Raw genomic sequence first — 57,671 nt, 5'->3', positions numbered from 1 at the left:
ATAGTCTTGAATATATAGACTCATTCGGCAGAAAAACTACCCGTTTTTCTGCTTTTTTTATATGAAATCAATTGGTCAAGGTCACTAAAAGCGTTAATGTTGAGTAAAAACTTTCACTGAATTCAGGTGAGGTTTTAATTTTCTAAAAAACACAATAAGGGATGACACATGACAGGTTTAAAAGCAGTATTTTTAGATTATGCCAGTTTAGATCAAAATGACTTGGACTTTACTCCCTTAGATGCTGCTTTTGCAGAGTTACAATTATATAAGGCAACTACGCCTGAGCAGGTCTTGCCGCGCCTTGCCGATGCTGAAGTCGCAATCGTGAATAAAGTGGTTTTAACTGCCGAAACGATTCAGCAATTGCCAAAACTGAAACTGATTTTAATTTCTGCTACAGGCACCAACAATGTCGATTTAAAAGCAGCACAGGCGCAGGGCATCGTGGTGTGTAACTGTCAGGGCTATGGCACTGCATCGGTGGCACAGCATACACTGACATTGATGTTGGCATTGGCCACCAATGTGCTGAAATACCATCAGGCAGTGCAGCAGGGGCGCTGGCAACAGGCAGAGCAGTTCTGCTTTTTAGATTTTCCAATTGTGGAGTTGTCAGGTAAAACCTTAGGTGTGCTCGGCTATGGCGAACTGGGGCAGGAAGTGGCTCGTTTGGCACAGGCGTTGGGAATGAAGATCTTGGTCGGGAATCTACCGAATCGTCAACATGCAGGACGTTTGTCACTCGAAGAACTTTTACCACAAGTCGATGTACTGACTTTGCATTGTCCGCTGAATGACAGCACCAAAGATTTAATTGCTGAAAAAGAACTGGCGTTGATGAAACCGAGTGCATTTTTGGTCAATACTGCACGCGGTGGTATTGTCAATGAAGCAGCATTGGCACATGCCTTACAGCACGGCAAACTGGCAGGTGCTGCAACTGATGTTTTAACCGTTGAGCCACCCAAGCTGGGTAATCTCTTGTTGGATACAATGATCCCCAATCTGATTATTACCCCGCATTCGGCATGGGGCAGTGTGCAAGCCCGTCAGCGCATTGTCCAGCAACTCACTGAAAATGCGCAGGGCTTTATCTCTGGAAAAATCATTCGCCAAGTGAATTAATTACTGGTGGGTTGGCTTAAAGATTTTTGTTCAATCGGGACAGGAGAAGTATCGTTACGGTTTCCTGTCACCACGTCTTTGGCTTGTTGCCATTTTTTCTCGGCAGTTTGTTGTACATCATTGGCTTTTTCCTGCACGGCTTGGGTTTTTTCTGCGCCAAATTCTTTGGTGTTATCCCATTTTTGCTGAATTTTATCTGAGGCTTTGTCTGCACCGCGCTGTGTAGCATTGCCTATACGCTGTATGGTTTGCCCTGTTTTATATAAAATCACGCGCCCTAAACTTGGGTTATCAGGCAGTGGCGCATTGGGAGTGCTGGGTTGAGTTTCGGTCATTGCAAAAACTGACGGTGCTGCAACAAGGCAACTACTCAATAAAAATAGTTTGATTGGGCTTAAACGCATCGCAAGATCTCATCCAGTTGATACTCAGCATTTTAGGATGAGATTGCACAAATAGGTGGGAAAGAGAAGAAACTCATACGATAGGATAACGAAATTTAATAGTCATCCTGATTTATGTTAGTAATGATTCATAAATAAATCTATTTTGTTTTCAGCGATTTATGGTTTCCATATGGGTAAATCAAATATTTCACGTAAACTATTTAGATCATGAATAAAGGATCGGTCTTTAGAATTAGTGAATTTCATAAGAAGATTGTATTCTTCTTCTGAAATTTGAATATCGGTATCATTTTTTAATGAACTTAGAAATTCAGAAATACTGGTACTTTTTGATAGAGCTTCAATAAACTGTATTATATTTTTATCTGTAAAATTTATTTCATCAGATAGGTATCTAAAAAAATTATTTGATTTTAATTTGTCAAGATTTGATAATCCAATTATTTTTTTATTTTCCTGTTTAATAATATCCTGCTTTTGATCTGCATTATTGTCTAACATTAATGTTTCAAGATAGATCTTTAATGTTGAATTTAATGCTTCTAAATGTTTAATCTGATTTTGAAGAGAGTCTAGTTTCTTTGAATTTCCCTGTTTAATTAGAAAATTTTTAAATAATCCTGCCCATTGTTCTCTTAGCCAATCTTCAATTTCATTATATTTTTCAAAGGAAAAAATAGGGTTATTGTTAGGTTTTTTGTGAATATCATCAATTAATTTAAAAATATTAACGCTGTCTACATGTGCATACTCAATGTCCTCATTATTTTTATTCCGTTTATACGTTTGGTATTCAGCATAAACACCTTTTTCAATTAATATATATGTCGGAATATGGTTGTCATTAGCTGTTTCATATTCTTTTCGAGTAATGCTGTTATAAGTTGTATATTGATTCGGTTTTTCATTCATGGGTTCAGTACTAATAGGTGCTCCATAACGTCCCCCGATAATTAACACAAATATATCAGCAGCTTCTGCTTCTGAATAACAAGAGATATCTAATGGGTCATCACTAATAAAGGCAATTTGCCCTTTTTCAAAAAGAATAGATTCATATCCTAAAGAATCTATAAATAAGCTTAAAGATGCTCGAATATGTTTTAAATCATAATAGGTTGAACTAACAAAAACACGTGGCTTAGCCATTTCTTATTCTCAAAATAAAACCCCACTCATTTTATAGCGGGGTTTTGTTTAAACTTCAAGCAAATCAGACTTTAGTGCTGCAACACACTGACATCAGCCACTTCCATAAACAAGTTGCGAAGTAAGGTAAGCATAAGTAAACGGTTTGCTCTAAGATCAGCATCTTCAGCCATGACCATTACACTTTCAAAGAAGGCATCTACAGGTGCACGAAGTGTAGCTAAAGCAGAAAGTGCAGCCGTATACTCTTTTGCCTCAAATAATGGTTTGACCACTGGGATGATTTTCAAAAACTCAGCAAATAATACTTTTTCAGCATCTTCAACTAGTTTTGCTTCAACCACACCACCTTCAGGTGTTGCTTCTTTTGCAAGAATGTTGGCAACACGTTTGTTGGCTGCTGCAAGAGCTGCTGCTTCAGGTAATGTGCGGAAGTGGTTTACTGCATTGACACGTTTGTCAAAATCTAGTGGTGATTTTGGTGATAACGCTTGAACTGCTTGCAGTACATCTACGGCAACACCTTGGTCTTCATACTTAGCACGGTAACGACCTTCAAGGAAAGCAACCGCATCAGCCAAAGTCTTGTCGTGATCTTTGACAATCTCGCCATAACCTTGAAGTGCAAGATTGACCAATTCTTCGATGGTTACGTCCAATTCATTTTCAATGATTAAACGTAAGATACCAATCGCTGAACGACGAAGAGCAAACGGGTCTTTAGAACCTGTGGGTGCTTGTCCAATCCCAAAAATACCAACCAGCGTATCTAAACGGTCAGCAAGTGCAATCGTTGTGCCTGTTTTAGTTTTTGGTAAAACATCACCTGCGAATTTTGGCAAGTACTGCTCGCCTAGCGCTTCTGCAACCTCATCATTTTCGCCTTCAATACGGGCATAGTAAGTGCCTGCAATCCCTTGAAGCTCAGGGAATTCACCGACCAATTCAGAAGTTAAGTCACATTTTGCAAGAAGCGCAGCTTTTTCAGCATCTTGAGCATTTGCACCAGTAATTGGTGTAAGTGCAACAGCTAACTTGGCGATACGCTCTGATTTGTCCCAAAGTGTACCCAACTCCGCTTGGAACACCATGTTGGCTAATTTTGCTTTACGAGATGCAAGTGGTTGTTTTTGATCTTGCAAGAAGAAGAATTCAGCATCGCTCAAACGCGGGCGTACCACTTTTTCATTGCCTTCAATGATTTGAGCCGGATCTTTGGACTCAATGTTTGAAACAGTAATGAAGTAAGGTTGAAGCTTATTGTCACTGTCGACCAAGCAGAAATATTTTTGGTTGTCCTGCATGGTGGTAATTAAGGCCTCTTGAGGTACAGCAAGGAAGCGTTCTTCGAAGCTTGCACGAAGTGCAACAGGCCATTCTACCAATGCCGTGACTTCATCACGAAGGTCAGCAGGCACAATCGCAATCGCATTGACCTCATCTGCAAGTGCTTTGACTTGTTGATCAATGATTGCTTGGCGCTCTTCAAAAGAAGCCACAACATGCGCTGCTTTTAATTTTGGTAAATATTCGTCTGCATTTGCCAAAGTGATCGCTTCAGGTGCATGGAAACGATGACCATAACTCAAGTTACCTGCTTGGTGATCTTGAATGGTCGCTGGAATGACTTGATCATCTTTGAGCAATACCACCCATTTTACAGGGCGAACAAATTCGGTACGGCTTGCTGCTGAACGCATACGTTTGGCAATCGGTAAACGATCCAAAGCAGTTTGCAAGATTTGCGGTAAAAGGACATCTAGGCTTTGACCTTGAATGTCTTTGTAATAACACACTTTTTCAACTTTACCTGTTTGGAAAGTCGATACTTGCTCAGCGCTAATGCCTTGACCACGCATAAAGCCTTCAAGAGCTTTGGTTGGTTTGCCTTCTGCATCATAAGCCGCTTGGACAGCAGGGCCATCAAAGCGTTTTTTCGAGTCGGCCTGTGCGCCATCGACATTGACAATTTTTAAAGCTAAACGACGTGGTGCAGCATAGGCTTCAATTGAAGCAAAGTTTAAACCTGCTTCTTGCAAGCCTTTAACCGTTTCTGCCTGTAGGGCATCACGCAAGGTTTTTAAGCTTTTTGGGGGAAGTTCTTCACAGCCGAGTTCAAATAAAACAGTATGTTGAGTCATTATTTGTTCTCCGTTTTTGCAGCTTCTGCTTCGGCTTGTGCTTGTAACTGTGCCAATACTTCATCACGTAAATGTGGCTCTGCCATTGGGAAGCCCAACTTGGCACGTGCTTGGACATAACTTTGTGCAATGGCACGCGCCAACGCCCGCACACGTAAAATGTAACGCTGACGTTCAGTCACCGAAATTGCACCACGTGCATCCAGCAAGTTAAAGGTATGAGAAGCTTTCATCACTTGCTCATACGCAGGTAATGGCAGCTCAGCTTCAATCAGACGGTTAGCTTCGGATTCGTAAAAATCGAAGAATTCAAACAGTTTTTCAACAGGTGCGTATTCAAAGTTATAGGTCGATTGTTCCACTTCATTTTGATGGAACACATCACCATAAGTCACTGTGCCAAATGGACCTTTGGTCCAAACCAAGTCATAAACCGAGTCAACCCCTTGCAAGTACATCGCAAGACGTTCCAGACCATAAGTGATTTCGCCCGTTACAGGGTAACATTCAATCCCGCCGACTTGCTGGAAGTAAGTAAACTGAGTCACTTCCATGCCGTTGAGCCAGACTTCCCAGCCCAAGCCCCAAGCGCCAAGAGTTGGTGATTCCCAGTTGTCTTCGACAAAGCGAATGTCGTGGGTAAGCGTGTCGATGCCAATCGCTTTGAGCGAGTCCAGATACAATTGTTGAATGTTGTCTGGGTTTGGCTTCAGTACGACTTGGAACTGATAATAATGTTGTAAGCGGTTTGGGTTTTCACCATAACGACCATCTTTCGGACGGCGAGATGGCTGTACGTAAGCCGCGTTCCAAGTTTCAGGACCTAGGGCGCGTAAGAAGGTTGCCGTGTGGAATGTCCCTGCGCCAACTTCCATGTCATAAGGTTGTAAAACAACACAGCCTTGCTCGGCCCAGTAATTTTGTAAGGCAAGAATTAAGCCTTGAAAAGTATCAATATGCGAGATGGCGCGACTCATGTAGCATCCACGAATTATGAGAAAAATTGTCCCTAAGTATAAGGATTTTGTGGGTGAGTGGCAAAGACTTCTATGCAAAATTGCCGATGCTCAATGAAATGATCAGTATGACAAATGGCTGCTAAATGGCGCTATATTTCCTTCAGCCAATCAACAGATTTACTGATATTTATAAAATATAAAATAAATACATCTTTAAGTTTGGGTTTCTATAATATGGGGCTCATGCAAGTTCGTGGATAGGAAAATATGCATTTCAATCTGGAGAGGCTCAAACCGAATTTTAAACTCTTGCCTGTCAAAGAGCGTATGTTCTGTGCGCTTGGTGCATTGCTGGGGTTAGCAGTCTCTTCATGGCTAAGCTGGTGGATACTGGGCGAATTTAACGCATGGTATATCGCACCAATGGGAGCATCGTCGGTATTGTTGTTTGCCGTACCTTCTAGTCCATTGGCACAGCCATGGAATATTGTGGTTGGGAATACCCTCGCAGCCTTGATTGGGGTGCTGTGTGCACAATACATTCCTGAAACAACGGTGGCATTTAGTCTGGCAGTTGCTTTGGCAATCTTTGTGATGATGAGTACGGATTCATTACACCCACCGAGTGGTGCTGTTGCCATGACTGCTGTACTGGGTGGAGCATCTGTACATCACTTGGGATTTAAATTTATTGCTTATCCTGTTTTATTAAATTCTTTGTTGTTGCTGGGTATAGCAATCGTTTTTAACCGTTGTATCGGGCGTCACTATCCACAGACCGCACAGCTCAATACTCGAAGTAAAGATCCGACACCAACACAAAAAGTCGGCATTCAACCGCAAGATATTCAAGATGTTCTGGCACACCAGACAGAACTGCTAGATATCAGTCAGTACCAGTTAGAAGACATTATCTTGCAGGCACAACAGCATGCCCAGCAGCGCTCACCGCAGGCGTATGTCTGTCGTGATATCATGAGTCGTGACCTGATTACCCTGCATGCACAAGATGCAATTCAGCAGGCACTTGCCAAATTCAAGCAAGTCAACCTCATGAGTTTACCTGTGGTTGATGCAACAGGGAAATTGCTGGGAACCTTGGCACTCTATGAAGTGATGGAATGGTTTCAGCGCGCAGCAGATCCGCGTGCACCTTGGGAGGATTTCGTTTATCAGATTATGCAGCGCCAAGTGGTCACTGTGCAGCCTGAGCAACCCTTGATTGATTTGATTCCGTATTTTGTTGAGCGTTCGTTTAATTATATTCCTGTGGTTGAGCAGCAGCACTTGGTTGGAATGATTAGCCGTGCGGATATGATTGCCGCATTACAGCAGCAGTTGCTCAAACAGCAAGCATAAAAAAACCACGATTTTCGGGGGAAAAATCGTGGTGAAACTTTAAAATTTAACGGTATTTTTCTTCGTGTATGGTGCGAATAGGTTGTTGGTAACGCATAGATGGATTAAATATTTTTTTCTGCTTTGGGATGAGAATCCATAAAATAATATAGATCAAGATGCCAGGAAATGCCGCACTCATTACAGAAACTAAAACAAATAGCACACGCACTACATTGGCATTCCAGCCAAAACGTTCAGCAATACCCCCCATAACACCAGCAATGATTTGTTGTTTGCTTGAACGGTATAGCCCTGAGCTGCTCATGCCAGTCTCCTGTTTATATCTATGCAGTAGAATTTCACAATATTAGCAAAAACTGTTAATAAAGTCCTATTTTATATATGGAGATTGAATATACATTTTCCAACTCGCAGGCTTAGAAAAAAGGGTTAATTTCTGTAATTTTTTACAGAATGGATGCTCGTTCTGATTACAATGCCTGAAGTTGTTTTATCACCTAACAGCTCTTTATTCTTCCTAAGGCAAGCCTATGTTGAAACAGCTAAATGATTATATAAAAGCAATAACTTATTTAGCATGTATTCTTGAATGCGCTTGGCAACTGGCTGCTTGTAGCCCTCATTCTCCATCGGATGGATTGACACACTCACATCAGACGAGGGGAGCAAGTTTACCTTTACAGCATGATGTTTCTGGGCAAAAGCTTTTAGATGTAGCAGGGAAGAGTGTAATGCCTGTGCAAACTCCACCGCCTGAAGAGCATGATGTCTTGAATAACCAAGAAAAATCCATGGTCGGACGTTATATGGTGACCATCTCTTGCCAAGATCCAATTGCTCATTGTGATGTAGGACAGCAGGGTTCGGTGGAATATATTATTAACTTAATGGACGACGGATCCGTTTTTCGATTGATTAAAAGTTTTGGTAAAGTTTATGCTGATACTCGCATAACTCAGAATTATCAGCATGCTCGTTGGAAAGTGATCACCGAAGATCAGAAAAAATATGTTGTGGTGTATTTCAACGAACATTTATGTTTGTATTATCTAATTGATCATAAAAGAAATATCATGATGGATAGTCAGCGTAATTTTGAAATCAACAGATATTTCTTTGAGCATGGGCATCCGTATACTTTAAAGAATTATTATTTGCTACGAGTCAGTAATTGATCTCAAATTTCAATTTGGATTGAGTGAATAAAAATAGATTTAAAGAATTTTAGGCAAAAAAAATCCTCTCAGAAAGAAAGGATTTTTTAGAATCTTGGTGGGTCGTCCGCGACTCGAACGCGGGACCAACGGATTAAAAGTCCGCTGCTCTACCAACTGAGCTAACGACCCAAAATTGGATCAATCTGATAAATGGTGGGTCGTCCGCGACTCGAACGCGGGACCAACGGATTAAAAGTCCGCTGCTCTACCAACTGAGCTAACGACCCATATCGTCTTGATGGAGCGTATTGTAGCAAGATCTTCAACGATGGCAAGAGGATTTTGCAAGAAAATGAATCAATTGTTTACAAAACCCTCAAAATTGCATGTTTTAGCTAAAAAATAAGCTAAAAACGATAGTGATATTGTTGAATGTTGGTAAAAATTTCAGGAGTGAGCACACAGTAGGTCTGACTATTTGGCAAGTTAACTAGAATCGGATCATCAGATTGTTGTAAATCAAAGCCTTGGTTTTTTAATTTTTGTTTCGGATATTTAAAAGTGCTGGTGGTCTCAAGCTGTTCATGAATGCGTAAAAAAACAGGCACAGCATAAGCAGGCAGAACCTGTTTAAAATCTTGCCAAAGTTTAGCCAAATCAACTTCTGCCAAAACCGTTCCTGCACTCAAGGTAATACTTGCCATCCCTGCACGCCCATTGGTTTGAGGAATTTCGACTCCATACACCACAGCATCATGAATCAATGGATGTTCACATAAAATCCCTTCAACTTCTGCTGTTGAGACATTTTCACCTTTCCAGCGGAACGTATCGCCCAAGCGGTCAACAAACTGAGCATGACGAAAGCCCAAATTGCGCATCAAATCACCTGTATTAAAATACGCATCGCCTGTTTTAAATACATTTTGCAAAATCACGGCATGGTTTTTGTCGGTGTCGGTATAACCATCAAATGGAGAGCGCTTGGTAATTTTTCCAATCAATAAACCTACTTCGCCCTTTTGCACAGTTTGGCAAAAACCTTGAGCGTTGCGCACGGGTTGATTCTGTTCTTGATCATATTGCACAATCGCAAAGGGTGTAGGTGAGAAACCGACCGTGTTGTCAAAGTTAAACAAATTGCTAAATCCAACGTTACCTTCACTAGAAGCATACATTTCCATAATTTCGCTAACGCCAAAGCGCTGTTTAAACTCATGCCAGATATTCGGGCGCATGCCGTTACCAATCATTTTACTGACTCGGTGTTGGCGATCTTGTGCAGAAACGGGGGCATCGAGTAAATATCGACAGATTTCTCCAACATAACCCAGTGCAGAAGCATTAAATTTTGCAACATCTTGCCAAAACTGACTGGTGGAATATTTGCGTCGAGTTGCCAGTGCTGCGCCACCAGCAATGACTCCACACCAGCACACCACAATACCTGTGGCGTGGTACATGGGTAACGGTGCATAGAGAACATCATTGCAATTTAGATTGAGCATGTGCCCATAGGTTCCATAGGCTAGTGCCCAGCGCCCATGGTTAAAAATCACCGCTTTGGGCAAGCCTGTTGTGCCAGAAGTATAAATATAAAATAGCCCGTCTTTGGCATAGACATGTTTGGTTGTCGTCGTATTGAATTCAGGAAAAGCATCGGCACAGCGTGCTAAATTGAGATAACCTTCAGGTGCTGTGCCTGGTTGTTTGCGAGTTTCTGTATCTGCAAACCAATATAGAACAGCATCGCTATGTAGTTCATGGCGAATAGCATTAAACACCTGTTGATATTCATCTCCTACGATCACGGCTTTGGGTTGTACTAGCCGAATACTATGGCTAAGAACTTTGCCTGATTGCGACGTATTGACTAGAGCGGCAATTGCACCGATTTTTGCCAGTGCCAAAATGCTGGCGAAAAATTCTGGACGGTTACTCAACATTAAGGCAATGACATCGCCCTTTTGAATACCTTGTGCAAGGAAATAATGCCCGATCTGGTTTGCCCACTGGTTGAGTTGCTGATAACTCAGGGATTGTTGTTCAAATAATACAGCAGGGCGCTCAGGGTAATGTTGAGCCATTTTTTCAAAGGCAACCGCCAGACCTATTGGGGTTTTTTGACCATGTAGATAGGCCTGTTTTAACCCAGAAAGAATATGTGGCAATTTAGGTACGATTTGAGGAATTTTGTGGAAGATGTCACGCAATCCGATCATATCTGTAGAAGATTGTTTCATAATGTTCCTACGTTTGCGGCAGATGGAAAGGAGCGTACAGTCGACGCCTTAACGTAAAAACCGCTTCTCGAAGGAAGCGGTTTAAACAATGAAAACTTATTCTGTCGGTGTGGTTGGAGTCACTTTTTTCGGTGGACGACCACGTGGGCGACGTGGGCGAGCTGCCGCTTTGTCTTTACTTTGTTTTGTTGCGTTTTCTTCTGTTTCGGCATCAGCTTTAGCTTCAACAGCTTCAACAGCTTCAACAGCTTCAACAGCTTCAACCTCAGCCGTTGCTACAGTAGTTTCTTCTTTAACTACTACTTCTTCGCTTGCTGGAGCAACGGTGACTGTTTCAACTGTTTCTTCTACAGCTACTGGCGTCTCTACAACAGCTACTGCTGCTTCGATCACTGTAGGCTCTACAGCTTCAGCTACTTCAGCTGTGACGCTAGCCGTAACTTCTGGCTGTTCTTGCAAATGCTGAACTTTTGCCAGTTCTGCGGCTTGTTTTGCCAAACGGCGACGCTCACGTGGATCATTGGCAACACGAACTTGTGGTGCTTTTGGTGGAATAAGCGGCAGAACGTCTACAGGCTCAGCTTCCGAAGTAACCTTGCTTGGTAACTCAACGTCACGAGTAACAGGTTTTTTCTCAGCTTCTACTTGAGTCGGTTGTTGCTCAGCTAAACTGCTGACATATTGCTCAGTAAATTTGAGCAATGCACGGTTGAAGGTTGGTACAAGACCAAACTGTTCAATCAGCACTGTACAATCTTCACCGTACACCTGACGAATCAAGCTGCCTACGTTGTATTGAGCCAATGCCGGAACTTGGCTTGGGTTGAGCTTGATTGTCGGAGCAGCATTGGCTTTTGCTTCACGTTGTTGGCGACGGCGCATACGTGGATCGTTGCTGGCACGTTTTACTTCTGCTGGAGTAGTCGGCTTGCTTTCAAGCGTCTTTTCTTCAGGAGTAGCAACATTTGCTACAGCAGGTACAGGTTGCTCTACTTGAGCGGCCTGAACAGGTGCAGGTTGTTCAGATACAGCAACAACCGCTGCCTTTTGTGCAGGTACTGGTCGCGCTTGTTGGGCATGTAGTGCCACAATTTCGCGTGTTTCCTGTTCAACATTAACGAGCAAAGCCGTCGCTGTTTCTTGTGTACGAGGTACATCAACCAGATTGACTTTAACTTCAGTTGGAGTCGTAGCAGCTACAGTAGGGGTGTTATTTACGGTTGCTGCTGGTTCCACGTTCAAAACGCTTGTATCGCGCTGGCGATTTGGACGTTGTGGGCGTGGTTGGTTACGGTCGCGACGCGGAACGGCAGCAGCAGGTTCACTGGTAGTTTGTTCAGTAAAATTCTGCTCTTGTTGCTGACGTTTTTGTTGGCGTTTTAGGTCGCGCATTTCCTGACGTGACAACTGTACAACTTCTTCATGAACCTGATTTTGATTCAGGTTCTGATCAGCAACTTGCTGTTCACGAGGTTCTTTATGCTTGTTACGTTGTTTTTTATTATTGTTATTACTGCGAGGTCCTTTATCTTCCTTCTCGATGAATTCACGTTTTTCTGGTTTATTGGTTGAAACCACAGAAGGTGATGAAAGATAAGCATTATTATTGGTTGGTGTAACAACTGCAGTTGCTGGCTCTGTCATTGTGGTTACAGGAGCAGTCTGTATTTGACCAAATTGACCACGGCTAACAGCGCCATTATTGACCATCTGTTCAATTGCTGCTGCAGCATTATTTGCAGAGCGTGATTGATCAGTAGTTTGAGCCTGTTTTTGAACAAACAGGTTTTCTAGCCATGCACATGGGCTATTGGCATGAAGGTTTTTCTGTACAACGGGTGCAGGTTGTTGCACAACTTCAGCAATATTCTGAACAGCTGCTGTGTGCTTTTTGCTTTCAATCGCTTGAGCTGGTGCAGGATGTTCATCTTCCAAATGCCAGTCAGAAGATTCATACCCCAGTTCTTTTTCACTTGAGCGGGTCGCTTCAGTACGCTCATAGCTCGTCGGTGCAAAGCCTTCAGGATTGTACTGAATTTCATAATGTGGAGTTTCTAAATGCGGATGAGGCAATACAGTAACGCGCACATTTGAAGTCTGTTCAAGATAAACGAGGCTGTGGCGTTTTTCATTGAGCAAGAACGCTGCAATTTCGACAGGCACTTCAACCTGAACTTCACCATGGCGCTCACGTAACGCAATCTCTTCGATTTTACGCATGATAGAGAGTGAAAGAGAGCGTAAGTCACGTACCATACCTGTACCGTGACAGCGTGGGCAAACGTAACCCGTTGCTTCTTCTAGAGATGGGCGTAAACGCTGACGACTCATTTCCATTAAGCCAAAACGTGACAACTGTCCAAACTGGATACGCGCGCGGTCGCTTTGAGTGGCTTCACGAAGTTTTGCTTCAACGACACGCTGGTTACGGTCTTTGGTCATGTCGATAAAGTCAATGACCACTAAACCGCCAATATCACGCAAGCGTAGCTGACGTGCAATTTCTTCAGCCGCTTCAACGTTGGTATTTAATGCGGTTTCTTCAACATCGTGACCGCGAGTTGATTTTGCTGAGTTAATGTCGATCGACACTAAAGCTTCAGTTTGGTCAATCACAATCGAACCACCAGACGGTAACTTCACTTCACGTTCGTAAGCGGTTTGAATTTGGCTTTCAATACCGAAGTGTGCGAATAATGGTTCATTTAAAGTATAAGTTTTTAACTTATCGAGTTGGCGTGGCATAACTGCTTTAACAAAGTTATACGCTTCGTTAAATGCTTGTTCGCTATCAATTAAAATTTCCGCAACATCATCACGCAAGTAATCACGAATCGCACGGGTCACAACACCCGCTTCTTGATGGACTAACATTGGTGATGGGCCAGAACTGGCAGTGCTTTGAATTTGCGCCCAAAGATCCAGTAGGTGTTGTAAGTCCAGTTGCAATTCTTCTTGGCTGCGGCCAATACCAGCAGTACGCACAATTACACTCATGCCACGCGGTACATTGAGTGAAGCTAGTCTTTCTTTAAGTTCTTCACGCACAGAACCTGAAATTTGACGGCTAATGCCACCACCTTTTGGGTTGTTTGGCATGAGAACCAAATAACGACCTGCCAGTGAAATATAGGTAGAAAGAGCAGCACCTTTGTTGCCACGTTCTTCTTTTTCTACTTGAACTAAGAGTTCAGTACCTTCACTGATCAGTTCGCGAATGTTGTTGTTTTCACGTGGGTCACTATTGAGGTAACTGCGTGCGATTTCGCGCATAGACAGGAAACCTTGACGACCTGCGCCGTATTCAACAAATACAGCTTCAAGTGATGGTTCTACGCGGGTGACATGACCTTTATAGATATTTGATTTTTTTTGTTCACGGGTACGGTTTTCGAGGTCAAAATCGTATAAACGATGACCAGTAATGAGTGCAACACGAACTTCTTCGGCATGTGTTGCATTGATCAACATGCGTTTCATGGGTGTAATACCTAATCGTTGAAGCACAACGACAAGTCTGTTGCAGTGGCGTATTTATGATGAAGAATCTTAAGAGTGACGTAGAGTTCACACGCACTCGCTTATGCCAACTTAAGGGTTGGTGTCTGATTCATTCATATAAATATGCAAAACTGCATTAATCCTTAATCGACTAAAATCACCTGAAGATTCACGGGTTCTCAGACGGTGTATTGGATGTAAAACTTTATCTGTATGCAGCAGGTGGTGTTTTTAGAACACTTGGTATACGGAATGTTCATCGTATCCGTGCCATGCCATACAGATCCAATACATCGAACGCTGAGACCTGAGTTTGACATCAGGAGACTTGTCTGATGTGTTTCAGTTTACGTTTAATAACTAGCCTAGACTAGCGACATATTTTTTGGGGTAGGCTGTTTTGCGTGCATAAAGTACAAATTAACGCAACAGCCTACAATTTTGCCGATATAATAAGCCTTCGGCGCGGCATATTCTTTTGGGACCTTTCCGAGTTTCAGCTGAGATCTACCTTTCATTATTTTGAAATGGTAGACAATTTTACTCACTTACGGTGGTATCCGTGCGCTGACTATATCAAACCTTGTGGCATCTGCCTATGGGCTAAGCTTAAGTTTATTGTGAAAAGAATAGTTTATTCGATCATTTTTCAATCATATTCTAGTATTTTAAGGTTCAACGAGTTGTATGAATACCAACCAAGAATGGCAAAGTGTGACCTGGTTTGAGGTAACTGAGCATCAAGCAGGGCAACGTGTTGACAATTTTTTATTTACACGACTCAAAGGTGTGCCGAAAAGCCGTATTTACCGTTTAATCCGTGAAAGTCAGGTTCGGGTCAATAAAAAACGCATTAAAGCTGAAACCCGCCTAGAAATTGGTGATCAAGTTCGAGTTGCGCCGATTCGCTATGAACAAAAACAAGAAAGCGATGTTCCCGTCAGTGATGGTGTTGCACAAAGTCTGCTTAGCCGTGTGGTATATGAAGATGAAGGTTTATTGGTCGTGAACAAGCCTTCAGGGATTGCGGTGCATGGCGGTAGTGGCATGGCGTATGGGCTGATTGAGGCTTTACGCACGGCAACAGGTAAAAAATATCTGGAGCTGATTCATCGCATTGACCGTGACACTTCAGGTTTGGTGATGATCAGTAAAAAACGTAGTACGTTGAAGCATTTACAGGATTTATTGCGTGAGCATAAAATTCAAAAAACTTATGCCGCGATTGTCAAAGGGCAAGTCAGTCTCGATAAGCAACTGATTGATGCGCCATTGTTACGCTATGAACTTGCCAATGGCGAGCGTCGTGTGCGCGTTTCCAAAGAAGGCAAACCAAGCCAAACTGTGTGGAAAGTGGCACAGCGTTTTAAACAGGCGACTTTGGTACATGCATCGCCTTTATCTGGACGTACTCACCAGATTCGTGTGCATGGTCAGAGCATCGGGCATCCGTTGGTTGGAGACGATAAATACGGACATACCACGCCTTATAATGGCCCTGAAGCACGTCGTTTGTGTCTACATGCCATGCGATTAGAAATTCCAAATTACCCTGTGATTGAAGCTGAATTGCCAGAGGATATGCAGCAATTGCTTAAAGAACTGGCGAAAGGAGCTTAATGTGCAGAAACAATTGGTAATTTTTGATTGGGATGGTACGTTATTTAATTCGGTTGGGCAAATTGTGGCAAGTTTACAATTCGCGGCTCAGCAGCATCAGCAACCACTCAGTGATGATGCTGCAAAAAGCATTATTGGCTTGGGATTACCTGAGGTAATGCAAACCCTGTTTCCTGACGTACCCGAATTGCATTCTGCGATTTTGGACAGTTATGCAGAGCATTATGTGGCACATTCGCAAGCTGATCAGTGGTTCGATGGAGTCAGTGATATGCTGCATGATTTGAAGCAGCGTGGCTTTAAATTGGCAGTCGCAACGGGGAAAAGTCGTCGTGGTTTAGATCGGGTGTTGGCAAAAACCCAGAGTCAGGACTTGTTCGATATCACCCGTGCTGCCAGTGAAACGCAGTCTAAGCCGCATCCTCAAATGCTACAGGAAATTCTATCCTATACAGGCGTTGCTCCTGAACAGGCGATTATGGTTGGGGATTCAAGCTATGATTTGCAGATGGCGCAAAATATCGAAATGCCGCGTGTGGGTGTCAGTTATGGTGTGCATTCGGTAGATGTATTACAACAATATAAACCGTTAATGATTGCCGATGATGTCACGGCTTTGCATCATTATTTGGTGGATTTTGCTTAGAAAATGGGTGAAGCCATCATTTTATTCAACATGTATTGATTAAAAGCATTGAAATGATTTCATAGATAATGAGGAACCTTGATTCCTCATTATTCATAATAAAAATAGGAAAATTATGAGTCGTTCCATTCGTTTGCTGAACCTTTTACAGCGCTTAAGAGAATATCGTCACCCTGTCACTGCGCAAACCCTTGCCGAACACCTACAGATTAGCGTGCGTAGTGTGTATCGTGATATTGAAACTTTAAGAGCGCAAGGTGTGCGAATTGAAGCTGCCGCAGGACTGGGCTTTCAATTAAAAGAAGATTTTTTATTGCCGCCCATGACATTGGATGAGACAGAAATTGAAGCTATTTTTCTTGCATTGTATTGGTTGAAGAGCGTGCCTGATCAATCATTACAATTGGCCTCAAATGCGGTTTTAGCGAAATTAGATGCAGTATTGCCCAAACATCGACAGCATTTTATGGAGCAAACAACATTAAGGGCTTTTAATGTGTGGCTACCTGTCGATATGCAAATATTGGAACAAATTCGGATGGCGATTCGGCAGCAAGTCAAAATTTCGGTAACGTATATCGATGAACAAAAAAACGAAAGTATCAGAACCTTATGGCCGTTTGCGATGGGATATTTTAACGACAAAATTGTGGTTGCTGCTTGGTGTGAATTGCGACAAGCATTTCGTAATTTTAGGGTTGATCGGGTACGGCAGTTAGTTTTGAGTCAGGACGTCTATCCTCAGTTTAAACAGCAGCTATTTCGCCAATGGTGGGAACAGGAAAAACATTATTCGACTCCTGACAAAAACTGACAATCTCGTCCTCTATATTTGAATAAGACCAATAAACAAGGAAATATAGAAATGGCACTTAAACTGTATACCAATCAGCAATCACGTGGTGTCGTGGTCGAGTGGTTATTCTTGGAACTGGGGGTTGAATATGAGCGTATTGAGCTTGCCTATAACACCACTATGAAAGCACCCGAATATTTAAAAATCAATCCATTTGGTAAGGTCCCGACACTTGTAGATGATGCTGTCGTGATCTATGAACTTGGCGCTATCTGTGCATATTTGACTGATAAATTTGCTGAAAAACAATTAGCTCCTGCGTTGAGTGATCTAAAACGAGGCGTGTATTACCGCTGGTTATTTTTTATCTCTGGCCCGTGGGAATCTTTAACTGTAGATAAAATGCGAGGTTTACACATCCAGCCAGATCAAAAAATGTTTGTGAGCTATGGTGATGATCAAGATGCTTATCATGCGCTGATTCAGGGCTTGGATGAAGCAGCGCCATTTTTATGTGGTTCACAGTTTACTACAGCAGATATTCTGGTTGCTGCATCACTATTTTGGCAATTAAAAATCGGGACGTTGCAATCTCATCCATCAATAATGCGTTATTTAGACAGCGTAAAACAAAGACCAAGTTATCAAAAGTTTTTGGCACTTATGGGTGAAGCATCCGCAGGCTCAGCCATGAACTAAAGACACAAGTTTAAAGAGAAGGGGCAAAATGGGCTAAATTTGATTTTAGCCCATTTTTTTTAATTCATTGCTAAGTCAAATTGCTGGGCAAGAACCGAGAGAAACTTCTCAACAGCCGCATTGTTATTATGTTTGCGGTGACTGACATACAGGTCAAGTGTTGGTAAATCACATTCGAGTTGACGAACTGCAACGTGATCTAGCTTGATAAATGGGTCAAGATATTGTGGCAAGATTGAACAACTCATTCCCTGTTCAATTTCGGCAATATTTTCTACCATATTTTCAGTTTTTTCTTCAATGTGTGGTTGAATATTGTGCTGTTTGAAAAATGCTAGAATGGCCTGATTCATGATGCCGTAAGCACTGGCTTTGGACATAATCAAGTTCACATCATTGAGCGCCTGTAGTGGAATGGTTTCCAGCGCGGCAAGTGGATGCTGTTTTGCTAAAAATAGTGCCAGCGTATCTTGTAAAACTACAAAGTTTGCAATCTCGGGATCATCAAAAGACTGACGAGAGAACACAATATCCAGATCGCCTTTTTTTAAAGCCCGATACTGGTCATTCCCGTTGAGAATCTGTAAATCGACTTTAATATTTGGGTAGAGCATACGCAAATTGGGCAAGATTTTAGGAAAAACCCGAACTTCAGCCGTGGTAATGAAGCCAATTTTTAAAATCTGCTGTTTGGACAAATGCGCTTCACGTGCCAGCCGAACGGCCTTTTCTGCCTGGGCAATGGTTAAACGCGCCTGTTCCAGAAAGATAGCACCTTCCTCGGTGAGTTCGACTTTACGTTTGGTACGATTGAGAAGTTTGACACCAATTTCATCTTCTAAGTCTTTGATTTGCTGGCTTAATGAGGGCTGGGCAGTGTACAGTTTCAATGCTGCTTTACTAAAATTAAGTTCTTCTGCAACGGTAATAAAATATCGAAGATGGCGTAGTTCCATTAACCAATCCAATTCTCAAGCACTTTTGTCTATGGCCTAGCAGTATAATCGAAAGCGCTGCGTTTGAAATGTAGAAAACAATACAAAAATAAAAAGAAAAATTGATTTAAACCCTGTATATGATCTAGGGCAGAATAAATTTTCAACAATTCTCTCAAACCTGTTTCCTCTGTATCGGGTAGAGGATATATTGACAATGTGGCACAGCAGACAGATTCATTTTTTATATTGTAAGCCCTATGGATAGAACAACAGCATTGCACTATGAATTGCCAACTCAAAATTGTTGGCCGCATACTTTCTTGCAGCCGAAGCTGGATTTTGAGTCACCACAGTTTCATGCAGGACAATTTCATAATCAAACACCAGAACCACAAGGGATTAAGTTTAGTCTATTCAAATGGCTAGCAACGCGCCGTGCATTGACTTGGAATGTTAACCGTGATCATGAGTTTCAACAATTCAGCTCGGTTACTCGGGAGTTGCCACATGATCAACCCAATGCGGATCTGAACCAGTGGAAAGTCTGGTTTGTTGGGCATGCGACAGTGCTGATTCAGATAGGCCCGTATAATTTCCTGACAGATCCCGTTTGGGCTGAGTTTGCTAGCCATAAACAAGGTTCTGGGCCACGTCGGGTTTGTCCTGCCGGGATTGCTTTGGAGCAATTACCGCATATTCACGCAGTATTGTTGAGTCATAATCATTATGACCATATGGATTTAGCCACGCTAAATTGGCTGCATAAGCGTTTTAATATGCCGATTTACACTGGACTGGGCAATGCTTGGTATTTGCCAAAATTTTTTCATGTGATTGAACTTGACTGGTGGCAGTCGGTACAACTGGATGATTTTGAGATTGTTTACACGCCTGCTCAGCATGGCTCAGGGCGGGGGCTGCGTGATCAGAATCGTGCTTTGTGGGGGGGATTTTGTTTAAAGTTGCGTAAGCAGTATTGTTTTTTTGCAGGAGATACAGGCTATGCAGGACATTTTAAACAGATCCATGCTCGTTTTGGCGCGCCACGTATCGCTTTATTGCCAATAGGTGCATATGAACCTCGCCATGTTTTGCATTATATGCATATGAACCCACAAGATGCATTAAAAGCACATGGTGATTTACATGCTCAGCGTTCTTTGGCGATTCACTACCGCACTTTTCAGCTCACCGATGAACAACGGGATGAGCCTGAAGCCCATTTAGAATATGCGATTAAACATTCTTCCAAACTTATGAATCCTTTTTATTGTATTAAGGAAGGGCGTCGTATGCTGGTTTAGTTTTTTAGGTTAGTGTTTGATTTAAATCTAAAAGTTGCAGAGCAACAATAGACAGAATGATCATGGCACTATTCATGATCACAGGGTTAAATGCACTGCTGAGTTGAGACGGGTCTGTCATTGTAATTAGTAGCAATAATCCAGCGAGTCCAACAATATTGAGTCGATGCACAATACGGCTTGTATGCCACAGCAAAAATGTAGCACCAAACAGAATTTCGACCAGACCTGAGAGTGCCACACAGATTTTCGCGAGTGTTGGCTCAAAGCCGATAGACTGCCAGATCTGAATTTCGCCAGCAGATTGAAATAAAACTTTGGGAATCAGACCTTGATAGATCCAAAGCGCAGCAAGACTATACTGGATCAGACGTTGTGTGTTTTGGAGTTGTAGTTTAGGGTTCATGAATTGAATGTTCCAAAAATATAACGATCGCTTTTCTCGAATGTAAATACTACCTAGCCACAGTCATTACAGGTTACGCCAATCGTATCAAATAAGATGATGTCATGTTGCTGAAGGATGTTTTTCATATCATTTTTAGCCTGAGTATTTATTCTATTTTTTGATTTTCTTAAAGTATTTTGCATGATTTTACGATTGGCATGAGTAGCGCATGCAAGCCATATCAACAAAAAACTCGACCTGATCGTAATGTCGCCGTAAGACGATCTCTCAATAAAAAATCATTTTTTGTATACGAAGCAATGAGTTCAGTTCCTAGCAAAAGCGCTCCTTGTTCATCCTTTTATTTGTTTGGTTTAAATAGAAGATTTCGATTGTTTTGATTAGTTAAATCAGCTTTAGCTGGAATAAAAAAACCGCTATCTTGATAAACGTAGAATAGCTAAAAACATTGAAACAATAATCAAACCAGGTTATTGAATTCGGAGATTAGAAATGGATAAGAAATCACAAGCTTCAACAGGGAAGTGCCCATTTGCACACGGTGCAAATACATCGTTAGCCAGCTCAAATACAGATTGGTGGCCAAATTCGCTCAATTTAGACATTCTTTCTCAGCACGATAAAAAAACCAATCCGATGGATCCTGATTTTGATTATGCTGCAGCTTTTGCACAGCTTGATCTTGACGCAGTAAAAAAAGATTTAAGAGATTTAATCAATAGCAGTCAGGATTGGTGGCCTTCGGATTATGGTAGTTACATCGGCATGATGGTACGTACCGCATGGCATTTGGCGGGAACTTATCGCAAGCAGGACGGACGTGGTGGAGCCAATACAGGCAACCAGCGCTTTGCTCCATTGAACAGTTGGCCTGATAACGTCAATACCGATAAAGGTCGTCGGTTACTCTGGCCGATCAAAAGAAAATATGGCAATAAAATTTCCTGGGGTGACCTGATTGTTCTCGCAGGAACGGTTGCCTATGAAGTTGCTGGTCTAAAAACCTTTGGCTTTGGCGGTGGTCGTTTAGATATCTGGCACCCTGAAAAAGACATTTATTGGGGCGAAGAACGTAAATGGCTGGATGCCACCAAAAACCGTTATGACGATGATCAAGACCGCACAACACTGGAAAACCCTCTGGCTTCGGTACAGATGGGATTGATTTATGTCAATCCAGAAGGAGTGGATGGTCATCCTGATCCATTAAAAACTGCACAGGATATGCGCACTACGTTTGACCGTATGGCAATGAATGACGAAGAAACCGTGGCTTTAACCGCAGGTGGGCATACGGTGGGTAAAGCCCATGGTAATGGCAAAGCTGAATTGTTAGGCGCCAATACTGAAGCTGCTGACGTCGAATTTCAGGGGCTAGGCTGGCATAACCCTGAAGGCACAGGCAATGGCTGCAATACCATGGTTAGTGGGATAGAAGGTGCTTGGACAACCCATCCAACCAAATGGGATAATGAATTCTTTTATCTGCTGTTTACTTATGATTGGGAGCAACGTAAAAGCCCAGCGGGTGCACATCAATGGGAACCGATCAATATTAAAGAACAAGATAAGCCTGTTGATGCTCATAACCCAAATGTGCGCCGTAATCCGATTATGACCGATGCCGATATGGCACTCAAAATGGATCCTGAATACCGTAAAATTGCGGAACGCTTTTATCATGATCCTGCTTATTTTGCTGAAGTCTTTGCGCGAGCATGGTTTAAATTGACCCATCGCGACATGGGACCGAAAACTCGTTATCTGGGTGCAGATGTGCCAGCAGAAGATTTGATCTGGCAAGACCCTGTACCAAGTGTTGATTACACTTTAACTGAAGCAGAAATTGATGAGTTAAAAGCTAAATTACTCAACAGCGGTTTAACCCGTAGCGAATTAATTAATACCGCATGGGGCAGCGCACGAACTTATCGTGGCTCTGATTTTCGTGGTGGTGCCAATGGTGCACGCATCCGTTTGTCACCACAAAAAGACTGGGTTGGAAATGAACCAGAACGATTACACAAAGTCTTGGCAAAACTCGAAGAAATTCAGGCGAGTTTGAGCAAAAAAGTCAGTATTGCCGATCTGATCGTTTTGGGTGGTACCGCAGCGGTCGAAAAAGCTGCACAAGAGGCGGGCTTTGCTGTCAAAGTGCCATTTACCTCAGGGCGTGGTGATGCGACTCAAGAACAGACCGATGAGTATTCATTTGCCGATTTAGAGCCAAAACACGATGGCTACCGTAACTGGTTAAAACAGGAATATGCAGTTCAACCTGAAGAAATGTTGCTGGATCGTACTCAGTTGATGGGGTTGACTGCCCCTGAAATGACGGTGTTGATCGGTGGAATGCGTGTACTTGGAACCAACTATGCGGGCGCGAAAGAAGGCGTATTTACTGATCGTGTCGGGGTCTTGAGCAATGATTTCTTTGTGAATTTGACCGACATGGAAAATACATGGAAACCTGTAGGTAAAAACCTGTACGAAATTCGCGATCGTAAAACTGGTGCAGTCAAATGGACAGCCACCCGCGTTGATTTGGTATTCGGTTCAAATTCGATTTTGCGTTCTTATGCAGAAGTTTATGCACAGGACGATAACAAGGAAAAATTTGTGCATGACTTTATTGCAGCGTGGAATAAAGTCATGAATGCCGACCGCTTTGATGTGAAAAAATAAGTCTGAATTGTTTTTGTAAAAAATGCCAGTGATCATAACTGGCATTTTTTATGGAGCATCAGAAGTTTTTTCAGGCACATTGTAGAGAAGTAATTATTTACAATGCTCAGGGTAATTTGTGTTAAATTTAGCCCGCAAAGCGCAAAAAAAAGTAGAGTCATAGAGGTAAATTGAATGGCAAAACGCAAGCAACAGCCAGAAGTTGTGATTAATAATCTGGTGGCAAAACACATGCATGAGTTCAATCAGAGTCAGGTGTTTGTTGATCGAAAGAAAAATGCGAAACGAGGCTATAGCAAACACAAAAAAGGGCGATATTCTGAAGATTATCGCCCTTTTTTATGCCTGTTTGACATGCAGTTTTGCTAAAAATTAGACATTGACCAGACGATTAGTTTTAACCATATCTGCAAGACCATGATTTCTAAAATAATATTCTAACCAACTCTTAATCAGTAACGGATTATTCAGTTGTAAAACATGATCTAATAATTCCTGTGCATCACTCATCGGCACATGACAAATCGCTTTACGTACCCGCAAAATATTACTTGAGCTCATCGATAAGGTATTGAAACCCATCGCCATCAGCAAAATCGCTGATAAAGGATCTCCCGCCATTTCCCCACAAATACTGATTGGTTTTTCGTACTTGTGACACTCTTTAACCAAACGACATAGCGCTCGTAAAATTGCAGGGTGAAAATGTGAATATACACTTGAGACATGCGGGTTGTTGCGGTCAACAGCGAGTAAATACTGAATCAAGTCATTTGAACCGACTGAGAAGAAATCCACCAGTGGTGCAAACTCATCGATTTGCAAGAGGACACTTGGCACTTCTACCATAATCCCAATTTTTGGCTTGTTGATTTTGACCTGCTCTTCTTCCTGAACTGCGACCCAGTCGCGCTCAAGTAGGTACAACACTTCTTCAACTTCACTGACACTGGTGACCATTGGCAGTAAAATATGCAGGTTATTTAAGCCAATACTGGCTTTGAGCATGGCACGAATTTGCGCCGAGAAAATTTCAGGATGGTCAAGGGTAAAACGCAACCCACGCCAGCCCAGTGCCGAGTTTTCTTCATCTATGCTGAAGTAAGGCAGGTCTTTATCTGCGCCAATGTCTAGGGTGCGCATGGTGACAGGTTTGTTGGCAAAGTGACTGAGCTGTTGCCGATAAATGGCCCGTTGCTCTTCTTCGCCAGGGAAGCGATCACGTAGCATAAATGGAATTTCAGAGCGATACAGCCCGACACCTTTAGCGCCACGCTGTACGCCACGAACCACATCAATCATCAGACCTGTATTGACAAATAACAGAACAGGAACACCATCAGGCGTAATGGTCTCCTTAGTTTCGTACTGTTTCAGATCTTTGGCGATCTGCTCTTCTTCTTTTTGAATTTCTTTGTAGCGCTGACGCAGGCGACGTGGCGGATTGACAAAAACCCGTCCCTGATACGCGTCAACAATCATCTCGACATCATCAATGGTGTTGATCGGTAATTCTGTGACACCGACAACAGTTGGAATACCTAAAGCACGCGCGACAATGACCATATGTGAATTTGCAGCACCTTCACTTGTCACAATTGCTGCGATTTTATCCATTGGTAGTTCAACCAGTGCTGCGGTACTGATTTCATCACCAATTAAAATACTGTCTGAGCTGAGTTCGCGATGACCAGCATCGGCTTCTTGCAATGAGGCTAAAATACGTCGCCCTAAGTCTTTAAGGTCGGACACCCGTTCACGCAAATAGTCATCTTCCATTTGCGCAAACAAGGCAATATGTTTGTCGATGACTTTTTTGACCGCACCTTGTGCCCAATTTCCATCGCGAATCAGTTCTTTAATTTCTGCAGGTAAGGCATTTTCATCCAGCATGCGTAAGAACACACTAAACAGCGCACGTTCTTCCGACATGAGTGAATCTTGCATTTTTTCATCAAGTGACTGAATTTCACTGCGAACATTAGCAACGGCATGATCAAGTAGCTTGAGTTCATCGGGAATGCTCTCAGCTTCACGCTCAGGCACAGAGGATAAATCTGCCGCAGGATACAAAATAATGGCGCGACCTAAAGCTACACCGCCTGCACCTGAGACGCCTTGGAAGGTTTTGTAATTGGAGATATTACTTGGCTTACGAAATACATCAATGTTCCCGACTGCATGTGCATGGGCAATTACGCCTGAAAGCTGCGCGCATAGGGTGACCAAGAACGACTCAGCAGCTTCACTAAAATCTTGTGATTCTACATTTTGTACCACCAGTACACCCATCACCTTGCGGCGATACATGACAGGAACACCTAAAAATGAATTATAAATTTCTTCGCCTGTTTCGGGGAAATACGCGTAACGCTCATGTTGTGCAGCATTGTCAAGGTTCACGATCTCTTCGCGTTGTCCAACCAGACCGACCAGACCTTCGCCGACCTGTAATGATACACTGCCAACAGATTCGGGATTTAAGCCTTTAGTTGCCATAAGGACATAGCGCTGGTTACGTTCATCGAGTAAATAAATCGAACACACATCGACATCCATAGCCACAGAAATCTGATTGACCATAATGTCTAATGACTCATGCAAACTCACGGCTGCATTGACCTCTTGGACAATGCGTCGGAGCGTGTCTAATTGCATGTTCGACATAACTACATACTCCCAAAACAATTTATATAATAAGTAATTATTAATTTATTTATAGCAGCCACCCACGAGAAAAGCATTCACTAAAAAATTCTTTTTTCAATTATTTTTTAGTGGGGTAACTGGCTACATAATTCAGTCATGGCTTTTCGGTAAACATCTCGTTTAAAGTTGATGACTTGTCCTAATGGATACCAATAACTGACCCATTGCCATTCATCAAACTCAGGTGGGTCGGCGAGATCCAACTGAATATTGTGGGCTGATGCAGTCAGCTTTAATAAAAACCATTTCTGTTTTTGACCGATACACACAGGGTCTGTGCCCGCGCGAATGTATCGGTGTGGCAAACGGTAACGCAACCAGCCTTTGGTTTGCGCAATGATTTGGACGTGTTCTGGCAATAAGCCAACTTCTTCTCTTAGCTCACGGTATAACGCTTGTTCAGGAGATTCTCCAGTCTGGATACCACCTTGCGGAAACTGCCATGCATTGTGTCCAATGCGTTTTGCCCATAACACTTGTCCATATTCGTTTGCCAAAATGATCCCGACATTGGGTCGGAAACCTTCAGAGTCGATCATTTGGCTACCTAAATTTGTTAGATCTTATTGTCTTTATTTCGGGGATGGCAAAATTTGTGCATCCAACACAAAAAAAGACCTCAGAATATTGTTAAAAATTGCTATGATCTTAACGAATTTCTTTGCATTAGCGGCAACTGATTTACATTTTTTTGCTTTAATTTTCAGTTTTAACGAGAATTTCCATGAAATTGGCTTTATTTGATCTTGATCATACCCTGTTAAATACCGACTCAGACCATTCTTGGGGTGAGTTTTTAGTGAATGAAGGCTTGGTTGATCCCGTGCATCATCGCCAAATGAATGATAAGTTTTATGATGACTACAAAGCAGGGCAGCTTGACCCGATTGCATACAATGAATTTGTATTTCAGTTTTTGACCAAACATTCAAATCAGTATTTAACTGATTTGCATCAGCTGTTTATGCAAAAAGTCATTCGCCCACAAATGCGTCAAAAAGGCTTTGATGCGATTCAGAAGCATAAAGATTTAGGACATGCGATTGTCGGGATTACGGCAACCAGCGACTTTATTACGGCTCCGATTTTTCATGAGTTTGGTATCACTGAAATTATAGCCACCAATGCTGAAGTGAAAGACGGACAATACACAGGCAAAGTCGCAGGTACAGCATGTTATCAGCAAGGTAAATTGATTCGTTTAGCGCAGTGGTTAGATGGTCGTGAGGTAGACGAGTCTTGGGCATACTCAGATTCAATTAATGACCGTTTCTTGCTTGAATATGCCACCCATGCGATCGCAGTTAATCCTGATGACCGTCTGGAAAAACTTGCAAAAGAACAGTCTTGGGAAATTCAGGACTGGTCAATCTAAATTAGAAAGTATCCAATCGAGTTGGAACAGGCGAGAATGAGCTACGATCAGACTGATTAAGCAATATTAGTCTGATTTAACTTTTTTACTGGCTTGCCATAAATCTTGATGGTGGTATCGATACCAGCTTTTAAATTCAATACGCCATTGTTCAAAAGGTGGGGAAAGTTTCGGGCGTGGATCGTTGCTTAGCGTATATGCCATCCCTTCGATTAACCATTTGGGTTTGGTCAGCATGGCAAGGTTACCCCATTCTTCGGCTTGTCTGTCGTGAATCAGTTCGTGGACAATATAAAATTCTTGCCAACCTCGTGGAGCAATGACGGTGCCTAAGTTCCCGACAGCTTTGGCGGCAGCTTTTTCCATTCCAAAAGTTTCTGCACACTTTCCTATAGAACAAAACACCATGGTCGGGCGAGAATGAAAGTTACCCACCTGACGTTGTGTTTCTTGTATTGCCTGATTATATAGTTTTTGAGCTTTGTCTTGCTGCTGCGGGTCATCGACACAGACATTTCCCTGACAAGATAAAAATGGGAGCTCGTGAGCCAATGCCACCCGCATCGGTTTTATCAACATTAAAATAAGTAGAAAAACACACGCCACGCTGAAAAGGCATACTTTCATGATTTTTTGCGCTTTGAGTAAAAGATAATTTTTCATAAATTTATGACCCAAATACGTGATGTGATTTGAAAGACTTATGGTTTTTGCATCATTTCAATCAGTGCCTGCATGGCGCGTGACTGCGTGCGTGCTGGATGCCAGACCAGACCCAATTGGCGCTGCATATCGATTTCCAAAGAGAGTCGTTGTAAATCCTGATTGACCAATGTCAGTGGCAATACTGACCAGCCTAGCCCAATCGAAACTAGCATGCGGATAGATTCTAATGGATTGTTACTCATGCTGACTTTGGGTTTAAGCCCTTGTTTCTCAAATGCAGCAAGGGTAATTTGACTGGTATAGGTTTTTGCCGCAGGCAGTAGGCTTGGATAGCGCATTAAATCTTCGAGTGTGAGCTGCTGCTTATGCGCCAATGGATGAAAGGGTGCCGCCACAAATACCAAAGGATCATTCCAGATGGGTTGGTAATGCAAGCGTTCATCCAGTTGTGGTGGTAAGGTTAAAAAAGCCAGTTCCAAATCGCCTGCGAGTACCTGCTCATGTGCCTGTTCTGAGTCGACAAAATGCACATCCAGAGTGACATCTGGGTATTGCTGTACATAGTGCTTTAAGTGATGGGGTAAGTGGTGTAGTCCAATATGATGGCTAGTACCTATTTTGAGTCGCCCCTGTACTTTGCTTTGCTGATGACTGAGAGTATGGTGCATTTCCCCGAGCTCATTCAGCCAAGTTTTGACTTTGGGCAACAGTGCATACGCAGTGTGCGTTGGCTGAATGCCACGACCTGCCGATTCAAATAGCGTTACCCCAAAATACTCTTCTAAACAGTGAATACGTTTGGTCACAGCAGGTTGAGTAATAAACAGTTGATCGGCTGCCAAGGAAATCGAGCCTGTTTCCATGACTTTAATAAAAGCTTCAAAAGCAGCGAGATTCATATGCGATTTCCTAAGGAACACGTGGTTTTATATTTAAGAAAAATATAGAGTATTTTTATTTCAGCATGATTTTAGAATTATAGAAAGCCGCGTATATATTTTTACTTATAGTATGCTAAAACAAGGCAAATAGGAAACTTGTTCGATTGTACCTGTGGCATATTCTGCATCACTCATGTTAGTTATGGCTAAAATGCTGCTTGATAGGTTGCCTATGTTATACAGGGCTGCTATAGCCTTATTCTACAGCACTTATGGATGAAGACCTTTCATCATAAAAATAGAATACGTCCAGATGGGTTTAGATTGAATTTGCAGCATGGGCATGATGATTGTTGATAATGTTCAAATTGTAGTAGCCGCTATCACAGTAGAGATTGACTTATTCCAAAAAGTTTATTGATCTATAAAAATGATAAATTAGATTTATGCAAAACAGTGCCTATAATGAAAATAGAAGATTTAATTACCCAATGTCCAATGGAGCGCGTCGACATGGCAGGCAAGACATTATATGACAAGTTGTGGGATGACCATTTGGTGAAGCAACGTGATGATGGTTCGAGTTTAATTTACATCGACCGTCATTTATTGCATGAAGTGACCTCACCACAAGCATTTGAAGGTTTACAACTTGCAGGTCGTCAGCCGTGGCGTTTAAGTGCCAATGTGGCAACGCCTGACCATAACGTACCAACCTCAAAAAAAGAGCGTGAACGGGGCGTTGCAGGGATTGAAGACGATACTTCTCGTATTCAGGTACAAACCCTCGATGACAACTGTAAGACATTTAACATTGTCGAGTTTGACATTAATGACATCCGCCAAGGTATTGCGCATGTCGTTGGGCCAGAGCAAGGTTTGACTTTGCCAGGCATGACCGTAGTCTGTGGTGACTCGCATACAGCAACTCATGGTGCATTTGGTTGTTTGGCACACGGGATTGGGACATCAGAAGTTGAACATGTATTGGCGACCCAATGCTTGGTTCAAAAGAAAATGAAAAATATGTTGGTGCGTGTCGATGGTCAGTTGGGCAAAGGCGTGACCTCAAAAGATGTCGTGTTAGCGATTATCGGAAAAATCGGTACAGCAGGCGGTACAGGCCATGCGATTGAGTTCGGCGGTCAGGTCTTCCGTGACATGTCGATTGAAGGTCGTATGACCGTGTGTAACATGGCCATCGAGGCTGGTGCTCGCGTGGGCATGGTCGCTGTTGATGACAAAACCATTGAGTATGTGAAAGACCGCCCGTATGCACCTAAAGGCGCAGACTGGGACAAAGCAGTGGCTTACTGGAATACTTTACATTCCGATGATGATGCACAGTTTGATACCGTTATCGTGTTAAAAGGCGAAGAGATCGAGCCGCAAGTATCTTGGGGTACTTCTCCTGAAATGGTGGTTGCTGTATCACAAGCAGTTCCAACATTAGAACAGGCGAAAGATGACGTACAGCGCAAAGACTGGACACGTGCGTATCAATATATGGGTTTAACCGCAGGTCAGGCTTTGGCTGATATCCAGTTGGATCGCGTATTCATTGGTTCATGTACCAACTCACGTATTGAAGACATTCGTGCTGCGGCAGAAGTTATCAAAGGCCGTAAAGTTGCAGCAAGCATTAAGCAAGCCATGATCGTACCGGGTTCTGGTTTGGTTAAACAGCAAGCCGAAGCGGAAGGTTTGGACAAAATCTTTGTTGAAGCAGGCTTTGAATGGCGTGAACCAGGTTGCTCAATGTGTTTAGCAATGAATGCTGACAAGTTGCAACCAGGAGAACACTGTGCTTCGACTTCAAACCGTAACTTTGAAGGTCGTCAGGGCAATGGCGGGCGTACCCATTTGGTTAGTCCAGCGATGGCAGCAGCAGCAGCGATCGCGGGTCATTTCGTTGATGTTCGTACATTCTAAGGGAGTCGCATATGAAAGCGTATACAGTTGAACAGGGTATCGTTGCACCTTTAGACCGTGCCAATGTCGATACCGACTTGATCATTCCAAAACAGTTTTTGAAATCGATTAAACGTACAGGATTTGGTGACAACTTGTTCGATGAGCTTCGTTATTTAGATGAAGGTTATTTGGGACAAGACATCAGCAAACGCCCTAAAAATCCAGACTTCGTGTTGAACCAGCCACGTTATCAGGGTGCAAGCATTTTAATTGCGCGTACTAACTTTGGTTGTGGTTCAAGCCGTGAACATGCACCTTGGGCATTGAGCGAATATGGTTTCCGTACCGTGATTGCACCAAGCTTTGCCGATATTTTCTTTAATAACTGCTTTAAAAATGGCATGTTACCAGTCATTTTGCCTGAAGAAATTATTGAGCAGCTTTTCAAAGAATGTGCGGCAACAGAAGGTTATCAGTTAACCGTTGATTTGGCAGCACAAGAAGTGCGTACGCCGTCAGGTCAAGCGTTTACTTTTGAAATTGACCCATTTCGCAAACACTGTTTATTGAATGGTTTTGATGATATTGGTTTGACTTTACAAGATGCTGACTTGATCCGTGAATATGAAGCAAAAACCAAACAGGCACGTCCTTGGGTTTTTCAAGATTTACACGGCTGAGTCGTGACATGAAGCATGGCGCGAAGGCTCAACTATTGCTAACATATCGAATTATTTTATGTAATTCAATCTGCTGATCGGCAAAAGGTTGGGCCATTCAAATGCTAAAAAACATCGGTCGAAGTGCTTTCTGGGGGTTTTGTGCGGTGTTGCTGAGTGCATGTCAACATACGCATCAGGCGGTCGATACGATGGCAATCAAGTTTATTGCCCCTGAGCAACGACCTGCCAATGTCAAACTGTACTGTACAGGAACAGTCAATTGTGAATTTGAACGTTTTGATAGCATTCAGATTGTGGATGACACCACACATTTGGTGAATTACGAAGCCATTAAAAAAGGTTATGTGCGTTTAAATAGTAAAACGACAGGCTATAACAATGCCTTGTTTTTAACCGTACCTGATCGACAGCATGAAGTGGTCATTCGCTTTTATCCAATTTCGATGGATCGTGCAGAGCGAATCAGTGTAATTCATCATTTTAAACCGAACACAAGCTATACCTTCAAGATGTACCGAAACCGCACCAAACAAGCGGGGAGTTTGCTGAGTGTCTCAGCACCCGATCCGCTATGTGTGGTGTTATTACAAGATCAACGTCCAATTCGCCGTTTTTGTAAGCCCTACAATGTGCTGACAGGTTTAGGCGAATTTGTTGAACAAAAATTTTAACTGGGCTGTTTAAAAAACGACAGTCGTGGGAATAAATGGAATAGTGTATGTCTAAACATATTTTAATTTTAGCGGGCGATGGGATCGGACCTGAGATTGTCGCAGCAGCAGAAACTGTACTGAATACAGTCAATACAAAATTCAATTTGGGTTTAACTTGGGAACATGGCTTGCTTGGTGGTGCAGCGATTGATGCACATGGCGAACCGTATCCAGCCGTAACCAGCGCTCAGGCACAAAAAGCCGATGCAATTTTACTTGGTGCAGTCGGCGGGCCAAAATGGGACAGCATTGAACGTTCAATTCGCCCAGAACGTGGTTTGCTTAAAATCCGTAGTGAACTGAACCTATTTGCAAACTTGCGCCCAGCGATTTTGTATCCACAATTGGCAGGTGCTTCAAGCTTGAAACCTGAAATTGTGGCGGGTCTGGACATTCTCATTGTTCGTGAATTGACTGGCGGGATCTATTTTGGTCAGCCACGCGGGATTCGTGAACTGGAAAATGGCGAAAAACAAGGTTATAACACTGACGTTTATTCAGAATCTGAAATTAAACGTATTGCTAAAGTTGCTTTTGAATTAGCAAATTTGCGTGGTGGTAAAGTCTGTTCGGTAGATAAAGCCAATGTCCTTGAAGTGACAGAGCTTTGGAAACAAACTGTGACCGCACTTAAAGAGGCAGAATACCCAGAAATCCAGCTTTCACATATGTATGTGGATAATGCTGCCATGCAATTGGTACGTGCACCAAAACAGTTTGATGTGATTGTAACGGGTAACCTGTTTGGTGATATCTTATCTGATGAAGCTGCAATGTTGACAGGTTCAATTGGCATGTTGCCATCTGCATCATTAGATGAAAATGGTAAAGGCATGTACGAACCATGTCATGGTTCAGCACCAGATATCGCAGGGAAAGATTTGGCTAATCCATTGGCAACCATTCTTTCAGTTGCGATGATGTTACGTTATACCTTCCGTGAAGAAGCAGCAGCAAAAGCCATTGAAGATGCAGTAGGTCAAGTTCTGGATCAAGGCTTGCGTACAGCAGACATTATGTCTGAAGGTATGAATAAAGTCGGCACAAAAGCAATGGGCGAAGCAGTTGTTGCTGTTTTAGCTTAAGCTTATAAATTTAAAAATAAAAAGCGCGATCTTCAGGATTGCGCTTTTTTGCGATACAAAACATAAAAAAATTAGAGTTTATATAACAAAGTGAAGGGAAAATCATGAAAACTAAACTGACTTTAGGCGTTTTACTCGCAGGTTTATCATGGGCGGCACATGCCGACAATTGTGGCCACGTGCGTAATAGTTATGATGCAGTGCATTGTAATAATAAAATGTATGTGAATGCAGATAATGAGTTAAACAAGAATTATCAGGAATTGCAGAGTAAACTCAGTACTCAGCAAAAAAATATTTTAAAACATTCACAACTGGTTTGGATCAAAGATCGTGATCAAAGTTGTTCGGGTGAGTCCAATGTCGGAACGGTAATTTTTACCGTATGCCAGCTACGTAAAACTCAGGAACGTAATTCATGGCTACGAGAGCGTCTAGGCGAGTGCAAGGCAATTGGCTGTAAAAGCTCATCCTTAGAATAGAATCGTTGATTCATCATCGTAGCTTGCAATATAGCGGTTTTTAACAAGCTGAAGGCAGATGGTAAATTGAACGGCTTTCACAATCCAAAATACTGTCTTTAAAAATACATATAAAAAAAGCCACATTGTTGTGGCTTTTTTGCTTCAGCTAATACTTAACGTGCACGGTAAGTGATGCGACCTTTGGTCAAATCATATGGAGTCATTTCAACTTTAACATGGTCACCCGTTAAAATACGGATGTAATGCTTACGCATTTTGCCTGAAATATGAGCAATCACTTCATGGCCGTTCTCTAAACGCACACGGAACATGGTATTAGGAAGCGTTTCGGTGACAACGCCTTCGAACTCAATTAGTTCCTCTTTATTGGCCATAGCCTACCTAAAAGAATAAAATAACAAGGGGCAAATTATAGACAAATTTAAGTAATAAAACAATATAAAGGCAAATAAAGCGTAGCTAAAAACAACAAAGTTAAAAGTAACAAAAGTGAATCATGCGTCTACACTTTTTTCCTGGAAAAGAGGATTGGTTGGTTGTCAGTTTGGTCAATCCTCAGTACCCTGAATCTGGCGATACAGGAATAAAAATAAGGTGAAAGTGTGGGTCAGCAAACGGATGCTTCTGTGGTATTGCGGCTTGGTTATCAGGCATTAAGACGGGCAGGATTGTCAACAGAGCAAATTCTGACACAGGCTGGTGTTGCCATGAGCCAGTTAGAAACCAATCAGCGTACGCCAGTCAGTGCACAAAATGCATTTTGGCTTGCTGCTGAACAAGTGAGTCAAGACCCTGATATCGGGTTGCATCTAGGTGAGTATTTACCACTCTACCGTGGGCAAGTGATCGAACATCTGTTTATGAGTAGCGAAAATTTTGGTGAAGGGCTACAACGCGCACTGGCCTATCAACGTTTAATTAGTGATGCTTTTCAAGCGCAATTGGTCTGTGAAAATGGACGTTGTTATTTGACTAATGGAACACAAGCTCGCCCCAATCGGCTGCTGAATCGACATTTTTCTGAGTGTGCTATGTCTGGGGTTTTGCGCTTTTTCAAATTCTTGACTGAAGGGCAGTTTCAACCGATTTTTATTGATTTTGATTTTCAGGAAGGGGCTGCACCTGAAGAATATTTTCGGGTCTATGAATGTCCTGTCAGCCTTGGGCAAAAAGAAACCCGACTGTATTTTGATTCTGCGATTTTAAAACATCCGCTATGGCAAGCCGATCCTGATTTGTTACAACTGCATGAACAACTGGCAAATGAAAAATTACAGGAATTGGCGCGTTACGATCTGGTGGATGAAGTACGCCGTGCCATTGGTGCAACTTTAGAGCAAGGGGAAACCACACTCGAAAGTGTAGCTGCACAGTTACAAATTACACCACGCCGTTTGCGAACCTTGCTTAATGATGCACAAACCAGTTTTCAGCAGATATTATCAGCTTATCGCTGTCGACTTGCGAAGAAACTATTGGCAAATACGCATGAAAGTATTGAGAAAATTGTGTACCTGACAGGTTTTGCCGAGCCAAGTACATTTTATCGGGCATTTAAACGTTGGACCAATGAAACCCCGATTGAATACCGCAAACGTAAACAGCGTGACTGAACTGTTGGTCACTCTGTCCAGTTGAGCCATTGAGGGCCTAAAGCAACTTTGGGTAAATCAAATTGCTCAGGATAATACGCCTGAATAAAATACAAACCATCCGCTGGGGCGGTAATGCCCGCAGCTTTGCGGTCTTCTGCGGCGAACATCACATCAATGTGTTCCACAGGGTAGAGCTCCTGCCCAATTTCAAGTAAGCACCCCACAATGTTGCGCACCATATGATGCAAGAAGCCATCTGCCTGAATATCCAGAATCAGAAAAGCGCCATGCTGGGTCAGACGGCAATGTTTGACGTGCCGTACAGGTTGATTGGACTGACAGGCCGCAGCGCGAAAAGTTTCAAAGTTATGTGTCCCTTCAAATTTTTGTGCTGCTTCGACCATTTTGGCAACATTCAGAGATTGGTGAATATGCGTTACCTGCTTGTGCAGTAATGCAGGCCGACGAGGGGCGTTATACACTACATAGCGATAACGGCGGGCAATTGCCTTGAATCGTGCATGAAAGTCTGAATCCATGCGTTTAATCCACTGAATCGAGATGTCTTTAGGGAGCTGACTATTTGCTCCCATTATCCAACCACGATCCGCGCGATCCGCTGTGCTGTCAAAATGTGCCACCATATTGGTCGCATGTACACCTGCATCGGTACGTCCAGCACCGTGTACAATAACAGGATGATTGGCGATTTTACTTAAGACACGCTCGAGGGTTTCTTGCACACTGGCAACGCCTGCTTGTTGTGTTTGCCAACCCCGATAAGCTGTGCCACAAAACTCAATACCGATTGCATAGCGTTGTGGAGTCATTTCTGTATTATTCATGCCAGTGCTTCAACCAGTCGTTTGCCTGTTCATGCTGCAAATAAAGTGCTAGCAATTTGGCATAAAGATCAGCGTGACCTAGACAATCAGACACTGCAATTTGTGCTTCTTTGACCCATGCACTGACTGCATAGCGCTGATCAATACCACCTGCAGTGACCTGTGTAGTCAGTACAGGCAAACAGTTATTTTGTTTGAGTTGTTGAAAGAGCTCAATAATGGCGGAATTGGTCACCAAGTTCCCAGTTCCAAAGCCTTGTAAAATTAAAAAGTCAGGTGCCTGTCTAAGTACATGCTGGAGGTTATGTTCGAGCTGTTCCAATCCAATCGGCTGCATCATCCAGTTTAGAATATTGAGGTTTTGTGCACGTTGTAGCATCGCATCCGTAACGTGTGTGACCTGTTGCTGTTGTATGATGGCTTGTGTCGATGGAATACCCTGAAAGGCATTGAGTTCAGTAGTATGAGCTTTGAGTGCTGTACGACCATGAAATAGTTGTTGATGGAATGCTAAATATACGCCTGTATCGACACTTAAAATATGCTCGAGTGCAAACCAAAGGTTGTCTCGGGCATCGGTCTGTTCACGAATCGTTGAGCCATCTACCGTGAGTAACGGGAATTGACTGCCTGTAATAATTAGATGGCAAGATTTGGCGAGCATACGTGCCAACACTGCACTGGCATAACTTAAAGTATCTGTGCCGTGAATCACGACAAAATGCTGGAAGTCTTGTTGTTGTAATTGTTGAATAAACTGTACCAGTTTGAGCCAGTCTACTGCTGTATAGGCGCTACTGTCCTTAATCACAGGAGCAGCAAAGCATTCTATTGCCAAATTTTCTGGCAAATAGCCATGCAGGCAAGGTAAAAAGTCATGTTCTGGCATTGGGCTTAAGGGTTCACCTACACAGCCGAATGTTCCACCCATATAAATTAAAGCAATTTTAGACATGATAAAAAAAGCAGCCGAATTCGACTGCTTATGGTAAAACGAACTGCTTTAAGATGCTATTTGATTTAATAAATATTTGGCGCGATCTAATTCATCAGCATGATATTGCACTTGTGAATCTTCTAATAAAGCCCGTGCTGAGCTAAATGCACCTAAACGAATGTACTGTTCTGCAAGTGATAAGTTGAGTTTGGTATCACTGAGTGCAGCCAATTCAGGGAATTGTTGAACTACATAATCTACAGGTGCTTTTGCTGTTTCTGGAGCAGGTTCTTCTACAGCTGCAACAGTTGATTCTATAGTGTTGCTTGGCAGTGTATCGAAACTGGTTATAGACAGAGGCTCTGCTGCAATGTCAACTGTAGGAGCAGGAGCTATGACTGTTTCAGGTTCAATTTCTGGCTGAGCATCTGGCTTGTCAAAGCTAAACACCAGTTCCTGTGTTTCTACTACAGGCTGTGGTTCAGCTTGAGCTTCAGTACTGACCGTTTCAAAGTTAAATGCGATATCAGCCTGTTGAATTGGCTCAGCTTCAGGTTCTGGCTGTTTTTCTTTGGAAACAGCAGGTTCAGTAAGATCAAATTTAAACTCGAGAGCAGGTGCTTCTTGTACTTCTTCTACATGTACATGTTCAATTTGAGTTTTATGGGTTGTTTCATGATGATGCTGGAAGGCTGCTTCATGATGTTCTGTTTTAGCAACTTCAGGAATGACATCCTCTTTTTTACCAAAAGTCACTTTCTTGGCAAAATGTTCGGGGCCTTTGCTTTCTATTGCACGTGGTTCAACAGAGAGGTGAACATGCTTGGTTGCTGCTGGTTCTGGCTCATCAATTTCAGTCTTGTTAAAGCCTTCAAGGCTAAATTCAAGAGGCTTGTGTTCTTCTACTTTTGAAGCAGGTGCTGTTTCCTGAGCAGTCGTGGATACACTGTGTAATTCTTCTTCTAATTTCTCAAAAGACAAGCCACTATGTGTCGGTTCAGGTTCGCTGTGTGCTTCATCGCTTAAATCATTTTTAAGTAAATCAAAATCAACCGCTTTGACTTGTGGAGCTGCTGGTTTTTTAGGTTCAACGACAGTAGCAGCAGGTGCTTCATCTGGAAGCTGAATAGGTGTGTGCTGGATGGTATCGGGCTTTACGGGCTCTTTTTTTTCTGTCAGGCAATTTTCTGCCTCGGCAATAATGTCATATAAATTTAATGCACGAAGATGCGCCATTAATTGATTGATAGAGAACTGATCATTTTGCTCAATATGAATCTGCAACAATAATAAATATAAACTGTGTTGCTCATGATCTGCATTGAGAGCCTGATTAATGATTGCTTCAGCCGTATTGAAATTTTTCTCACGGATCAGGTTTTCAATTTGACGACGTAAGTCAGGGTCGAGTTCTTTAGGCTTTGCTTCAGCAGAAATTGTGTTCTGAGTATTAGTTACCTCAGACGCCGTCGTACCAGAACGCGCTTTCTTTTTCGACTCAACTTTTCTTTTTGATCGACTAGAATCAGTGTTTTGTTGCCCCGAGCCTCGTTTTTTAAGCACAATGGCTACAACGAGTAATAGAACAAATGGAATAATGATGTATAGCAACATTTTTTTATCCTTGCATTCGCAACAATGTATTCAGGCTAAAAACAGTTCTCATTAATGACTTGGCTTGTTGGCTTTTTGTTGCTGTTGCAACTGTTGCTGTAATTGCGCAAGTCGAGCATTTAATAATTGAATTTGATGGTCTTTTTGTTGCAGAGCCAAATCCAATTGAACTACATTTTTTTGTAATGTAACGGTTTTTTTACGAATTGTCATAACTTTTAATGATAATTCAGGCGCAGTTTTCTGAGCATTTTGACTATTACCTCCCATTTTACTCGAAGATGTATCTGTATTTTCGGTCACGAGTCTCATTTCTGCTTGGTCTAGGCGATATTTCGTCGCATATTTCCCTGCTGAGGTTGTTTTTGTTGTTTTTGTCGTGTTCGCTGTATGAGTAGGGAGAGGGGCATTACTTAGGTTCAGGTTAGTTCCTGCTCTTAAGCGATTGATATTTCCACCAACAAAGGCATGTTCGTTCAGTGCTTTAATATGTTTCATTACTTCGCCAATCGGCTGATGGCTTTGCTCGGAAATCCGTGCTGCAATACTCCATAAAGAATCCTGACGCTGCACCACATAGTGATTGTTCTTCGCAGTTTCTTTAGTTGTGGCAACAGGTGCAGGTTTTGCTGGAGTTCGGTGGTGCACAACAGGGATTTGTTTTTTGACCTCTACCGATGTTTGAGCTGTTGCTGGCGTAGCTTGTGGTTGACTGTGCTTTTGGAGTGGCTGAGGTGAAGATACTGTTGCAGCAGCTGTTGTTACAGGCTTGGCAGATGCAGCTGTCGTTGTTGTTACAGGTCTGGCAGGTGCGGCAGTCGTTGTTGTTATGTTCGTCTGGTTGTTTTTTGATGTTGCCGTGGTTAGCTTTGGCGGTGCAGCAACACTGATTGCTAAAAGATGACTAGGTGCTGGTGGATTATTTGCTGGAGCAGCTGTTGTTGTGTAGCGCCTGCTCTCAGGTAAGTTAAGTGCAATATCTTTTTCACTGACAATCTGTTTTGGAACCAGGACTTGCTCTTGAGTTGAGGCTTTAATCGGGCCTGCTTTGGCTATGAGTGCTTTAGGGGGATTATTTCCACCCAGATTTTTTTGAATTTGTTGTAAATGTGCTCCATCGGCATCTTGGACTTTTACAATCAGGTTGATATTTTTATTGGTCATGGGTTGAGATGAAGTGATGACAATCACGCCGCTACTTGCTCCCGTGCGACGTACAAAGAAATTTAATCCACTCACATCCTGTTGGCTAGCACCCATACGGATCAGGTCATCAGGGTCAGCTAAACCTGCTTGAATTGCAGCATTATTGCTGGCATTTGTATAAGGAATTTCGACATATAACAATTGCCCTTGAGTTGATTCAATTTGGGCGGCGTTAAAAGTTAATGCATAGCTACTGTGTGCAGCGAAACATAAAATCAGTGCTGAAGCGAGTTTGTTATATGCAGTCATTTTCATCCACAAAATGGAACTGTTGATTGTTTTAACTATAATGTAGCTGTATGTAAATGAATTGTAAATTTTAAAGATGCTAAAAAGCCGATCTTTTCAGACCGGCTTTTCAATTTAAAATTCAAAATTATGCATTTTTATAGTCAATCAAGATGCGGAGCATGCGGCGTAGTGGTTCTGCAGCACCCCAAAGTAACTGATCACCCACAGTGAATGCACCAAGATACTCTTTACCCATATTGAGTTTGCGTAGACGACCTACAGGAACACTTAATGTGCCAGTAACAGCAACAGGTGTCAGGTCAGTCATAGACGCTTCGCGGGTATTTGGAATCACTTTTGCCCACTGGTTTGACTGGCGAATCATGTCCTCGATTTCATTGAGAGGCACGTCTTTTTTCAATTTCAACGTCAACGCCTGAGAGTGGCAACGCATTGCACCGATACGCACACAGTGCCCATCGATTGGTACGATTTGCTGGTTACCCAAGATTTTGTTGGTTTCAACCTGACCTTTCCACTCTTCCTTAGACTGACCACTTTCCAGTTGCTTGTCGATGTAAGGAATTAATGAGCCCGCCAAAGGTACGCCGAAGTTTGCAGAAGGGAAGCCTTCGCCGCGTTGCAACTCAGCAATTTTAGAATCGATGTCTAAAATCGCAGATTTAGGATCATCTAACAAATCTTTGGTGTTGTTATACAAATAACCCATGCCTGTGATCAGTTCACGCATGTTTTGCGCGCCAGCACCTGATGCTGCCTGATAAGTCATGGAAGTTGCCCATTCCACCAAGTTGTTTTGGAAGAGACCACCTAAGCCCATCAACATCAGAGAAACAGTACAGTTACCGCCTACGAAAGTTTTGGTGCCTTTGACTAAACCATCTTTAATCACGTTCAGGTTGACTGGATCAAGCACAATAATGGCTTGGTCATCCATACGTAAAGTCGATGCCGCATCAATCCAGTAACCGTTCCAGCCTTCCGCTTTAATTTTTGGGAAAATCTCAGAAGTATAGTCACCACCTTGGCAGGTAATAATGACATCCATTTGCTTCAGACTCTTAATATCTGATGCATCCATAAGTGCTGGGGCAGTCTTACCACCAAAAGCAGGGGCTTCACCACCTGCATTACTGGTAGAAAAATAGAATGGCTCAAAATGTGCAAAGTCATTCTCTTCAACCATACGTTGCATAAGGACAGAACCAACCATCCCACGCCAACCGACCAGACCTACTTTCATGTCATTGTGCCTCGGTATTGTCATAAAAAAATAAAAGGGTTTTGAGTGTATCAAAAGTCTCCCCAACTGCAAGCGCTACATAAGTCAAACAGAAAGATTTTTGAGTGAAATAACTTGTTTATGATACATACAAAACTAATAAAGATAGTCTTAGCTACTTATATTATAAAAATTAAAAACATAGCTTAAATTTAATGGGGGTTTTTCAAGGTGTTGTTTTTGCTCGGATGTTGAGTTTTTAAGCAAAAAAAATTGTTGAATAATTAAACAAATCTCACCTTGATTCTGTGTGGAGTACGCAATAAAAAGCAGTCATAATTTTAGATCAAATAAATATCACCTTAATTTGAAAAAAGTATAACACTTGCTTGGCTGATGTAAGCATATGCGTACATTCTGTACAGCAGATATCTGCTATGCAGCTTTAGGATTTCATTTTATTCTAGGTTTATCGGCACAAGGAAGTATGGGAATGGAGTATCCCGTAAGGAAGACGTGCTGAGTGGATAACATCAATGGCATGATGGCAACATGGATAGATACAATAAAAACAATAATAAGATCTGAAAACACAACCTCAATTAACCCGAACTGGATGTTCCATCTAGTTCGGGTTTTGATTTATTGGCGTTGTAGCAATTGCTGATACAAGGCAAGCGTATTTTGACACATATCCTGCAAACTAAACTGCGTTACAGGGGCAACCGTCACGGGTTGTTCAATATGTTGTTGAATGTTGCGCAGTAAACTTACCTGATCATCGACTTCGATTAGTCCTTGCGGATAGACCTGCGACAGAATTTCCGCGACACCGCCACGGTTCCAGCCAATCACTGGCGTACCGACAGATAATGCTTCAAGTGCCGTACGCCCAAAGGTTTCTGCCTGATTGGAAAGTGACAGCACCACATCACTGAGAGCCAGCCATTCACGAATATCAGAACGATGCCCGACAAAGGTGATGTGTTCGGTTAAACCGTGTTGTTGCACGCTATTTTGCAGTTCATCCAAATAGGCTTGTTTCTTCTCATCTGCACCACCCACGACCAATGCATGAACCTGTGGATATTGCTGCTTTAGCTGTGTCATGAGTTGAATCAGGGTTTCATGTCCTTTCAAACGGGTAATCCGTCCAGGTAGACACAGCAGAAATTTGTTTTCGAGTTGAGGATAATCGTTGTAAACCTGATTCAGCCATTGCGCAGTTGGTTGATAGCCGTGAGGAAAGGCTTTGGGGTCAATCCCACGATAAATCCGCACAATATCCTGTGGTGGGCACGCTGGATAATTTTGCCGAATGTATTCAACGACACTGTCAGATACCGCAATCACTTTTTCGGCATGCGTCATAATGGCACTGTAACGGTTGACCGAATAAAAACCATGCACCGTACTGACCAGATGTGGGCGGCGTGAAGCAGGAATGCCTTTTAGAGCAAAATGCGTGAGCCAAGCAGGCACACGCGAGCGTACATGTACAATATCAGGCTGATGCTGCTCAATAATTTTTCTGAGAGGGCGAATTTGCCACAGGCTCGACAAGGCTTTTTTGTGAATTGGCAACTGAATATGGGTTGAACCTTCGGCTTCAAGCTCAGGCACTAAGCGACCGCCATTGGAAACCACCAAAGAAGTGTGTCCTTGCTGAACCAAAGCACGTGCAATTTCTAATGTCCCACGTTCCACACCACCACTGTTGAGTTCTGGAAGAAGCTGCATCACTTTCATGCTGAATTCCTGATTTTAATAAATTTTGTCGTAGCCTTCAGGGCGGGTTTTAAAGCGGCGATGAAACCACATGTATTGCGTTGGAGCAATACGTAGCTGATTTTCAATAATTTTATTAACACGTGTTGCATCATCGACTTCATCGTCAGAAGGTAGGTTTTCAACAGGCGGCTCAATCAAAATATGATAATGAGGGTCGGCTTCATCACCATAACGATAAAAATACAGCGGAATTGCCGCAGCCTTGGAAATTTTTAACAAGCGGCGGTGCGCCGTAACCGTTGCTGCAGGCGTGCCAAAGAAAGGTGCCATAACGCCTTGTTTTAGACCAAAATCCTGATCAGGGCTATACCAGATGGCACGTCCATTTTTCAGATGGCGAATCAGACCGCGCATGTCGTCATGGTCAATTTGATTTTTATAAATCGTGGCACGCCTGCGGTAAATCAGCATGTCCAGTAACGGGTTGTTTTGCGGGCGATAGACTACATCGGGTTCAAAGTACTGCGCACAGATGTACCCGCCTGCATCGAGCAGGGTGCTGTGCGTTCCGAGTAGCAGTACTCCCTGACCCTTTTGTTGCGCATGAGTAATATGTTCCAGACCTTCAATCGTGACGCGATCTTTAAACCATTGTGGCTTATACCACGCATTTAAGGTTTCAAAAGTCCCGAGCATCATGTCCACAAAAACTTGCTTGGCATGTTGCTCAACTTCATTCCGTGACCATTCAGGAAAACACACTTCCAGATTGCGAATGGTGGTTTTGCGGCGAGACTTGAGGTATTTCCACGCCAGATTGGCAAGCGCATGTGCCAGACGGCGCTGAACTGCCCACGGTAAAATCGCAAGAAGCATAAGAAAGACAATAGCAGTCCATACCCCCCAGTATTTGGGCAGTAGAAAAGACCATTGAAATTGACCAGGAATGTAATCTTGCTGTTTACTCATATGGCGATAAAAACTGAATAAAAAACTGGGTGCAGTGTAGCATGAACTGATTTTCGAAATTCAACAGTTATCGCAATGGATATAAATACATGGTGACTGGTTAACGACGTTGTTCCAATAAAATGCGTACGGCAAGTGCTGAAAGTACGCTGTCCATCAGCCATTTTTGTAACTACGCCCAAGATATGTGCTGTTGTAAAAAACGGGCAATATGCGCTGCAGAAAATACAATCAAGGCATTTAGACAGGCTAATCACAATTTGAATCAAACCGAGTATAGTGCAAGATTTGAGCTAAAATCGAATCAATGCGCATCAAGCGGAGGGCACAATGAAAACAATCCGAATTATACAGGGCGATATTACAGAGCTGAAGGTTGATGCAATTGTGAATGCTGCCAATAGTTCGCTGCTCGGTGGTGGCGGGGTAGATGGTGCTATTCATCGCAAAGGTGGGGCTGAAATTTTGACGGAATGTCAGCAGATTCGCGCACGTCAAGGTGGCTGTGCAGTGGGTGAAGCCGTGATTACCCATGCAGGATTATTGCCTGCACAATACGTGATTCATACGGTTGGACCGATTTGGAAAAATGGCATGTATGATGAAGATCAGTTTCTTGCAAATGCCTATCGTCATAGTCTGGAGTTGGCCGAGTCCAAGCAACTGCATAGCGTGGCTTTCCCCAATATTTCTACAGGTGTGTACGGCTTTCCCAAAGCACGTGCGGTCAATATTGCCCTAGCCACGGTGATTGATTTTTTGAAAACTTCAATTCAGGTGACTGAGGTCATTTTTGTGTGCTTTGATCAGGAAAATTACCAGCTTTATCAGCATGAAAGTTTAAATCATGCCAAGCAGCAGAGCGATTTACGGTTGCTCTAAGTCCAAGGGAAAATAATCATGCTGGAGCTACGTCCAAACTGTGAGTGTTGTAATGTCGATTTAGCCGTGGATTCGAAGGAAGTGTTGATTTGCTCTTTTGAATGCACTTTTTGTTTGTTGTGCAGTGAACAGATTTTAAATTTTATCTGTCCAAATTGTGGCGGTGAGCTGGTAAGACGCCCGATTCGCCCAGAGAATAAACTGCAAAAATATCCTGCATCGACTCAGCGGGTTTTTAATCCGAATTTAAAAAACAGATAAGCTTATTGTGTAAAAATCAGCATACCAACCGCATTATCATGAGATCTGCGGATTTAAGACTAAGTAACGAGTAAGGAGATATTGTGTGAAAAGAATAGGACAGATGCTTGGCGCTGTAACCTTGAGCCTCGCGGTGCAGTCAGTTTTTGCTGCAGATTTGGGGCAGGATATGGAAACACTAGAAAATAATTACGAGTTATTTCAAGAGACGCAAAATACCCAGCAAGCGCTGACCGCATTAACTGCCATGCAGAAGGCGGTATTGGATGCCAAGCAGTCTATTCCGATGAAATTGATTGGTCAGCCTGATAACAGCCCTGAGGTTCTAGGATATCGTAAAGCACTAGATGGTTTGAATACGGAACTCACTCAAACTTTGGCTTTGGTTAAAGCTGGAAATTTGCAACAGGCGCATGAGCAGGCAATTCCTACGATTGATAATATGAGAAAAGCTAATCATCAGAAATTTCGCTAGTTCTCCAGTTGCAAGCGATAACTGAACCCGATCTTATTTCGAATTAAAAAAATTAATCACGCCGTAGCGTGGTTAATTTTTTATCTATACGGCTTGAGGTGTTAATTTCCTTTCACCATATTTTCCAGCTCATCCCAACGCTCTAATTTTTCCAGCAGAAGTTCATCAATTTCTGCGAGGCGTTGACTGGCTTGAGTTGCAGTATCAGCATCTTTTAAGAACCATGAGCCATCGGCAAGTTTTGCAGAGAGTTCAGATTGTTCTGTTTCCAGACTTTCAATCTCGGCAGGCAATTGCTCAAGTTCGCGCTGATCTTTGTAGCTGAGTTTAACCTTTTTAGGCACAGCTTCGGCTGCCAGTTTCTCGGCTTCTGCTTTGGCTTGCGCTTTTTTCACATCAGCTTTTTGATCGACCACTCTCTCGTCAGGGCGCTGTAACAGATAATCCTGATAGCCACCGATATATTCGGCAATACCGCCTTTACCATCAAAGACCCAAGTTGAAGTCACGACATTGTCCATAAAGGCACGGTCATGGCTAATCAACAGCAATGTGCCTTTGTACTCTGCCAGCATATCTTCAAGCAACTCTAGCGTCACCATATCGAGGTCATTGGTCGGTTCGTCCATGACAATCAGGTTGGATGGCTTGAGCAATAGTTTTGCCAGTAAGATACGGTTACGCTCACCACCTGACAAGGCTTTGACTGGAGTACGGGCACGTTCAGGTGAGAATAGGAAATCTTGCAAATAACTGTAAATATGACGGCGTTGACCATTTACATCGACAAAGTCAGAACCTTCCGAGACGTTGGCAGCCACGGATTTTTCAAGTTCAAGCTGATTACGCAACTGGTCGAAGTAGGCGACTTCAAGCTGCGTACCTGTTTTTACAGTACCTGTATGTTCAATATCGCCCAAAATGGCTTTGATAAGTGTAGTTTTACCGACACCGTTATCACCAACAAGACCAATACGGTCGCCGCGCATCACCAGCGCAGAGAAGTCTTTAATCAGTGGTTGATCACCATACTGCACACCCAAATGTTCAATATCGAACACCAGTTTGCCTGAGCGTTGTGCTTCCTGAACGCCCATGTTGACTTTACCTTGTTGGAAACGACGCGCTTTGGATTCTTCACGTAGCGATTTTAATGCGCGCACACGACCTTCGTTACGGGTACGACGCGCTTTAATGCCTTGACGAATCCATGCTTCTTCTTCAGCCAGTTTTTTGTCAAACAGCGCATTTTGCTTTTCTTCAGCTTCAAGCTGTTGGGCTTTGAGTTCAAGGTAACGTGAATAGTTGCCTTCAAAACTACGCAGTGCCCCACGATCCAGTTCCACGATACGTGTCGCTAGGCGATCTACAAAAGAACGGTCATGCGAAATAAACAGCAGGGTTAAGTTATTTTGTTCGAGTAAGAATTTTTCTAACCATTCAATGCTTTCGACATCCAAATGGTTGGTCGGTTCGTCGAGTAAGAGGACATCAGGCTGGGTAAGAAGTGCTCGGGCTAATAGCACACGACGCTTACGACCACCCGACAAATCTGCCAGATCTGCATTCGGGTCTAAGCCCATTTTGCCCAAAATGGTGTTGACCTTGTTTTCTAAGGTCCAACCATCAAGCTGATCCAGTTTGTGTTGCAGGTCGCCCATGCGTTCGCAGGCAGCCATATCACCCAAAACGCAGGCATCGCTTGCGGCATGATATTGTTTTAAAACTTCGGCAGCTTCACCTGCACCATCGGCAACGATATCGGCAACTTTACCCGAATCCATTGGTACATCTTGCGCAAGCATGGAAATGGTTAAGCCATTTTGCACTAAAACTTCACCATGATCGGGCAATAAGCTTCCCTCAATCAGTTTAAGTAAAGTAGACTTACCCTCACCGTTGCGCCCAATCAAACACACTCGTTCGCCACGTTCCAAAGTAAAGTTCGCGCCGTCGAGAAGGGCGGGTCCACCAAATGCAAGTTGGACATCCCTTAAAGTAATATAGGCCATAGAGTTTCCTAAAATCCCAAATTGAGGAGTGTTAAATGACTAAACCACCATATGATGATCAAGCGTCATTTTCCGCACCCATTGAAGATTTGCAAGTCCGAATTGCATTTTTAGATGATTTAGTTGAACAATTGAATGAACAATTGGCTCGACAAAGCTTGGAAATTGCGGATTTGCAAAAACAAATGCAGTTTTTGTATCAGCGTGTCGAAGCAGCAGATTTATCAGAAGGGATTGCACCGTTTGATCCTTTAACCAATAAGCCGCCACATTACTAAGCCTCAATGGTGTCATTGAAACAGCATGAAGTGAAAAAAGCGCATTTATTTTTGATGGGCAGAATGTCCTAATCAGTTTAAACCTGAGCACAAAAAAGTGATGGATGCTATTGAACAGGGCATTGATGGTGCCTTGAAAGCCTACTTTTATTGAATCCACATCCCCCTCTATAGCCATAAAAATGCGGTAGCTTGGTTAAGGGCAAATTGGTTTTAATCCAAAAAATTGCAAATATGGCTGCAAAGATACGCAAGCTGACTTGCACTTGATCAGGAAAACTTGCCTTTTCTATTCAGCTTATGTAACTCTAATACAAGATGAATAAATGAAGAACGTCAGGTATGGGTCTTTGGATTACCATTATTATTGTGCTATTTGTATTGGGTTCGGTCTTGGGGTTAAGAGTCAACCCACGTGAAAAAGCCCTTGGCATAATGCGTGATAAAGCGCGCAAGATGGGGTTGCATCCACGCTTAATTGCTGCACCAGAATGGACAAAAATACCCAAAGCCACTGAAAATCGCGCCAGTATGGTGGCGTATTACAGCGTGCTACTGCCTGAAGCAAAATTGCCATTAATGCGTGCCCGAATTCAGGACGACAAGTTTGAATTGGTCTATGGTGATGACAAATTTAAAGATTATCCCATTGCATTAAAGGGGATTTATGCTATTGATATGCAGGCGAACTGTATTGGTGCATATTGGGATGAACATGCAGACTTACATGCAACCCAACTGGAAGCAATGAAAGCCTACCTTACAGCTTTGGCTGAACTTTAAAATTTTAGAAATAGGAAACGAATACCATTATGGCGAATGCTCCTCGGTCTAGCGCTAAAACGACTACAGAACAATCCGCGAGTGCGACCAATAAGCGTGCACTGGTGATTGTGGAGTCTCCAGCCAAAGCGAAAACCATTAACAAGTATTTGGGGAATGAATATATCGTCAAGTCTTCGGTAGGGCATGTCCGTGACCTACCGACAGGCGGTTCAGCCAAAACAGGTGAGAAAAAAACCACAACCCGCACCAAGCTGACCGATGCAGAAAAACAGCAAAAAGCTCAGCAATCGCTGATTAACCGTATGGGTGTTGACCCTGAACATGGCTGGTCTGCGCACTATGAAGTCTTGCCAGGCAAGGAACATGTCGTTGCTGAATTAAAAAAACTGGCTTCACAAGTAGATGAAATCTATCTCGCAACGGATTTGGACCGTGAAGGGGAAGCGATTGCATGGCATTTGCGTGAAGTGATTGGTGGTGATGATTCACGTTATCGCCGTGTCGTGTTTAACGAAATTACCAAAAATGCCATTCAAGAAGCGTTTAAGCATCCAACCCGCCTAGATATTGATCGCGTCAATGCACAGCAAGCCCGTCGCTTTCTTGATCGCGTAGTCGGCTTTATGATTTCACCACTGCTTTGGGAAAAAATTGCCCGAGGGTTATCGGCAGGGCGTGTACAGTCGGTGGCTGTGAAGCTTGTCGTAGAGCGCGAGCGGGAAATTCGGGCATTTATTCCTGAAGAATACTGGCAGGTCTTTGCAGATACCCAGTCGAAAAAAGATGATATTCGTTTAGAGGCTGTCAAACAGGCAGGAAAAACCCTCAAATTAAGAAATAAAGCCGATACTGATCAGTTACTTGCAACTTTGCAAGGTGCACAGTACCAAGTGGCACAACGCGAAGATAAACCGACCAAGGTCAATCCAAGTGCACCGTATATCACCTCGACCTTGCAACAGGCAGCCAGTACACGTTTAGGTTTTTCTGTAAAGAAAACAATGATGCTGGCGCAGCGTTTGTATGAGGCAGGTTTTATTACCTATATGCGTACTGACTCGACATTCTTGAGTAATGATGCAGTCAATATGGTACGTGAACATATTACTAGTCAGTATGGCGCTAAATATTTGCCTGCACAGCCAAACCGTTATGGCAATAAAGCGGGTGCACAAGAAGCACATGAAGCCATTCGACCATCCAATGTGGCTTTGGCAGGTGATCAGCTCGTTGGTGTCGAACGTGATGCACAGCGTTTATACGATTTGATCTGGCGCCAGTTTGTTGCATGTCAGATGACGCCAGCCGAATATCTGTCTTCGACACTGTTGGTTCAGGCAGCTGATATCGAACTCAAAGCCAAAGGTCGAACTTTGGTATTTGATGGCTTTACCAAAGTTCGTGGTGTCAATAAATCTGATGATGACGTGTTGTTACCTGCGGTCAAAGTAGGTGATGCACTACAACTGATCAAACTTGACCCGAGTCAGCATTTTACCAAACCGCCTGCGCGCTTTACCGAAGCATCTTTGGTGAAAGAACTGGAAAAACGCGGTATCGGTCGACCTTCGACGTATGCTGCGATTATTTCTACCATTCAGGAACGTGGTTACGTCAAACTGGAAAACCGCCGTTTATTTGCGGAAAAAATGGGTGAAATTGTCACCGACCGTTTGGACGAAAGCTTTAATAACCTGATGAACTACGCCTTTACGGCAGATCTTGAAGGTCAGCTTGATAAAGTAGCCATCGGCGAACGTGGTTGGAAAGAGTTACTTGATACGTTCTATGGTGACTTTAAAAAGCGTCTGAATGTGGCACAGGGCGAACAGGGCATGCGCCGCAATCAGCCCGTGGAAGTTGCAGATGTGCATTGTCCTGAATGTAGTCGCCCAATGCAGATTCGGACAGGAACAACAGGTGTGTTCTTGGGTTGCTCGGGCTATAACTTGCCACCAAAAGAGCGCTGTAAAGGCACACTGAATTTAACGCCTGTTGAATCTTTGGCGATTTTGTCTGATGACGATGGTGCAGAAACTGCTGATCTGATGTCAAAACGCCGTTGTCCAAAATGTGGCACCGCTATGGACAGCTATGTGATTGACGGCGGGCGCAAGTTGCATGTCTGTGGTAATAATCCAGACTGTGGTGGTTATGAACTCGAAGAAGGTGAGTTCAAGATCAAGGGTTATGATGGGCCGACCATTCCATGTGATAAATGTGATGGCGAAATGCAGTTAAAAACTGGACGTTTTGGCCCTTACTTTGCCTGTACCAGTTGTGAAAATACCCGTAAAGTCTTGAAAAATGGACAACCTGCACCACCACGTGTTGATCCGATCAAGATGGAACATTTGCGTTCAGCAAAACACGATGATTTCTTTGTCTTGCGTGATGGTGCAGCAGGTCTTTTCCTCGCAGCTAGCAAGTTTCCAAAAGTCCGTGAAACCCGTGCGCCGAAAGTTGCTGAGTTGCGTACCGTTGCTGAACAGCTTGATCCAAAATATCAGTATTTGTTAAAAGCTCCAGATACAGATCCTGAAGGCAATACCACGATTGTGAAATTTAGCCGTAAAAATCAGGCTCAGTATATTGGCTCGGAAACGCCAGAAGGCAAGCCAACCAAATGGAGTCTTGTGTATCAAGATGGAAAATGGATTGAAGGCTAAGTCCCGATTTAATATTCTCTAACAATTCAAAGAATGCTGGCAAATTTGCTGGCATTTTTTATAGAAAAAATAATAAATAGGTCATTTGAGATATGTGGAAAAAAATTCGTGTCACATTTTTATTGTTGGTTTTACTTGTTGTCGTAGTCAACGCTTGGCGTGATCAAAATCAAAACTGGGATCATCCGATTGTGGTGTTGCTGCACCCTGTCAATGCCGATGGTCAAGCCACAACCGAGCAATATATTCAACATTTAACGACAGAGGCATTTGCCAGTTCCCAGCAATTTTTGCAAGATTCCAGTAATTTATATCGCGGGAAAAAAGTCTATTTTATTTATCAGTTAGGACGTGAGTTAAAGCAGTTGCCGCCAAAAATTCCTGAAAATGCCAGTGTGTTACAAGTGATGCTGTGGAGCCTTAAATTTCGTTATTACGCATGGCAGCAGCATACATCGCAAGATGGTCGCCCAACCGTCACCTTATATCTAAATTATTATGATCCAGAGCAAACCACGGCATTAAAACATTCGACTGCTCTGGAGAAAGGCAGAATTGCAACGGTGAATCTGTTTGCATCGGGGCAGCAGGCAGCGCAGAATAATATTGTATTGACCCATGAGCTGCTCCATGCGTTTGGTGCAACAGATAAATACGAGCTTGCTTCTGGACAGCCGATTTACCCTGCAGGTTATGCCAATCCAGAGCAGCAGCCACGCTATCCACAACATCAGGCTGAAATTATGGGGGGATATATTGCACTTTCAGCAACCACCAGCAAAATGCCTGAAAGCCTGACTCAAGTCACACTCAATAAACCCACCGCCATTGAAGTGGGGTGGACAAAATAAATAAGAGAATGAAATTATGCTTACAGTCGGAAATGATTTGATTCGCCATCAGCTGCATCAGCAACGTAAATGGTATTTGTGGTTCGGCTGGTTACTGGTGTTGTTTGCGGGTGTCTTGCTGTTGAGTCTGCCTTTTGCCACTTTAACGGTGGTCGTATTGTTTGGTGGATTGATGATGCTGGCAGCGATGCTTCATGTATTGGCAGCATTCAAGTTTTTTGATGGTGGTGTGCGTTGGATGTGGTTACTGTTTGCCATAGTGTATTTTATCGCAGGCTTTTTGGCGTTTCGTCATCCGTGGGGAACAGCCATTTTTTTAACACAGGTTGTTGGAATTGTCTTGGTTATGGCAGGGATACTCCGTGTTTTTAAAGCGCTTTTATTTCGTGCGTTTCAAGGCTGGGGCTGGATTTTATTTTCAGGTTGCCTCACTTTATTGACAGGGGTTTTGATTTTACTTAGCCCCAATGCTGCATTTTGGCTCTTGGGGCTATGCCTTGCTTTGGATTTGTTGTTTCAGGGCATCAATTATTTAAGTTTGGCCGCAGTGATTCAGCGTATTCCTCCAAGTTCTGCCGATATCTAATTGTCGATTGATTATCTGGGATTCATTTAAAATAAAAAATAAGCTACCCTGATCTCGCTTTATGATGAAGCCCGTGAAACTGTAAGCGAGCTTCAGCCACATTTTTACAACACATCGAGAGTCTCCTGAAAATCTTTGCATTTGCTTTGAAATGAATGTCTAGCTATTCATTTCATCGGTATGCGGTATATTTTTTTGCTTATTATATAGACAATATGCTGATTCACTTTTAGATTGATGATGGTTTAAAAATTTTGATCGCGGATTCTTAATTCTGGTGTTCGTTAGGAGCATAGGTATGGTTGAAATCGAACTCAAGTTTCAAGTACCCATGATTCACCGTGTTGATGTTTCTCAGGTATTTAATAATAAAAATGCTCAGCCGATACATGTAAAAACCCAATATTACGATACTGCCGACCGCAAATTGTCTGCTGCAAAATTGCAGTTGCAGTTGGTTTTACAAGCGAATCACTGGGTGCAGACTTTGATCTGTGAAGATGCTAAGCATCTCGGTTATCTAGAACATCAAGTGAGCTTGGGTAAAACCGATGCTCCACATGTGGACATTTCATTGCATCGAGGGACGCCAGCAGGTGCGATTCTGTTGGAAATTTTAGGTGATGAAACGCAGACACTAACCCTGCAATTTGAAACGGATATCGTTCGTACCTTGCACAATATTGAGGATCAAGGCAGCCAGATCGAAGTTGCGCTCGATGTGGGCGAAATCCGTACTGAAAAAGATCATCTTCCTATCTATGAACTTAAATTTGAACTCAAAACGGGTTCAGCTGATCGATTATTTTCATTGGTGGCTGATTGGGTGCAGCGTTATGAATTATGGCTAGATATTCGTTGTAGGGCTGCGCGTGGCGATCAGTTACGACAAGGGCTCAAAGCTTTGCCAGCTATACAGGCTTGTAATCCTATACTTGCAAAAAAATTACCTGCCGAAATTGCCTTACGTGAAATGATTGCAAGTTGTCTACAGCAGATTTTACCGAATATTGCTGAAATGATGACTGAAACCAATGAAGCTGAACATGTGCATCAGGCACGTGTGGGGATTCGCCGCTTACGTAGTGCCTTACGTGTTTTTGGTCATTGGTCTAAACAGACTGATCAGACTTGGGAGGTGACTTTAAAGACGCTGTTTAATCAATTGGGTACTATTCGCGATCGTGATGCTTTGGAAGAAAAACTGCTGCCTAAGTTACGTGCAGCAGGTGCGCCTTATGTCAAGTTGCCTGCTCAGATTCAATCGCATCAGCAGGAAATATACAATTTCAAAGATCCATCTTATACGAAATTATGGCTGGCGTTGATTCAATTCATTCAAGCCCCATTAGATAGTCAGCATGAGCAGAATGTTGATGATAACTTGACCGAACTGGCCAGTGCAGAGATTAAACACATGCATCGGCAGTTATTAAAAGATGCTGAAAACTGTTTGGATTTAAACGATATGATGTGGCATCGTATGCGTAAGCGATTGAAACGTTTGCGTTATTGTGTTGAATTTATATCTTCTTTATATGATAAAAAACTGGTTCGCCAATATCTGAGTGCCCTAAGTCCTGTTCAGGATATTTTAGGGCAATACAATGATGTCCTGATTGCCGAAGCATTGTTTAAACAACAAGTACAACATCATGCACAAGCTTGGTTTGCTTTAGGCTGGTTGGCAGCCCATCGTGAACAGTTACGGTTAGAATCTGCTTCGGCTTTACAGCAGCTGCAATATGCCAAGGTCTTCTGGTAAGTACTTTAGCCACAAAAATCAGAAAGGTTGATTGTTCTTAACTACTTGTTTTTACATGAATGTACAACAAAGAAAGGCAAGTGGCTAATCAGGAAGAGATGTGTTTGCATCTTAGGCATAAGAAATGTGGGCTATGGTCTTTGGTGTATTGGCATAAGTTCCTCACAGCAATAGAGGCGAGTTTGTTAAACTATAGCAAATCCCTGATTGAACCTATGATGTTTGCATGAGCCTTGATACCCTGATCGCAGAGTTAAATCCCCAACAAAAACAGGCTGCGACCACAACCGCAGTAAACTGTCTGGTTTTGGCAGGGGCAGGCTGTGGCAAAACCAAAACCATTGTTGCGCGAGCTGCTTATCTGATTGCGCAGGGTATACCTGCCAACCAAATTCAGATTTTGACCTTTACTCGCCGCGCAGCCAGTGAAATTGTGACCCGAGTCGAGCAATATCTGGGCGCAGCCGCGCAAGGTTTACGTGCCTCAACTTTTCATACTTTTTGCATGTATCTGCTACGGCGTAATCCGCAAGCGTTTGGATTGACCCAGTTTAGTATTATTGACCGAGATGATCAGTTGATGATGTTTCGGTTACTGCGCGGTAAGGGCCGCGATAATATTTTACCCAAAGCAGCTCAATTATGTGATCTGTATTCATTTGCACGAAATACACAGGTCAAGCTTTCTGAGGCTTTAGTGCAACAATTGCCAGAAGCATTGCCTTATCAGGCGGAAATTGCAGAGGTAATGCGCCAGTATGAACAGCGCAAGCAGGAGCGTAATTATCTCGATTATGATGATATTTTAGCGATTGTGGCAGGGCATTTGCAGCAGTCGCCTGCACTGGTGGATTGGGTCAGCCGACTGTGTTCTGTGATGCTGGTCGATGAAATGCAGGATACCAATCCATTGCAATGGTCGTTGTTAGAACCTTTGATCGGGCGAGTGCAATTGTTTTGTGTCGGTGATGATGCCCAGTCGATTTATGGCTTTCGTGGGGCAGACTTTGAAAATATTCATCATTTCAAAATGCGGGTTCCCGATGCTCAAGTGCTGACTTTAGAGCAGAATTACCGCTCTACACAGGAAATTCTGGATTTATCCAACTGGTTGTTAAAAAATAGCCCGATTGAATATAACAAGCAGTTGAGTGCACATCGGGGCGCAGGGCAAAAACCACATTTACATATTTTCCCGAATGAGTTTGAAGAAGCGAACTGGATTGCCCAAGATTTAAAACAGCGCTATCAGCAAGATACTGCATGGAATCAGCATATGGTTCTGGTGCGCTCCTCCTACGCTGCGCGGTATCTTGAAAGTGCATTTATTAAAATGGCGATTCCTTATCGTTTCATTGGTGGAACCAAGCTGCTGGAAGCTGCACATGTCAAAGACTTGCTCAGTTTGCTGCGAGTTGCTGCCAACCCGCAAGATGATATTGCATGGATGCGGTTTTTAACCTTATGGAATGGTGTGGGCGATGTTGGTGCCAGCCGACTGACAAGCGAGCTGATTGCTTTGGAGAGCTTAGAGGCACGATGCGCACGTTTGGAACGACATGGTAAAGTGTCACAAGCTGCGATTTTAATTTTAAAACAGCTCTCGATATTACAGCATGAAGTACAACAGTGTATTGGCTTGGCAGTGGATGCCTTGACTGAACAGCTAGCACAGAATTATCAAAATCAGGACTGGACACGCCGTGTCAAAGATTTTGATTTGGTGAAGCAACTGGCACAAAAACATGGGGCTTTGGGCGAATTTCTTGAAGAATATGTGCTTGAACCGATTTCTGTTTCAGAAGTAGAGCGGGCGAGTGATCAGGATGTCGTGACCCTGATTACGGTGCATTCTGCAAAAGGTACTGAGCAACAGGTGTGTTATGTGCCACATTTAACCGTCAATCAGTATCCGCATGCGCGCGCTCAGGGTGATTTCGATGCTGTTGAAGAAGAGCGACGTGTATTATATGTCGCATTAACACGGGCAAAAAATGAATTAATTTTAACCAAGCAGGATTTAAATCATTGGGCATACGATCAAACCGATGAGCTTGGGCGTAAAATTAGCAGTTATTTTTTGAATGATTTGCCCTCATCACTGGTGAATGTTGAAGCGCATAAGCGTATACCCGCTGCCCAGACGGGATTCTCTCAGAAAAAACCACCAACCCGTATTACATTTGGTCTGGATTTTGACTAAGCGTCAAATATACTCAGGCAATCATTTAAATTCACAATCAAAAGGTTTATACATGAAAATTTTAGTTCGTAACTTAGAGCGCTCGATTACTGAAGCTGAGCTGTCGGAATTATTTCAGGCTTATGGTCAGATCGATTCTTGTGTAATTGTAATGGATCAGGCTACAGGAAAATCCAAAGGTTTTGGCTTTGTGGAAATGCCACATGCCCGAGATGCCATCAAAGCCATTAAAGGTTTAAATACCTTGAAACTTAAAGGTGTTGGTATTCGTGTGAAAGCTGCGGAAGAATAAGCCAGTGTTGAAAAAGGAAGGTATTTAAACCTTCTTTTTTTATATAAAAACATGAAAAAACTATATTCAAAGTACAGTACTGGCGCTAATCTATGAATAGGTTATCTTAGATTATTGAAAGGGAATCATTATGTCTCGTGTTGCTCGCTACCATGCCGATCGTACCAATCAAAAATTATATTTTGCGCGTTTAGCATGTTTGCAAGCAGAACAAACTGATCATGTTCAACAAGTTCAGGCATATCGTGAAGCTGCGGTGTTTCATTTACATGGTGCGATTCTGGCATTTTTACAGGAACTGGTTCGTTATTACCGTTTGAATGATATGCAGCCAACCTTAAAGTCGATCGAAGATCACATGGCGGAAAAAGGACAGGTATCACCTGAAGTGACTGTCATGCAACAATTAGCCCGAGATGGTTTTATTGCAGAGCTAAAACACGCTTACCGTATGTGCCAGTACGCGCCTGAACCGACTGCTCCAGCACCTGAGCAAGAAACATCATCCAATTTAATTATCAAAGTCACTCAAGGTCCTCAGTCATGGTTGCCAGACATTGAAATTTTGCGTGAATGGCATCGGGA

At 42.9% G+C, this 57,671-nt stretch carries 52 protein-coding genes and 2 tRNA genes (2 of these 54 cut by a window edge); 30 read left to right on the top strand and 24 right to left on the bottom strand.

The features are described from left to right. Together ACX1N5_RS02680 and ACX1N5_RS02675 are read left to right on the top strand one after the other, a co-directional pair. Positions 1-4: the 3' end of a hypothetical protein gene (locus tag ACX1N5_RS02680; RefSeq protein ID WP_131388582.1), read on the top strand. 1,262 nt of this gene lie to the left of the window's left edge; 4 of the gene's 1,266 nt are visible here — the last part of the coding sequence; its start codon lies beyond the left edge, outside the window; the stop codon is at positions 2-4. Between the two features lie 164 nt (positions 5-168). Then, a complete protein-coding gene (locus ACX1N5_RS02675; protein ID WP_458799704.1) occupies positions 169-1,128 on the top strand; it encodes a 2-hydroxyacid dehydrogenase in 960 nt (319 codons plus the stop codon). On the opposite strand, the gene ACX1N5_RS02670 is transcribed toward ACX1N5_RS02675, so the two are convergent. The 4 genes from ACX1N5_RS02670 to glyQ all read right to left on the bottom strand — a co-directional run bounded on the left by ACX1N5_RS02670 (position 1,125) and on the right by glyQ (position 5,802). Next, positions 1,125-1,532 (bottom strand): hypothetical protein, encoded by a 408-nt coding sequence (locus ACX1N5_RS02670; protein ID WP_131379515.1) that lies wholly within the window; start codon positions 1,530-1,532, stop codon positions 1,125-1,127. The two genes, ACX1N5_RS02675 and ACX1N5_RS02670, sit on opposite strands and share 4 nt — an antisense overlap. A 159-nt stretch (positions 1,533-1,691) precedes the next feature. Then, positions 1,692-2,684 carry a DUF4062 domain-containing protein gene (locus ACX1N5_RS02665; RefSeq protein WP_131388579.1) on the bottom strand — a complete coding sequence of 331 codons (993 nt, stop codon included), beginning with the start codon at positions 2,682-2,684 and terminating at the stop codon, positions 1,692-1,694. A gap of 71 nt (positions 2,685-2,755) precedes the next feature. After that, complete coding sequence (gene glyS / locus ACX1N5_RS02660) at positions 2,756-4,825, bottom strand: glycine--tRNA ligase subunit beta (RefSeq protein ID WP_458799707.1); 2,070 nt, start codon at positions 4,823-4,825, stop codon at positions 2,756-2,758. After that, positions 4,825-5,802 carry a glycine--tRNA ligase subunit alpha gene (glyQ, locus tag ACX1N5_RS02655; RefSeq protein WP_004754373.1) on the bottom strand — a complete coding sequence of 326 codons (978 nt, stop codon included), beginning with the start codon at positions 5,800-5,802 and terminating at the stop codon, positions 4,825-4,827. The genes glyS and glyQ overlap by 1 nt, the downstream gene beginning before the upstream one ends. 249 nt (positions 5,803-6,051) lie before the next feature. Between glyQ and ACX1N5_RS02650 the strand changes: the two genes are divergently transcribed. Further along, positions 6,052-7,143 (top strand): HPP family protein, encoded by a 1,092-nt coding sequence (locus ACX1N5_RS02650; protein ID WP_458799709.1) that lies wholly within the window; start codon positions 6,052-6,054, stop codon positions 7,141-7,143. A gap of 46 nt (positions 7,144-7,189) precedes the next feature. On the opposite strand, the gene ACX1N5_RS02645 is transcribed toward ACX1N5_RS02650, so the two are convergent. After that, positions 7,190-7,450, bottom strand: coding sequence for a PspC domain-containing protein (locus tag ACX1N5_RS02645; RefSeq protein WP_004754369.1), 261 nt, complete (start codon positions 7,448-7,450; stop codon positions 7,190-7,192). A gap of 226 nt (positions 7,451-7,676) precedes the next feature. Here ACX1N5_RS02645 and ACX1N5_RS02640 point away from each other — a divergent pair, with 226 nt between their 5' ends. After that, positions 7,677-8,321: a hypothetical protein gene (locus tag ACX1N5_RS02640; RefSeq protein WP_458799711.1), complete on the top strand. Its 645-nt coding sequence runs from the start codon at positions 7,677-7,679 to the stop codon at positions 8,319-8,321. Positions 8,322-8,416: 95 nt separating this feature from the next. On the opposite strand, the gene ACX1N5_RS02635 is transcribed toward ACX1N5_RS02640, so the two are convergent. The 4 genes from ACX1N5_RS02635 to ACX1N5_RS02620 form a co-directional block, all read right to left on the bottom strand. Further along, a tRNA-Lys gene (locus ACX1N5_RS02635) sits at positions 8,417-8,492 on the bottom strand. Between the two features lie 22 nt (positions 8,493-8,514). After that, a tRNA-Lys gene (locus tag ACX1N5_RS02630) sits at positions 8,515-8,590 on the bottom strand. 120 nt (positions 8,591-8,710) lie between these two features. Beyond that, positions 8,711-10,549: a long-chain-acyl-CoA synthetase gene (locus ACX1N5_RS02625; protein WP_458799863.1), complete on the bottom strand. Its 1,839-nt coding sequence runs from the start codon at positions 10,547-10,549 to the stop codon at positions 8,711-8,713. Positions 10,550-10,642: 93 nt separating this feature from the next. Then, positions 10,643-14,026, bottom strand: coding sequence for an Rne/Rng family ribonuclease (locus ACX1N5_RS02620; RefSeq protein WP_458799713.1), 3,384 nt, complete (start codon positions 14,024-14,026; stop codon positions 10,643-10,645). A 708-nt stretch (positions 14,027-14,734) separates the two neighbouring features. Between ACX1N5_RS02620 and ACX1N5_RS02615 the strand changes: the two genes are divergently transcribed. The 4 genes from ACX1N5_RS02615 (at position 14,735) to ACX1N5_RS02600 (ending at position 17,808) form a co-directional block, all read left to right on the top strand. After that, positions 14,735-15,667, top strand: coding sequence for an RluA family pseudouridine synthase (locus tag ACX1N5_RS02615; RefSeq protein ID WP_004754363.1), 933 nt, complete (start codon positions 14,735-14,737; stop codon positions 15,665-15,667). 1 nt (position 15,668) lies between these two features. After that, positions 15,669-16,313 carry an HAD-IA family hydrolase gene (locus ACX1N5_RS02610; RefSeq protein WP_131379498.1) on the top strand — a complete coding sequence of 215 codons (645 nt, stop codon included), beginning with the start codon at positions 15,669-15,671 and terminating at the stop codon, positions 16,311-16,313. 115 nt (positions 16,314-16,428) lie between these two features. After that, positions 16,429-17,127, top strand: a complete 699-nt coding sequence (locus ACX1N5_RS02605) for a helix-turn-helix transcriptional regulator (protein ID WP_004754359.1) — start codon at positions 16,429-16,431, stop codon at positions 17,125-17,127. Positions 17,128-17,178: 51 nt separating this feature from the next. Beyond that, the gene (locus tag ACX1N5_RS02600; protein ID WP_131379494.1) at positions 17,179-17,808 is read left to right on the top strand and encodes a glutathione S-transferase family protein; all 630 of its coding nucleotides are present in this window, start codon (positions 17,179-17,181) and stop codon (positions 17,806-17,808) included. A 59-nt stretch (positions 17,809-17,867) separates the two neighbouring features. Here the strand turns inward: ACX1N5_RS02600 and ACX1N5_RS02595 are convergent, their stop codons facing one another. Next, the gene (locus ACX1N5_RS02595; protein WP_004754356.1) at positions 17,868-18,764 is read right to left on the bottom strand and encodes a LysR substrate-binding domain-containing protein; all 897 of its coding nucleotides are present in this window, start codon (positions 18,762-18,764) and stop codon (positions 17,868-17,870) included. 239 nt (positions 18,765-19,003) lie between these two features. Here ACX1N5_RS02595 and ACX1N5_RS02590 point away from each other — a divergent pair, with 239 nt between their 5' ends. Next, complete coding sequence (locus ACX1N5_RS02590; RefSeq protein WP_458799717.1) at positions 19,004-20,050, top strand: MBL fold metallo-hydrolase; 1,047 nt, start codon at positions 19,004-19,006, stop codon at positions 20,048-20,050. 4 nt (positions 20,051-20,054) lie between these two features. On the opposite strand, the gene ACX1N5_RS02585 is transcribed toward ACX1N5_RS02590, so the two are convergent. Further along, positions 20,055-20,456, bottom strand: a complete 402-nt coding sequence (locus tag ACX1N5_RS02585; protein ID WP_458799719.1) for a DoxX-like family protein — start codon at positions 20,454-20,456, stop codon at positions 20,055-20,057. Positions 20,457-20,951: 495 nt separating this feature from the next. Between ACX1N5_RS02585 and katG the strand changes: the two genes are divergently transcribed. Beyond that, positions 20,952-23,144, top strand: a complete 2,193-nt coding sequence (katG, locus tag ACX1N5_RS02580) for a catalase/peroxidase HPI (protein ID WP_458799721.1) — start codon at positions 20,952-20,954, stop codon at positions 23,142-23,144. Between the two features lie 174 nt (positions 23,145-23,318). After that, on the top strand, positions 23,319-23,513 hold the full coding sequence (locus ACX1N5_RS02575; protein WP_131388565.1) for a DUF7230 family protein: 195 nt from the start codon (positions 23,319-23,321) through the stop codon (positions 23,511-23,513). Between the two features lie 3 nt (positions 23,514-23,516). Here ACX1N5_RS02575 and ptsP read toward each other — a convergent pair whose 3' ends face one another. After that, the gene (ptsP, locus tag ACX1N5_RS02570) at positions 23,517-25,811 is read right to left on the bottom strand and encodes a phosphoenolpyruvate--protein phosphotransferase (protein ID WP_458799723.1); all 2,295 of its coding nucleotides are present in this window, start codon (positions 25,809-25,811) and stop codon (positions 23,517-23,519) included. 107 nt (positions 25,812-25,918) lie between these two features. Then, complete coding sequence (locus ACX1N5_RS02565) at positions 25,919-26,392, bottom strand: RNA pyrophosphohydrolase (RefSeq protein ID WP_004754341.1); 474 nt, start codon at positions 26,390-26,392, stop codon at positions 25,919-25,921. A gap of 185 nt (positions 26,393-26,577) precedes the next feature. On the opposite strand from ACX1N5_RS02565, the gene ACX1N5_RS02560 reads away from it, so the two are divergent. Then, complete coding sequence (locus tag ACX1N5_RS02560) at positions 26,578-27,228, top strand: HAD family hydrolase (protein WP_458799725.1); 651 nt, start codon at positions 26,578-26,580, stop codon at positions 27,226-27,228. A gap of 66 nt (positions 27,229-27,294) precedes the next feature. On the opposite strand, the gene ACX1N5_RS02555 is transcribed toward ACX1N5_RS02560, so the two are convergent. Both ACX1N5_RS02555 and ACX1N5_RS02550 read right to left on the bottom strand, forming a co-directional pair. Next, a complete protein-coding gene (locus ACX1N5_RS02555) occupies positions 27,295-27,891 on the bottom strand; it encodes a hypothetical protein (protein ID WP_131379480.1) in 597 nt (198 codons plus the stop codon). A 38-nt stretch (positions 27,892-27,929) separates the two neighbouring features. Then, the gene (locus tag ACX1N5_RS02550) at positions 27,930-28,793 is read right to left on the bottom strand and encodes a LysR family transcriptional regulator (RefSeq protein ID WP_458799727.1); all 864 of its coding nucleotides are present in this window, start codon (positions 28,791-28,793) and stop codon (positions 27,930-27,932) included. Between the two features lie 495 nt (positions 28,794-29,288). Between ACX1N5_RS02550 and leuC the strand changes: the two genes are divergently transcribed. The 5 genes from leuC (at position 29,289) to ACX1N5_RS02525 (ending at position 33,652) form a co-directional block, all read left to right on the top strand. Then, a complete protein-coding gene (gene leuC, locus ACX1N5_RS02545) occupies positions 29,289-30,707 on the top strand; it encodes a 3-isopropylmalate dehydratase large subunit (RefSeq protein ID WP_116726750.1) in 1,419 nt (472 codons plus the stop codon). Between the two features lie 11 nt (positions 30,708-30,718). Further along, complete coding sequence (gene leuD / locus ACX1N5_RS02540; protein ID WP_458799729.1) at positions 30,719-31,369, top strand: 3-isopropylmalate dehydratase small subunit; 651 nt, start codon at positions 30,719-30,721, stop codon at positions 31,367-31,369. A gap of 101 nt (positions 31,370-31,470) precedes the next feature. Further along, the gene (locus ACX1N5_RS02535; protein WP_004754329.1) at positions 31,471-32,043 is read left to right on the top strand and encodes a hypothetical protein; all 573 of its coding nucleotides are present in this window, start codon (positions 31,471-31,473) and stop codon (positions 32,041-32,043) included. Positions 32,044-32,090: 47 nt separating this feature from the next. Then, positions 32,091-33,170, top strand: a complete 1,080-nt coding sequence (leuB, locus tag ACX1N5_RS02530) for a 3-isopropylmalate dehydrogenase (protein WP_045792516.1) — start codon at positions 32,091-32,093, stop codon at positions 33,168-33,170. A 104-nt stretch (positions 33,171-33,274) separates the two neighbouring features. Continuing rightward, positions 33,275-33,652: a lysozyme inhibitor LprI family protein gene (locus tag ACX1N5_RS02525; RefSeq protein ID WP_131379472.1), complete on the top strand. Its 378-nt coding sequence runs from the start codon at positions 33,275-33,277 to the stop codon at positions 33,650-33,652. Between the two features lie 155 nt (positions 33,653-33,807). Here ACX1N5_RS02525 and infA read toward each other — a convergent pair whose 3' ends face one another. Further along, positions 33,808-34,029 (bottom strand): translation initiation factor IF-1, encoded by a 222-nt coding sequence (infA, locus tag ACX1N5_RS02520; protein ID WP_004754324.1) that lies wholly within the window; start codon positions 34,027-34,029, stop codon positions 33,808-33,810. 228 nt (positions 34,030-34,257) lie between these two features. Between infA and ACX1N5_RS02515 the strand changes: the two genes are divergently transcribed. Further along, the gene (locus tag ACX1N5_RS02515; RefSeq protein ID WP_458799732.1) at positions 34,258-35,268 is read left to right on the top strand and encodes an AraC family transcriptional regulator; all 1,011 of its coding nucleotides are present in this window, start codon (positions 34,258-34,260) and stop codon (positions 35,266-35,268) included. Positions 35,269-35,276: 8 nt separating this feature from the next. Here ACX1N5_RS02515 and truA read toward each other — a convergent pair whose 3' ends face one another. From truA to lpxL, 7 genes are all read right to left on the bottom strand, one after another. Continuing rightward, positions 35,277-36,080, bottom strand: a complete 804-nt coding sequence (gene truA, locus ACX1N5_RS02510; protein WP_458799865.1) for a tRNA pseudouridine(38-40) synthase TruA — start codon at positions 36,078-36,080, stop codon at positions 35,277-35,279. Between the two features lie 7 nt (positions 36,081-36,087). Further along, positions 36,088-37,050, bottom strand: a complete 963-nt coding sequence (locus tag ACX1N5_RS02505; RefSeq protein ID WP_458799734.1) for an asparaginase domain-containing protein — start codon at positions 37,048-37,050, stop codon at positions 36,088-36,090. Between the two features lie 48 nt (positions 37,051-37,098). Continuing rightward, positions 37,099-38,646, bottom strand: a complete 1,548-nt coding sequence (locus tag ACX1N5_RS02500) for a hypothetical protein (RefSeq protein ID WP_458799736.1) — start codon at positions 38,644-38,646, stop codon at positions 37,099-37,101. 51 nt (positions 38,647-38,697) lie between these two features. Beyond that, positions 38,698-40,101: a FimV/HubP-related protein gene (locus ACX1N5_RS02495; RefSeq protein WP_458799738.1), complete on the bottom strand. Its 1,404-nt coding sequence runs from the start codon at positions 40,099-40,101 to the stop codon at positions 38,698-38,700. Between the two features lie 127 nt (positions 40,102-40,228). Further along, complete coding sequence (gene asd / locus ACX1N5_RS02490) at positions 40,229-41,347, bottom strand: aspartate-semialdehyde dehydrogenase (RefSeq protein WP_004754312.1); 1,119 nt, start codon at positions 41,345-41,347, stop codon at positions 40,229-40,231. Positions 41,348-41,968: 621 nt separating this feature from the next. Then, positions 41,969-43,075 carry a glycosyltransferase family 4 protein gene (locus ACX1N5_RS02485; RefSeq protein ID WP_458799740.1) on the bottom strand — a complete coding sequence of 369 codons (1,107 nt, stop codon included), beginning with the start codon at positions 43,073-43,075 and terminating at the stop codon, positions 41,969-41,971. Between the two features lie 15 nt (positions 43,076-43,090). Then, a complete protein-coding gene (gene lpxL / locus ACX1N5_RS02480) occupies positions 43,091-44,026 on the bottom strand; it encodes an LpxL/LpxP family Kdo(2)-lipid IV(A) lauroyl/palmitoleoyl acyltransferase (protein WP_458799742.1) in 936 nt (311 codons plus the stop codon). Positions 44,027-44,356: 330 nt separating this feature from the next. On the opposite strand from lpxL, the gene ACX1N5_RS02475 reads away from it, so the two are divergent. From ACX1N5_RS02475 to ACX1N5_RS02465, 3 genes are all read left to right on the top strand, one after another. After that, positions 44,357-44,908 (top strand): O-acetyl-ADP-ribose deacetylase, encoded by a 552-nt coding sequence (locus ACX1N5_RS02475; protein WP_458799743.1) that lies wholly within the window; start codon positions 44,357-44,359, stop codon positions 44,906-44,908. Between the two features lie 18 nt (positions 44,909-44,926). Then, positions 44,927-45,169, top strand: coding sequence for a DUF1272 domain-containing protein (locus ACX1N5_RS02470; RefSeq protein ID WP_458799745.1), 243 nt, complete (start codon positions 44,927-44,929; stop codon positions 45,167-45,169). Positions 45,170-45,254: 85 nt separating this feature from the next. After that, a complete protein-coding gene (locus tag ACX1N5_RS02465) occupies positions 45,255-45,644 on the top strand; it encodes a cytochrome b562 (RefSeq protein ID WP_458799747.1) in 390 nt (129 codons plus the stop codon). A gap of 101 nt (positions 45,645-45,745) precedes the next feature. Here ACX1N5_RS02465 and ACX1N5_RS02460 read toward each other — a convergent pair whose 3' ends face one another. After that, positions 45,746-47,656 (bottom strand): ATP-binding cassette domain-containing protein, encoded by a 1,911-nt coding sequence (locus ACX1N5_RS02460; RefSeq protein WP_458799749.1) that lies wholly within the window; start codon positions 47,654-47,656, stop codon positions 45,746-45,748. A 35-nt stretch (positions 47,657-47,691) separates the two neighbouring features. On the opposite strand from ACX1N5_RS02460, the gene ACX1N5_RS02455 reads away from it, so the two are divergent. From ACX1N5_RS02455 to ACX1N5_RS02415, 9 genes are all read left to right on the top strand, one after another. Further along, the gene (locus ACX1N5_RS02455) at positions 47,692-47,934 is read left to right on the top strand and encodes a SlyX family protein (RefSeq protein ID WP_004899303.1); all 243 of its coding nucleotides are present in this window, start codon (positions 47,692-47,694) and stop codon (positions 47,932-47,934) included. A 342-nt stretch (positions 47,935-48,276) separates the two neighbouring features. Beyond that, entirely contained in the window at positions 48,277-48,717 is a 441-nt protein-coding gene (locus tag ACX1N5_RS02450) for an ammonium transporter (RefSeq protein ID WP_116726767.1), read from the top strand. A gap of 29 nt (positions 48,718-48,746) precedes the next feature. Further along, positions 48,747-51,389: a type I DNA topoisomerase gene (topA, locus tag ACX1N5_RS02445; RefSeq protein WP_458799752.1), complete on the top strand. Its 2,643-nt coding sequence runs from the start codon at positions 48,747-48,749 to the stop codon at positions 51,387-51,389. A 92-nt stretch (positions 51,390-51,481) separates the two neighbouring features. Beyond that, positions 51,482-52,240 carry a hypothetical protein gene (locus ACX1N5_RS02440; RefSeq protein ID WP_131379445.1) on the top strand — a complete coding sequence of 253 codons (759 nt, stop codon included), beginning with the start codon at positions 51,482-51,484 and terminating at the stop codon, positions 52,238-52,240. A 16-nt stretch (positions 52,241-52,256) separates the two neighbouring features. Then, positions 52,257-52,826, top strand: a complete 570-nt coding sequence (locus ACX1N5_RS02435) for an HdeD family acid-resistance protein (protein ID WP_458799754.1) — start codon at positions 52,257-52,259, stop codon at positions 52,824-52,826. 298 nt (positions 52,827-53,124) lie between these two features. After that, positions 53,125-54,591, top strand: a complete 1,467-nt coding sequence (locus ACX1N5_RS02430) for a CYTH and CHAD domain-containing protein (protein WP_458799756.1) — start codon at positions 53,125-53,127, stop codon at positions 54,589-54,591. A gap of 226 nt (positions 54,592-54,817) precedes the next feature. Continuing rightward, the gene (locus ACX1N5_RS02425) at positions 54,818-56,794 is read left to right on the top strand and encodes an ATP-dependent helicase (protein ID WP_458799758.1); all 1,977 of its coding nucleotides are present in this window, start codon (positions 54,818-54,820) and stop codon (positions 56,792-56,794) included. Positions 56,795-56,846: 52 nt separating this feature from the next. Continuing rightward, on the top strand, positions 56,847-57,086 hold the full coding sequence (locus ACX1N5_RS02420) for an RNA recognition motif domain-containing protein (protein ID WP_004754281.1): 240 nt from the start codon (positions 56,847-56,849) through the stop codon (positions 57,084-57,086). A gap of 130 nt (positions 57,087-57,216) precedes the next feature. Further along, on the top strand, positions 57,217-57,671 hold the 5' portion of the coding sequence (locus ACX1N5_RS02415; RefSeq protein ID WP_458799760.1) for a DUF6586 family protein. 49 nt of this gene lie beyond the right edge of the window; only the first 455 of its 504 coding nucleotides appear in the window; its start codon is at positions 57,217-57,219; its stop codon lies beyond the right edge, outside the window.

This window comes from Acinetobacter sp. ANC 4636, assembly GCF_054454555.1.
This window is presented reverse-complemented; position numbering and strand designations above follow the sequence as displayed.

Bases quoted from the DNA above. Each gene is read 5' to 3' on its own strand.
- ACX1N5_RS02675 (WP_458799704.1), top strand. From the start codon at position 169: ATGACAGGTTTAAAAGCAGTATTTTTAGATTATGCCAGTTTAGATCAA.
- ACX1N5_RS02670 (WP_131379515.1), bottom strand. From the start codon at position 1,532: ATGCGTTTAAGCCCAATCAAACTATTTTTATTGAGTAGTTGCCTTGTT.
- ACX1N5_RS02665 (WP_131388579.1), bottom strand. From the start codon at position 2,684: ATGGCTAAGCCACGTGTTTTTGTTAGTTCAACCTATTATGATTTAAAA.
- glyS (WP_458799707.1), bottom strand. From the start codon at position 4,825: ATGACTCAACATACTGTTTTATTTGAACTCGGCTGTGAAGAACTTCCC.
- glyQ (WP_004754373.1), bottom strand. From the start codon at position 5,802: ATGAGTCGCGCCATCTCGCATATTGATACTTTTCAAGGCTTAATTCTT.
- ACX1N5_RS02650 (WP_458799709.1), top strand. From the start codon at position 6,052: ATGCATTTCAATCTGGAGAGGCTCAAACCGAATTTTAAACTCTTGCCT.
- ACX1N5_RS02645 (WP_004754369.1), bottom strand. From the start codon at position 7,450: ATGAGCAGCTCAGGGCTATACCGTTCAAGCAAACAACAAATCATTGCT.
- ACX1N5_RS02640 (WP_458799711.1), top strand. From the start codon at position 7,677: ATGTTGAAACAGCTAAATGATTATATAAAAGCAATAACTTATTTAGCA.
- ACX1N5_RS02620 (WP_458799713.1), bottom strand. From the start codon at position 14,026: ATGAAACGCATGTTGATCAATGCAACACATGCCGAAGAAGTTCGTGTT.
- ACX1N5_RS02615 (WP_004754363.1), top strand. From the start codon at position 14,735: ATGAATACCAACCAAGAATGGCAAAGTGTGACCTGGTTTGAGGTAACT.
- ACX1N5_RS02605 (WP_004754359.1), top strand. From the start codon at position 16,429: ATGAGTCGTTCCATTCGTTTGCTGAACCTTTTACAGCGCTTAAGAGAA.
- ACX1N5_RS02600 (WP_131379494.1), top strand. From the start codon at position 17,179: ATGGCACTTAAACTGTATACCAATCAGCAATCACGTGGTGTCGTGGTC.
- ACX1N5_RS02595 (WP_004754356.1), bottom strand. From the start codon at position 18,764: ATGGAACTACGCCATCTTCGATATTTTATTACCGTTGCAGAAGAACTT.
- ACX1N5_RS02590 (WP_458799717.1), top strand. From the start codon at position 19,004: ATGGATAGAACAACAGCATTGCACTATGAATTGCCAACTCAAAATTGT.
- ACX1N5_RS02585 (WP_458799719.1), bottom strand. From the start codon at position 20,456: ATGAACCCTAAACTACAACTCCAAAACACACAACGTCTGATCCAGTAT.
- katG (WP_458799721.1), top strand. From the start codon at position 20,952: ATGGATAAGAAATCACAAGCTTCAACAGGGAAGTGCCCATTTGCACAC.
- ACX1N5_RS02575 (WP_131388565.1), top strand. From the start codon at position 23,319: ATGGCAAAACGCAAGCAACAGCCAGAAGTTGTGATTAATAATCTGGTG.
- ptsP (WP_458799723.1), bottom strand. From the start codon at position 25,811: ATGTCGAACATGCAATTAGACACGCTCCGACGCATTGTCCAAGAGGTC.
- ACX1N5_RS02565 (WP_004754341.1), bottom strand. From the start codon at position 26,392: ATGATCGACTCTGAAGGTTTCCGACCCAATGTCGGGATCATTTTGGCA.
- ACX1N5_RS02560 (WP_458799725.1), top strand. From the start codon at position 26,578: ATGAAATTGGCTTTATTTGATCTTGATCATACCCTGTTAAATACCGAC.
- ACX1N5_RS02555 (WP_131379480.1), bottom strand. From the start codon at position 27,891: ATGAAAAATTATCTTTTACTCAAAGCGCAAAAAATCATGAAAGTATGC.
- ACX1N5_RS02550 (WP_458799727.1), bottom strand. From the start codon at position 28,793: ATGAATCTCGCTGCTTTTGAAGCTTTTATTAAAGTCATGGAAACAGGC.
- leuC (WP_116726750.1), top strand. From the start codon at position 29,289: ATGGCAGGCAAGACATTATATGACAAGTTGTGGGATGACCATTTGGTG.
- leuD (WP_458799729.1), top strand. From the start codon at position 30,719: ATGAAAGCGTATACAGTTGAACAGGGTATCGTTGCACCTTTAGACCGT.
- ACX1N5_RS02535 (WP_004754329.1), top strand. From the start codon at position 31,471: ATGCTAAAAAACATCGGTCGAAGTGCTTTCTGGGGGTTTTGTGCGGTG.
- leuB (WP_045792516.1), top strand. From the start codon at position 32,091: ATGTCTAAACATATTTTAATTTTAGCGGGCGATGGGATCGGACCTGAG.
- ACX1N5_RS02525 (WP_131379472.1), top strand. From the start codon at position 33,275: ATGAAAACTAAACTGACTTTAGGCGTTTTACTCGCAGGTTTATCATGG.
- infA (WP_004754324.1), bottom strand. From the start codon at position 34,029: ATGGCCAATAAAGAGGAACTAATTGAGTTCGAAGGCGTTGTCACCGAA.
- truA (WP_458799865.1), bottom strand. From the start codon at position 36,080: ATGACTCCACAACGCTATGCAATCGGTATTGAGTTTTGTGGCACAGCT.
- ACX1N5_RS02505 (WP_458799734.1), bottom strand. From the start codon at position 37,050: ATGTCTAAAATTGCTTTAATTTATATGGGTGGAACATTCGGCTGTGTA.
- ACX1N5_RS02500 (WP_458799736.1), bottom strand. From the start codon at position 38,646: ATGTTGCTATACATCATTATTCCATTTGTTCTATTACTCGTTGTAGCC.
- ACX1N5_RS02495 (WP_458799738.1), bottom strand. From the start codon at position 40,101: ATGACTGCATATAACAAACTCGCTTCAGCACTGATTTTATGTTTCGCT.
- asd (WP_004754312.1), bottom strand. From the start codon at position 41,347: ATGAAAGTAGGTCTGGTCGGTTGGCGTGGGATGGTTGGTTCTGTCCTT.
- ACX1N5_RS02485 (WP_458799740.1), bottom strand. From the start codon at position 43,075: ATGAAAGTGATGCAGCTTCTTCCAGAACTCAACAGTGGTGGTGTGGAA.
- lpxL (WP_458799742.1), bottom strand. From the start codon at position 44,026: ATGAGTAAACAGCAAGATTACATTCCTGGTCAATTTCAATGGTCTTTT.
- ACX1N5_RS02475 (WP_458799743.1), top strand. From the start codon at position 44,357: ATGAAAACAATCCGAATTATACAGGGCGATATTACAGAGCTGAAGGTT.
- ACX1N5_RS02470 (WP_458799745.1), top strand. From the start codon at position 44,927: ATGCTGGAGCTACGTCCAAACTGTGAGTGTTGTAATGTCGATTTAGCC.
- ACX1N5_RS02460 (WP_458799749.1), bottom strand. From the start codon at position 47,656: ATGGCCTATATTACTTTAAGGGATGTCCAACTTGCATTTGGTGGACCC.
- ACX1N5_RS02455 (WP_004899303.1), top strand. From the start codon at position 47,692: ATGACTAAACCACCATATGATGATCAAGCGTCATTTTCCGCACCCATT.
- ACX1N5_RS02450 (WP_116726767.1), top strand. From the start codon at position 48,277: ATGGGTCTTTGGATTACCATTATTATTGTGCTATTTGTATTGGGTTCG.
- topA (WP_458799752.1), top strand. From the start codon at position 48,747: ATGGCGAATGCTCCTCGGTCTAGCGCTAAAACGACTACAGAACAATCC.
- ACX1N5_RS02440 (WP_131379445.1), top strand. From the start codon at position 51,482: ATGTGGAAAAAAATTCGTGTCACATTTTTATTGTTGGTTTTACTTGTT.
- ACX1N5_RS02435 (WP_458799754.1), top strand. From the start codon at position 52,257: ATGCTTACAGTCGGAAATGATTTGATTCGCCATCAGCTGCATCAGCAA.
- ACX1N5_RS02430 (WP_458799756.1), top strand. From the start codon at position 53,125: ATGGTTGAAATCGAACTCAAGTTTCAAGTACCCATGATTCACCGTGTT.
- ACX1N5_RS02425 (WP_458799758.1), top strand. From the start codon at position 54,818: ATGAGCCTTGATACCCTGATCGCAGAGTTAAATCCCCAACAAAAACAG.
- ACX1N5_RS02420 (WP_004754281.1), top strand. From the start codon at position 56,847: ATGAAAATTTTAGTTCGTAACTTAGAGCGCTCGATTACTGAAGCTGAG.